Source organism: Pedobacter nutrimenti (assembly GCF_032678445.1).
In the GTDB taxonomy this organism is placed as follows: Bacteria; Bacteroidota; Bacteroidia; order Sphingobacteriales; family Sphingobacteriaceae; genus Pedobacter; species Pedobacter nutrimenti_A.
In genome coordinates, this window is the sequence record NZ_JAVTSQ010000003.1 from 343,264 (window position 1) to 400,934 (window position 57,671).

Sequence of the window (57,671 nt, forward strand, 5' to 3'; positions counted from 1 at the left end):
AAGCAGATGTATAATATAATTCTAATATCTGAGGATCTCTATCTGATTCTGTGGTGTCTGCTACTTTCAATTGGAACATCTCTGCAGGGACATCAAGAGCCCGCAATTCCTTTTCAAGGCCATCACGAAAAGGACCAGACGTAAACGCGCAGGATACCTTTCTAAGTTCCTTCACCTTTGTCTTACTTAATTCTTCACCAAAACCAAGTACTGAACGGTCTATAACAAGGTCAATATCTTCCGAAAATCTTTCAATTAGATTCCAAGATTTACTAAGTGATGTACCACCCTTGAACACAATATTGTCTTTCCATTCTGTCCTGAAAATTGCATAAAGCGTCAATGTTACCCACCAGTCTTTTTCAATTGCATAGGCAAGCAACCCGGTACGTTTACTGATCAACCCTAATATTTCTCTTTTTTCTTGATCTGGTAATTTAAGCCAGTTTGTCATTTTTCAATTCAGTTAGTTCCTTCAGAATCTTTGTAATCCAAGCTGGAGCCAGTTTTGCATCATGTTTGATAAATTTTGGATCCTCATTTTCCAAAATACTTTTTAATTGCTCCTTCACTTTTCCGTCTACACCTTTTTGACCCAATTCTTGTAAGGCTTGGATAACAAGGGTAGTAATAGGACCCCTTGTTGCCATTTTTTTAGCAACAGCAGATTTAAATGTTATTCGTTGCTTCCCAATCTTAATCTTTCTAGGTGCTCCATCAGTTAGGTATACCATGTTCATTGGTACTTGTGTAGTTAATCTTAACTTATGTAATGCTGCTGACCCTGTTGGAATAATACGCGCGTGATCTCTTCTGGCGATTTGTTCCGCAATCTCCTCTGTAGATGGATAAAGATTTCCATATGTTGAATGTTTCTTTGGATAAAGATAAATCCCATGAGCAAGTCTTTCAAGTACCTTTTCCTTTTCCAACTTAGACAAACTCTTTCTAATGGATTCATCGCTGCCCAGTCCTGAAAAATCACTTGGAAAATACAGCATTCCGCGTTTATTCTTTACTATCCTATTAAACACATGATAATCAACAGATTTCATACAATTTTTACACGTTATTTTTTTCACAAATTTACTGAAAATTTGTGAAATTTTTTCCGCTCTAATATTTGTTAATTCCATGCTCTAAATCCAGAACGATTACCGTCTTAGCTGATTTCAAAATTTTCTTTTCTAACAGAGGAAAGAAATTATGCAAACATACACAAAATAATCAAAAGATAATTAATAAATTAAAATGAAATAAATATTATTAATTAGAAATTAATAAGAAAATTTAACAAAATATTGGAATTCGATGCAAAAAAGCACATCACACCCCTCCCCGGCTCTCCCCTAAAAAAAACCTGCACCTCTTTTCACACCTCAGGGCCTGAAGCCCTTCGCGGAAGGTCAAGTGAGGAGGGTTAATTAAGAGGGTAAAATTACAGCCCCGTATTTGCAAAATATTGTGGATGAGGAAAGAAAGATTGTGGGATAGTGGAGTTAAAGTTCAATTTATAAATGAACCAGCAGAATTATTTAAAAACATAAGAATGCTGTTCCTCCTATTGGTGGCAATGCTGCCCCTATGAGGAATGCCGGCGAGCCAGCATTTTAGAATTATGTTAAAAAATGCTTAGTGCAAGCCTTTTTTAACATACAAAATAGTAGAACAATGAAGCTAATTATTGCGGCTACAATTTTTCTTGTATTTGCAATATTAACATCCTGATTAGGATTAACCTCGCGTTTATCGGTTAATCCTCCATAACCTTTTTTTCAAACTGTCTGACATTAATATCCTCACTTTGCGGAAATTCCGGGATATAATGGTGATATTCCGGATCAAATCCTATGATTACTTAATAGCACATAAATCGCTAACGATTTAGTATATAAACATCTACCTTTAAAGGTGATCACGAAGCATATTTAACGATTTCTAAAAAATGGTGCTGTTTTGTTGCAACAAAACAGCACCATAACAAGCATGAAGTTATAAAACATGCAGCTAAAGTAGTCTGGCTTGGAAAGAACTACAAAATCTTATTCACATTAAATTTTTACTAAATTATGGAAAAATTGAAATTAAGCACTTCTGCCTTTCAGAAGGGAGAAGTGTTAACTAGGAGTCAGCTGAAGAAGGTGTTAGGTGGAGAATTAAGTGGATCTGGGGGTCTTTGCACGGATTGGGCAAATAAAGAACCAGATATCTGTTACAATTGTTGTGTAACCCTTCATCCTGCTGATATCGAAACTTGCGATGAGTATTGTGGTCTTTAATTCCATTGTGTTTTAGGATATCCCTAAAGCACAATTTGTAAAACAAATAATATGAAATATATAATAACTTTATTCCTTGTATTTTTTACATTGTTCTCCTTTTCACAGACAATTAGATACAGGATTCAAGGCAAGGTTAAAGATACATCTGAAGTTAACTTTGTATACTTGGCTAGCCTTCCAAAAAAACTACCATCAACTACATTGGAAATTTTTAAAGTTGTTTCTATTAAGAACGGAGAATTTGAATTCAACGGTTCTTGCAATTTGGATGAAGACCTTTTCAAATATGGTATATTATTTATGGATAAACGTCCAAATGTAACAGATAAAGAGGTCCTTTCTAAGCTTAGTAATCTTATCTGGGTAGCTGGAAGAGAAGATAACTTGAAACGTATCCTATTTGAAGATATGCAACTTCAGATAGAAAATTCCGATCGAATGAGAACCTCCACTATCGTAGATGGGGGGATATTGACAAGACAAAAGGATGAATTGGCCAAAATATACACAGATGGCAATAAGCAGTTGGTTGAATTTATAAGAAAGTATCCTGATTCTCCCTTAAGTTTAGATGCGCTCGCTTTATTAACAGAGATAATCAATATAAAAAATAAAGACCGACTTGAAAATAAAGCGGGGATGCCACCTAATGAAATGTACAATTTGTTATCTGATCGATTGAAAAAAAGTAAAAATGGTATCTCCTTAAAAACAGAACTAAAAACGAAATATCCTTAAATAAATAATTGATATTTATTAAAAAGTCAGGTATTACAAATATTAAGTAAATCAGATGAGAAAAATTGCTCTTGTTTTTTTAATTATCATCTCGACGCTTATAGCATCCGGTCAATCCTTAACTAAAAAACTAATAGTAAAAATCGATTTAAAAAATGCCAGGGAACTTCCACTTAAAATTTATATTGAAAAAACTAGTTTAGGTGGATATAAAGTAACTGATGACACTTGTAAAGTAAAAGATTGGAGTCTTAAATACGAAACAAGAATCTTTGAGCCCGAGTTTGTAAAAATATTTTTTTATTGGAAAAGCAAAAGACTCACATCAGCGTCATTTTGGGCAATGCCATCTACTTACTACCTCATAGTGGCAAATGATTTGCAGCCCCTTCTTACCAATCAAGATAATTCTGATTTGGCCAAAATCATTTCAGACATGGAAGATCACCGTGCTAGGTATAAGGTTAAATCAGATAGCCTATTAAGAAATATTAACTATGAAAATAAAAAAATAGAGGATGTTGAACGTAGAGTTAACTTTATTAAGGATTCTATTGATAATTTAGTCGACGAAAATGTTTACAAGGCCAATGTACTTCATTATTTAGGGTCTCCTTTGGGGTTGTACGCGTTATGTAGATATGCTGAGCGCCCCTATACTAAGCAAAGGTTTAGGTACGAACAAAAAGAAGTAGAAGATCTATTTAAACTATTGACTCCGGAAATAAAAAAATTGCCATCGGCTCAAATATTATTGACTAAACTTTCTTTATCAAAACGTTTAGTCATTGGAAATAAGATGATTGATATCTCACTTCCTGATACAGCAGGGAGAATCGTTAGAATGGGGGAATTTAGAGGCCGGTTCTTATTAATTGATTTTTGGGCTAGCTGGTGTATTCCCTGTAGAGCCGAAAACCAATCATTACGTTCGGCTTACGCAAAATATAAAGATTTGGGATTTGAAATCATTAGTATAACATTAGATAACGAGGACAATAAGCAAAAATGGCTTAAAGCTATTGAACAGGACAAAACTACCAAATGGCCACAACTTAGTGACTTTAAAAAGATTGCCCAGAAAACATATGATATTAGGTTTATTCCGACTAATTATCTGATAAACCGAGATGGAGTAATTATCGAAAGAGATCTCAGAGGAGAAGAGTTGCAACAAAAACTAGAAAAGATATTCATAACTGTTAAGCCTTAACTATTTGATATAACCTATACAGACATTTAAGTACAAATCATGCCATTACAACCTTCAGTTATCCATAACATTTAACAGCCTTTTATCTTGTTTAAATAGTAATCAAAAAATTCAAGACCATTTCGAGGAGGTCTTCGATATGGCCCTGATAGGTTCTGGTGCAAAACGAATAATCTGCAACAAACAATAAAAATAACACAACAACAAACAATAGAATTATTCCTTACCACCCTATTAAACACATGATAATCAACAGATTTCATACAATTTTACACGTTATTTTTTCACAAATTCACTGAAAATTTGTGAAATTTTTTCCGCTATATATATGTTAATTCCATTCCCCCTTCCCCGGATCCCCCCAAAAAAACCTGCCCCTCTTTTCACACCTCAGGATCTGTAAGATCCAGTGCTAATTATTGACAGTACCAAATGATTTTATGATATCTGGGATAAAGAATCCTGCCAGCTCATCCATGAAACCATCCGGAAAAGCGCCTGAGAGACTGGTAAGTATGACGATAGTAAGATCGTCATTGGGATATACAAATATAGCTGAACGATTGCCTCCTCATTTACAATATCTGGAATACCGGATGTATGGGACAGGAGTTGCTTAACTGTTATAGGCTTCCAAGCGTCAGGAATATTTGTCAGGTATTGAGAAATAGGTGCATCCAACCTTAATTTTCCGGCTTCCATTAATTGCACAATTGCAACACCAACAAATGCTTTGGTAATGGAATTAATTGTAAAAACAGTTTTATCACTTACAGCAATTGAATCCTGTAGGTTTGCCAATCCGTAATTACCTGTCTTTATAATTTTCCCATGTCTTACAATTGCCAGTTGCAAGCCCGGGATCCTGCGTTGTTGCATTTGGTTTTGTATAAAAACATCAACATTATCAGTTTGTCCAAAAACGCTGGTGTTAAAGGAGAAAATTAGTAATGTGATGAGTACTATCTTCAAATAGGTATTCATTGGAATAATTTTATGAAAGATATCAATTTCTCCTGCAATTCTTTGCGTGACTATACTGAAGTTTCTAGCAAAAAAATAATACACACGAACTTCGTTAATAACGATATTTCAATAGAACAAGCCATTACTTTACTAGAAATGGAGCCAGCATAAATAAAATCATCCTTGGTTCTCATCCCCGGATCCACCCCCAAAAAAAACCTGCACCTCTTTTCACACCTCAGGGCCTGAAGCTCTTCGCGGAAGGTCCAGTGAGAAAAGAAGTGCAGGTTTTTTTCACTAAGTCATCTGCTACAATTTTCTGTCAAATCAGTCAACTGCCAGAATATCAAACAAGCACCATTCCTCTGATTTCAAATGAATTATGTAGGTTTACAAATCACTCAACGCTAATTCATTAATATGTCTATTTCATTACGCACAAACTCCAAAGACGGACTATCAACCTATCGAAAGCATCATTTATATTCTATCATACTTGAAGCACTAGTTGACGGGCAATATTGCCTACCACAATACCTCTTTTATACATTAACTACCTATATAAATGAAGAGATAAAATGGAATGCAACAATAGCAGATATCGACAAAGCCATTACCTACTTAACCTATATAGGAATGGTTGAAGTAAAAGAAGATACCTCCATACGAATTACAAAAACAGGACTGGAAGCCCTAGCAGATTGCCGATTTCAACAACTCGCTTCCACTACCTTCTTTAATTATAGGAGCATGAAAAATACCGAAATAGCAATCATCTTCGCTTTATTTTCACTGGTAGTATCTCTCGGCACACTTGTAGTTACAACTTTCAATAATACAAATTAGGGTTTCATACCCCCCGGCCTGCACCCAAGAAAATATGATTTCATGATCAAGCCTCAGAACCTGGAAGGTTCAGCGCGATCAGAAATCATATTTTCCACCCAGTCAAAGGAAACCTATCCGATATTTACAATTATTCTAGTTTTCGCTTACATCGAGGGATCTATGTAAATTCGATAAAATACCTTTACAGGCACCTTTTTTCCATTGCATTTACCGGGCTTCCATTTAGACATAAGTTTTGCCGATCGCAAAACCTCCTTGTCCAAGGCTGAATATTTTTCTATAGATTTATTATCAATTGCCAGGTTTCTGGAATTCCCCATTGTATCTATAATCATCGCTAAATTTACCGAACCTTGCAAAATAGGCTGCTCATTATCCGTTGGATATTTTAAATTTCCCACAATAAATGAAGTAAAAGCATGTGTTCCTCCAGGATATTCAGGGACTTCATCTAAAGAGACAAAATCATAAACGTAATTCCCAAATGACCTATCGTAATGTCTTGCGCATTTATTTTCCTGGCTTTTGATCGTATTTCTGTAAGAACTACAACTTGTCAAAAGAAGAACTAAAATCAAATATTTTATAGTCATTATTTATAAGGTACAATATTTCCAGGAGTATTATTAAGGTGATTCTTTTTCGAATTAAATATAAGAAAACCATCTATTTCAGCTTAGTCAAAAGCTCCAGCGCTGCAATTTCCATTCTTGAAAATGCGAACCATTTTTTGCCCAGATCTTTTAAAGAAGCACCAATATGATATACTACAGTACCATCTATAATCAAAAATCGATCATGCGAGTCCGTAAATTCTTTAACACTTACGGGGCCATACTGAGACTGGTATTTATTTACATCTAAAGCAAGCAGACAATCCTTTTTGGTATAAATCGTTAATTCAACCCCCTTTTTACGCTTAGTGAATAACCGCAGCACGGTATCATCCACATAGTTATCAATTAGTACAATTGACGTTTTAGCCTCCCGTACCAAATCAGCAATAAAAGTATAAGCATCAAACGCCTGCCCATTATAGATATGCGCTCGTTCTGTTTATGATCATTGCTTTGCAAGGCATTAAAAATCTTATCAAAGTTCTCGTCAGCTTTAAATTGCTTCCGTTCCATATTATCCAATCTTATAAATACCTCTGCATTATCCTTCAAAAATCTGCGCATTTCAACAAATGCCCTCATGATTTGAACACTAACCTTTACTGCTGTTTCACTCCGTAATACAGATGCCAGCATAGCTACTCCATATTCTGTAAATACAGTAGGAAGGTATCTAGCCCCGCCTCTTTTCTCTAAAATCACATTCTGTGATGTTAAATTCTTCTCATTTTTTGAGGTCACAAATTGTGACCTCAAAGTTTCAAACTCCTCTCTGGTCAATTCAAACATAAAATCATCAGGGAATTTCTCTAAATTCCTTTTTACCGCTTGATTCAACACCTTCGTCCCGACTCTGTACAAAACCGCAAGGTCTCTATCAAGCATTACCTGCTTACCACGAATTGTAAAGATTTGGTTCTCTATCGTTTCCTGAGTTATAGTTGCTATTGTTGTCATAATCGATTTGTGATTTAATGCCGATGCAAATCTATACAAACCGAAACAATTAACCAAAAAGAAATATTTTGTAATAAATATAAATATAATAACATAAACTCCATGATTTTAGAGCAATTACCCCAACTCAAGCTCCACCATACCCGGACACTCCCCCCAAAAAACCCTGCACCTCTTTTCACACCTCAGGGCCTAAAGCTCTTCGCGGAAGGTCCAGTGGGAAAAGAAGTGCAGGTTTTTCCATCAAAATCACTATGTTTAATTAGCTTACTTATCTCCAAGCCATTTAATCGGTATATCTGAAACCGACCAAGTCCAATCTCCTCCTTTGTATTGGCTAAAGATAATTTATACTTGATATGAAACTTCTTTAAAGCCTTAGCATGTTAATAAAAACACAACGATCTTAACCTATATAGGAATGGTTGAAGTAAAAGAAGATACCTCCATACGAATTACAAAAACAGGACTGGAAGCCCTAGCAGATTGCAGATTTCATCAGCTCGCTTCCACTACCTTCTTTAGTTACAGGGGTATGAAAAATACCAAAATAGCAATCATCTTCGCTTTATTTTCAATGGTAGTATCTCTCGGCACACTTGTAATTACCACATTCAAATAGAAATACCTGCAGTCACGGACTTTGCAAGGCAGGAATAATTACAATAAAACTCAGGCCATTCTTTCAAAGTAATTACACACCTTGTGTACCCTAAAAATCGACAAATCACTAACCTCTTCCTCATTTTCACTTTCCTCCTGCTCCTCTTGAATACTCTGGTCCTCCGGTTCCTCTTCAACTTTATCCTCATCTTGTTCCTGTTCTTGTGTGCCACCCGATAAACCGCACCCTCCTTCCTCGTCAATCTGTATTTCATACTGCTTACCATCATAGGTGGTAAAACTACAATGTCCATCTTCATCAACTTCCTCAGGAGTAAAATGACTGCTATCTAGCCATCCACCATTCGGCCAATCTATTCTAATTAGTTCCCCATTTTCTACTTCAACATCTAGCGTATAAGTAGATGAAGTTCCAGTACTAGGATTATAATAATCAATAGAAGCGCAATAATCACCATCAGGATAACTGCTATTCCGTTCATCTTGTTCTCCAGATGAGGAAAAGTCTAATTCATTAGAAGACTTTACACTCTCGACAGAATGTGCACCAGAGCTATTTTTACAACCGGAAACATATAAAAGACCAAGAAGAAGTATATAACCAATTGTTCTCATACTCTCTAATACTAAACCTCAATCCTTCTAATATATTGACTATGCATCTTCTGCCCAGAAGCAAACAATCCACCACATTGCTCTTTAACCCCGCACTCTACACATTCCTCCAGATAAATGTTCTTCCAGTCCGATATCGACCTCCTGCAGAATTTCCACAAATACTCAGGAACCAAACACAACTGCGAATTATAAATAGAAACATTCATTCCCCTTTCAGAAAGAAATTCACAAGCCTCACCTAACTCCTCCATATAATCGACAGGATCAATCCATAATTTATCGATATTAAAAGGCGTATAACCTTGAAACTCCAATCCCATAAAAGTAACATGCTCCACAAAAGGCAGATTTCGATAAATATATTTCGCCAGCTTTACCAAACGCCCAATAGATTGTTTCTGCAACACCACCCTAATCTCAATCCGCTGATTGTTTAATGCAAGATTATATAAACCCTGCACCGTTTGATTAAAAGCATCTTTAGCCTGTACAACATAATCGTGAATCTGATAATAATCAGAATACAATGGAATTCCCAGCATCAACCTGTCCATATTCAATTCACCCAACCTGTCTGCAACATTTTTCCAGGCAAAAGAACGCCCATTCGTCAAACAATGAACTTCACTATCCGGAAGCTCCTGCTTAATTTGCGCAAGCATATCAAAAAACAAGCCTCCCATTAAAGTTGGCTCACCTCCAGTAATACCAATCTCAGGGCAATCCTTAGGAATCAAAGGAATCATCTTCTGATGAATATAATGCAAGCCAAAAATATCGTTCCTATCTTTTGGCGGTTGAGAACACATTAAACAGTTGCTGTTACAACGCTCAGTAGCCAAAATAAAGTTCTGATGAGACCCAACTCTATAAATCGTTTGAATCAAACCATCAGAAGTCACAGAAACGATATCATTGTCCATGAGGTGATCAAAGGTTGTAACACCATGCACACTAGCCTTTTTCAACTCTAAACCGACCACATCCAAATTAGTCAATACAGCCTCAAAATTATCCAACGCTTGCAAAGGCAAATAGTCCTCGGCTATCAAAATCTCATGATCTTTGGAAAACGCATTTCTGCTAACCCGTCCTACAATTGGATCAGTAATTAAAAGTGGCTTCCCCTTAGTTTTAAGCAGCATACTATCTGATCCAATTATTAAATACCTTAACTATTCTTTCATCCTTATCCATTATCTCAAATAAATGACGAATAATCTCCATATTCTTTTGACAAAATACATTCGTAGGTCTATAACCAGCCATATCGCCTTGAGTCGCATGATTAAATACCGGATCAGCACCGCAATAAGATTGAAAAGCACATTCAGAACAACCAGGTAATGCCTCATTGCTCCAATACTCAGCAAAGCCCATTACCTTATCGCCGTAAAAAAGTTCTTCATAACTGTTAGAATCCAGATCACCTAACAAAAAGGTTTCATCCTTCATCTCTGCAAGCATCCTTGCTTCATCAGTTGCATATACCTTACCGTCGTAGTTAAACACGATAACATTGTTAACCATTCCTGCTGGAGATTGCAAATCCACATAACCAACCGGAAATGGTGTTAAGATCTTCTTCAAAATAATTGAGGCATAATCCTCCCTAAAGAAATTCCCTTCAAGGTTATAGGCTATAATCTTATCCAAAGCCTTTTTATAAAAGTCCAGAAAGAGACTCATATCATATTTATTCTTTCTTTCGTTCCGAACAGCAAAACCAAATGGACTAATTGGCCTCAAAAAAATGCTATTAAAACCTTGAGCAATATATTCATCCACAATTTGCTCCGGATAATCCAGAGAAAGTGTCGATGTAGTCAATAACGAAGACACCCGGTCATGGCCCAGTACCTCCCGGCACCTTTCAATACCTTTAACGGCTAACTGATAACTATCCTTACCTTTCTTATGCCGATTGGTATTATGAATAAACTCCGGCCCATCCAGCGACGTAGAAATCAAAATATCATGCTCTTTACAAAACAATAACATCTCATCCGTCAATGGAGCCAGATTTGTGCAGATTACATAAGTTACCTTTTTCCCAAAAGTCAAAGCCTGCTCCTTCGCTTTACCAACAGCATAAACAATAGATTCAAATGCTAACAATGCTTCTCCTCCCTGAAACTCCATCGTAACATTCAGATTCGGAGAACGCATCATCATCTCAATTCCTTTATCAATATGAGTCCGCTTCATATCAAAAGAGTTCTTGTCTTCACTAACTCTCGATACCTGGCAATAGTGACACGTATGCTCGCACCTTAAAGAAATAACAAAAATGTGTAATGAAGTAAAGTTGTCTAGAAAAGACTTCTTAGTTCTATACCGTGTAGCAATTACGTCTATCAAAGGTGGGATTCGTTCCTCACTAATAAAGAATCCCGCAATTAAATCTCCATAAAGCTCTTCATCAACGATTTTGTTAATGCGCCTGGTTATAATCCTTTCAGCGGTACCAGGAGAAACCATCAAATGGTCTCCAATCTCGTTGACTAAAAGTTCTTTATCTTCATTTAACCTAATAAAGCGAAATGGGAGTAAAAAATACGCTCCAATTTCCTGCGCATCGTAAAACGAAGCGTCCTGAAATTTCCTGGTCTTTCTGGTCGCCGGTGTAGCCACTGCTAAACTCATATTAAATCGCTAAAGGATCAAAGCCAACCGGATCTGAAAGTTCAGAAGACGGTCCATTATTAGGTTCTTCATAATATGCAAAAGCCTTTGCTACCAATAAATCTCTCAGGGTCGATGTTTCTTTTGTTACAATGTCTCTAAGCTTAAAATCAATCAGATCCCTTTTGATTTTAGAAATTGTCTCTTCGTAGTCAATCCCGTCAAGCTTTGAGGTCATACCAACTTTCAAATTACCCTGATTATCATCGTCTATTACAACATCGAAATTTGCGCCATACCAATAGAAACATTTATGAAGCACATCTATAGAGTAAATGGAACCATCAACTACGATAGTTAACCCACTAGAACTTATATCAAATCTCATAAAGAGTTCAAGATCATCAAACTAATGCTACCAACTTTACCGTCAGCTTTTAAGCTGTTTGCCTTCTGAAAATTCTTAACAGCTTTTTCTGTCTGTTTTCCAAAGTAGCCATCTATAGGTGTGTCGTATCCTTTTAAAAGCAGCTTACTTTGAAGAGCACTTACATCCAAGCCCCTGCAGCCTAAATGTAAAACTCTGGAAGAAGCGGTATCAACAACACCAGCATAAGCTAAGGAACTGTAATTAGATTTTACCGTTGTTGCTGTTGATCTCTGATAAGTTGGTGAGGAGCTAGAACTACTTTTTTTAGGAGGAGTGGAAATAACCGGTGTTGGTGAATACGAAGGCGTATAGGCTGGAGATGAAGAATAATGTGAAGAATGAGAGGCATGCGAATAATGCCCGGAACCACTCCCTGTGGAATACCCCGAACTATGAGAGCTGTGGGAACTGTGAGACCTATGCGAGGTATGCATAAACACAAGACTATTTTCCAAGCTACTCGTATTAAGTCTTAAAACTAATTTAGGTTTTAATAGTCTTTTATTAAATCCAACAATATTCATATTATTTGAACTGAAATCGTCCACATTAGGCGATTTCAGTTCAGATGCCTGAACATCATTGTGCGTTAGAGCAGCTAAAGAAGCAGCAATAACAGAAAGCGATTTTTTCGCTAGTTTAAGGAATCCATTTTTATCTTTTATTCTCATAATGAGGCGTTTATTCTCTAGCAATTTATATTAATAAATGTGATAAAACAAAATTTATGCAATAAATTAATTTCTATTATTAGAATAGATCAATTTATTTTCTCGAGAGCCAATTTAGAACCAATTTTCACAAAAAAATGGTGTTTAAGTTTAATAAAATGGTGTTTTAAAAAACACCCTGCTGGCGGCATGAAATTAAACCGTTTCAAAGACTATCAAGAGATACAATCCATTTACACACATCATTAATAACAACCTCATGCTCATAAATACTATGTTTAAGAGATAAAGAATGCGACCGTTTCAAATCATACTCTATAAAAGTCAAATTCCGATAACCCAAGGGCGTAGTCGAAGGCGTCGTCCGTAAAAATATCTGGCTTTTCCAAGGTTCCCATCCTAAAACAAGAGGATTAGATTTGATCAGAAAAAATAAACAAGGAATTAAAAAAGTAAGAATAGGTACCCCAAATACCAGTAGAAATAATGCATAACTAATAAAAGTATACCCCATTTCAAATATGGAATCAACGCCAGAGCCGGATTTTACACCAATACAAAGTACAATAAGCATGAGAAAAATCATGGCCAATGTTATGTAAATAGCCCACCTAGTTAAGTTGGCTAGCCATTCATGAATGTTCAGCACAGTTTCCCAAATACGATATAAATTTCCAAACCATAATTTTATCTCATCACTATGATCAACAACAGCCAGAATAGAAAAGTTAAATTTCAAATTTTCTATGGATCTGTCTTTTATGACTTGACCGAGTTGTTCGGGAAGTTTGTCTACTTTGTTATTGAGGAATCCATAGATGTATTCTCCCAACCTAAATAACAATCCAAAAAGGCAAATGACAATAAAGAAAAATACAAGAATTCGATATTTATCTATGGCATCAAATATCGAGAGCCTAACAAATCCATCAGTTAATACCCCCAATGGGATAAGTAGTAAAGTACAGATTAAAATACAAAGCAAGATCAGATGTAGATTAATATTCTCCGCATATTCTCGAATTCTGAAGTTCAAAAATGGTGTTGCCATCGTGACCAGTCTAAATTCCTTATTGCTAGCGCCAATTTTCTTTAAAGCATACATGGCAATGTTTCCACCATGACTATGCGCAATGATGATTTTCTTTTTATCGGGATGTTGTAGCAATTGAGCATTTAATTTTATGGCAAGATTATCCCCCTCTTCAAACCTGGCAGTGTTAGAATTTATACCAGACCAATCAAAACATTCAAATTGTATACTTCCCGACTTTTCTCCAAGCTGTTGTTTTATTTTGGTACAGAAATCTGAATTTTCATCTGTCCATGGCGCTTTTTTAGCAAAGGTTCCGTGAATGAGAGTTATTAAATAGCCCATATGCTAACTTGGTTATATTTAGATGAATACAATTTAAGAATTATATCCAAACCAAACTAACTTCCGTTTCGAAAACCACATTCATAGGTTTCCGAAATATTATATCATACATTTTACTAAAAAATATAAAATTTATGGAAACCACATAAAGGGTTGGTAAATTAAACTTTTAGATAGACATATTACCAAATAACTTACGCTATCCTACATTATCCCAATGATAATTCTAAATTTCAAATAATTACTATATTTAAAATCTCAAACGAACTCTCTATATGCGCTATCTCAAAACTCTGGTTCCATCAGAACAGACAATACCCTTCAAATACTTTATTGAAGGCAAGTTAAAATCTAAAACCAAACTTCAAAAAACTTTTAAGTTTTAAAATAACTAGGATAATCGCGCTTACTCTCTTAAACATGGGTTTTCAGCCAACCCCACTCTTCGATACGCGGTCCACTTTCTAAAAGCCATCCCGCCGATCATCACCATGCACAGTCTGCACCATACCTCTTGCACCACACACGGTCTGCACCATACCTTTTGCACCATACCTCTTGCGCCATACACAGTCTGCACCATACCTTTTGCACCATACCTCTTGCGCCATACACGGTCTCCTCCCAGAAAAAACATGACACCTCTTTTCTCACCTCAGGGCCTGTAAGGTCCAGTTAGAAAAGAAGTGTCATGTTTTTACACTCACCCACCTCCTTTCCTTATAAGTGAATATATAGCCTATCGCGGCAACTGCCGTAAAGAATAGGTTAAACACAAAATGAGATTTCCAACCCAATACCTTTAACACCCCACCACAAGAACAAGGCACCCGAGGAAAAAATCCTATCAGAATCAGCCCCACATATCCAGTAAAAGCCAACATGAGCAAAAGTGAAAGCCCAAAACCCAACAACCGAAAAGACCTCCAGCACAATAAAACAGCAGCCATCAACTCCACCGTAGGCAACAAGAAAAACAGCACCTCCGTAAAACCCTTTTTAAAAACCTGATTCGCCAACTGAGCCCTAAACTCCTCCGCACTAGCCAGTTTAGAAACCGCAGTATAAACCCATAAAAAAACAAGCAAACAAGCCAGTACCTCAACAATCCAAGCACCCTTTTTATTTAATCTGTTCATAGTTATAATTTGATATAATCAAAACTACAACCCACTGAACACCTTACACTTGTAAAATTATAAGTCCATAAAAAAAGATCAAAAAACAAAAAAGCCATTGCATTACGCAAAGGCTCAAACCAAATAAAACTTAACAAACTCAACGGATATCCACCCACACATGGATTCGCACCCAAAAAAATGGAATTGCTCCGAAAGGCCTTAGCCCGCGAAGCTGGCCAGCCGGCTCGGAGCATTCCATTTTTTAATCCTTCGAAATCACTCCAGTTCCAAACGCCCGCTAAATCGCAAGCGAATATAGTTACATCTCTTGTTAAGACTGCATCAAGAATAGAAGCCCCTATTCAATCAGAAAATGTAAAAAGAGAGATAAAGAGATAATAACCATATATTTGCAACAAACAATAGAAATAACACAACAACAAACAATAGAAATAACACATCAACAAGCAATAGAAATAGAACAACAACAAACAATATAAATAGCACAACAACAAGCAATAGAATTAATATAATAATAAAAGATTGGAAGAATGTTATTGCATCTATTAGCATTGAGCCTACAAAAAAAGGATTCAAACGCTGGAGATGTTAATGTAGCAGGTATTAAAGATCGATCAGAAACTCCAACACAACAAAATTAAAAGGCAATGGCAACACCAAAGGAAAAATTTGCAGAAGCATTATTAACATTAAGAAAACTTCAGGAAGAAGGATCTGCAGGAATCTATACAGATGAAATCCCAAGCCGTTCCCAACGAGAGATTCTGTTGAAAAATGGCTTTATAAAAGAAGTCTCTAAAGGCTGGTATATCTCATCCAACCCTTCTGAAGCCCCTGGAGATACGACATCTTGGTACAGTTGTTATTGGGATTTCTGTGCCAAATTTATTCGGCATAAGTATAAAGAAGACTGGTGCCTTTCTGCCGACCAGTCGCTTATGCTACATACAGGCAATTGGACAGTGCCTACACAACTGCATCTGCGCTCACCCAAAGCAAATAACAGCCCCACTTCCTTACCACACCAAACCTCCCTGTTCAACTATCGGGCAGAACTTCCTGCAAAGGAATTGATGACTACCATCAATAACATCCAAGTATACAACCTCCAGGCGGCATTGGTCTATAGCACCGAAGGGATATACCGGGCAAAACCATTGGATTGTCGTGTAGCCTTGACAAGTATTAGTGATGCCTCGGAATTATTACCTATTTTACTGGACAATGGTCACTCTACCATTAGTGGGAGGTTAGCCGGGGCGTTCCGAAATATTGGAAGGAACAGGATTGCCGACCAAATTATTGATACGATGAGACAAGCGGGATATGACATCAGAGAAGATGACCCCTTTCAGGAAAAAGTACAAATAGAAATCAGCCCACGTGAGCGATCCCCCTTTGTTAATCGCATACGACTGATGTGGCAGCAAATGAGTGAAGTCATTATAAAAGATTTCCCAAGAGCACCTGGTGTACCGAGTGACCAGGAAGCTTATATTAAAATAGTGGATGAAGTTTATCTAACAGATGCATACCATTCACTTTCCATCGAACGTTACAAAGTTACTCCTGAACTCATTGCTAAAGTGAGCGGCGGTGAATGGGACAAAGATAGCTCCCAAGAAGACAGCCAACAAAAAGATGCTATGGCTGCAAGAGGCTATTTTCAGGCTTTTCAAGAAGTAAAAAAAACATTGGAAAAAATCCTTCAAGGAGAGAACGCAGGACTACAAGCAGATAAAGACCATCAGAAATGGTATCGGGAACTTTTTGATCCAAGTGTTCAAGCTGGAATACTAAAAGCTTCTGAACTGGCTGGCTATCGGAGCCACCAGGTCTATATCAGTTCATCAAAGCATATACCTCTGAGTGTGGAAGCTATGCGTGATGCCATGCCTGAATTATTTGAGCTTTTGCAAAAGGAACAACACCCCGCAGTAAGGGCAGTTCTCGGCCATTACATTTTTGTTTTCATCCATCCTTACATGGACGGAAATGGCAGAATAGGTAGATTTTTAATGAATACAATGCTCGCCTCAGGTGGATATCCATGGACTGTGATACCCGTGGAAAAAAGGGATGAATACATGAAATCCCTGGAAACCGCCAGTGTCACTGGTGACATCAGTGTTTTTTCAAAATTTATTGCCTTCCTAGTTGCTGAAAATATGAAAGGAGAACCAGTCGCTCACTTGCCGAGTTAACTGACAGATTAATCAAATACATGTAAAATTATAAGCCCACAAAAAAATTCATCAGCCTCTGCACCATACCCGGTCTGCACCCAAGAAAATATGATTTCATGATCAAGCCTCAGAACCTAGAAGGTTCAGCGCGATCAGAAATCATATTTTCCCCCCAAAAACCTACAAATATACGTCTCCCCAATATTCAAAAAATTCGCCTTATCCTTGTCCAGCAACTTCACAGACCTGTTCTTCCCCATTGTTTCCGGATAAATCTCATGAAACCGTTTAACCCTACTCCTCACATCCATCTCCAGCAACTCCCCCCTCAACACCAAATTAGAAGTAGCATAAGAAATAATCCGCCCCTCCAAATCCCTGCTCTCCGGAAAAAGCTTATAAATCAGTTGCATTTGTCGAGTAGAAATCTCCAGCAACTCCGTTTCCGCCACAGCAATTAACCCAGTAACAGAAACCGTCCCATTCTTAAAACTATCGGGCAAAATAGCAATCTCCCCAGCCTTAAAAAACCCAAGAACCACCTTACCATCCACACCATTTACATAAATCATCACCATGCCCTTAGCCACATACCAACATTTTCTAGAAACCTCCCCAGCCCAATGGATTACCTCCTGCTTTTCACAAGAACACCCTGCCAACTGCTTCGAAACATGAGGCTTAAACTCCCTATACGGCATTTCCAGAAATTCAGCTAAAAACGTAAAAAGCCCCTCCAACTCTTCATTCCAGATATCCCGCCCCACTAACATACAAACCCCTTCCCGTTATACACAAAAAAAGCATTGAGGCAGCCAATAGATACTGTAGAATTTAAAAGGCACAGTAAACCTTTGAAAAACGTAAAATTTAAAATCATAAGAAACGATAATTAAGAGGATTAATAAAAAAACAATAGATCACAAAGGATATTCCATCACCCTAAGTTCAGCCTTCCCATTTTTATACAAGAGCAGCAAATGCTCCATACTAATAGACCTGATATCCTCCAGCGATTTCAACCCAAAAGTTTCCATAAACTTCTGAGGCGAGGAAAATGAAGTTCTCAGCTGAAGCCGCACCTCATTTTCCTCGTGGTTGCGAAGCGTAACACTCACCTCAATGAGTTTGTCACCATGAAGCGAAGCTTCCACACCTTCTTTACTGGTAATGAGGTTGGAATGCGTCCAGAAGTACTGGACCAGGTCACTAGTTTTAATCATAAAATTTTGTTTATGTTTTTAATAGTTGGTTATGAATTATGTGAATTATTAGCAATATTTTGCTTTCAATAAAGATTTAAAAACCGCTGGTAAGCGGCTACAATTTTTTGTACATCTTGCAGGCTAGACATCACGCTATCCCACTTTGGAGGGGGATTAAGGGGGAGGATTCCACCCCCAGCCCCCTCAATGGGGATAATATGGCGCCTTACCTTTATAGTGTATTAGTTCACCTGGCCTTTGTTCCAATGGTTTTGTTCATAGTTGATGTTTTTTATAAATGGTGTTTTGTTGTTTATTTAAATCCCTCTCTCCCCACAAGGGGGATTTAGCTTCGCTGAGCTCGCTGAAGGGCTCGGTTCTCCCTTTGAAAAAAAGGGCGAGAGGTTCCAGGGAGCATAACCTTTATAGCGCCTTACCTAGCACACTCGTTAACACCATCGCCATTTCGCACTTGCGCTTTCTCCACCTGTGAAGAGAGGTGTCATGGAATGACGGAGAGAGGCCCACAGGGCAGAGAGGAGAATTATAAGCCCAACTCTGCACCCTCACCGGTCTGCACCCTCACCGGTCTGCACCCTCACCGGTCTGCACCCAAGAAAAATATGTTTTCATGATCAAGCCTCAGAATCTAAAAGATTCAGCGCGATCAGAAAACATATTTTTCCAAAAAAACTATTGCTTACTCACAACCCCAGGCCCCGAAGCCACTTCAGCATCACTCGTAAAACCCTGATCACTGATGTAATCCTGCAACGTAGGATACACCGACGAATCAAAAATCACCTTACAAGGCACCGAACCCGCAGCACCACAACTCGGCGTAGACCCCGAAACCAGCGTCCAGTTAGCCGCATTCCTTGCCCCCGTAGAAGTACTCAAATTGTACGAGTAAGCAATCAAACCCGCCTTTTGAACAGACGCTGCTTTGTTAAAAGCAAAAGCCGCGGTCAATCCGCCAGCACACAGCACGACCATTAAAGCCGCTTTAAACGATTTTTTCATGTTAATGAATTTTAATGTAAAAATTGAATGATTATATACTCTACTCCCGCTGTGCACCGCGGCGAATATTCAAGGAAATAAAAGCAGATGCCAGAACCACTGGCACCTGCAAATTAACTAACCGACAACACCCAAGCCAGGGCTAACCAGGCCAAAGACAGCACGAGTGTTAATTTTAAATCGACATGTAATTGGGTAACCGAGTAGCGTAGTTTTCATATATAAGAGTTGTTTAATTTAGTATACCTAAAGATCGGTAACCAAAACAATATCAACTCCCCTATTTTGCGGAATTTCACGACTTTTTATTCGGCAACAGCTCTTTTTTGATCAAAAAAGTACGGATATGCTGCAAATTATTCACAGACATATGAAGATAACTGGCAATGTGGTGATCCTTAATGATTTTACCGGGAGGTAATAACTCCGGATTTGCCCTATAAAAATGAAGCACACTCTCCTCTCCACCTTTACGGATCATTTCATCACGCAGTACTTCCTTGTTCTCAAAACCCGCGACAGTTAAGCGAGCAAGTTCCTCCATATCCGGAATGGTCTGGTAACCAATTTGCATTTGTGCATGCGTAACTTCCATCACCAGCGTATCTCTGTAGATCTTCAAATAATACCTGGAGGGCCGTGCATTCATAAAACTACTCCCAGCCACAATTTCGCCCGCACGGTAAATTTTCAATACATGCTCATTTCCGGCCTCATCAAGATAATAGGCCATTATAAAACCACTTACAATAAAATAAGCTTTATCAATCACATCGCCCTGCAGGTGTATATCATGAGTGACCAGGCAAATAAGGTTCCAGATCTGGATGCAGGGGTTTAATGTCTTTTAGATAATCGATTAATCTTTGAAATGCCGTTTTAGGCATAGGAACGATACGCATCAGTTCCTTATTGGTAAAAAGAGACATAAATTTAATAAGTTTAGTTTTTTATGGATAGGTCTAGTTATATTTTGTTGTTTATTAGAACTCCGTTACACTGAGTTCCGCCTTTCCGTTTTTATACAATATCATCAGGTTTTCAATACTAATTTTCTTAATGTCCTCCGGATACTGCAAGTTGAAAGCTTCAATGAATCTAAGAGGCGAATTAAAAGCACTTCTCAGCTGAAGCCGAACTTCATTTTCTTCATGGTTGCGGAGCATTACACTCACCTCGATAAGTTTGTCACCATGAAGCGCAGCCTCAACACCTTCTTTGCTGGTGATGAGGTTAGAATGAGTCCAGAAATACTGGACCAGGTCACTAGTTTTGATCATAAAATTTTTATTTGGTTAGATTTATAATAATTATTGGCAAAAATTTGATTGAGCAATTGGTTAAAAAACCGCTGGTAAGCGGCAACAATTTTTGTGGAAAGAGCGTCACTTAAAGGAGGAACGAAACATCTTAGGCGTCACCCCGACCCGTTGCTTAAACCACTTACAGAAATACGATGGGTCGCAGTACCCCAGTTCATATGAAATTTGTTTTACAGAGAGAATGGTATCCTTCAGCATGAAAGAAGCCTCCTGGAGTAATCTTGTCTGAATTACTTCGTATACCGTCTCCATGAGATAGGCCTTGGTTAGTTTGTTCAGATAGGTGATGTTGAAACCCATCCTCTGGGCATAGACTTCCACATCACGTTCTCTTCTAAAATCCTCTTCGATGAGTACCAGCAGTTTTCTTAAAAGTTGCACATCCGGTGGTGTATAATCTGTACGATACAGACTTCCCACTATTTTGTAAATACCTGTTTCCTGTAACATCGTATCCTTATTTATCCGTTATATAAGCTAGTCATCACGCTATCCACCCCCAACCCCCTCAATGGGGACAATATGGCGCCTTACCTAGCACACTCGTTAACACCATCGCTATCTCTCTCCTCCCCGAGGAGAGATGCCCACAGGGCAGAGAGGAGTGCACCCTCTCCGGTCTGCACCCAAGAAAATATGATTTACTGATCAAGCCTCAGAACCTGGAAGGTTCAGCGCGATCAGAAATTATATTTTCACCCCCTTAGGCACCCAGGTACAAGTCACCTCCAGCAGCTTATTCTCCAACAAGTAAATCAATATACTCACTGCCTCTTCTTCATCTATTCCTAATGCCACTGCAACATCAGCGATCACAAAGGATTTTCCTTTCACATGCTCCACAAAAGCCATAACCTTGCTTTCCGGAATAAAATTTTCTTTCATAAGTTGTCTAAATTTGTACGATCATTTTTCTTTACCACACATCTTCCCTTCCAGGCAATTGATCAATTTTGCCTGAAGTTCATTCACCAGTTCCCTCTGCCGGTTTAACTCCGATCCCGTCTCTTCACTACTGTCAAAAAAGCTCGCAGGCGTTACACCAAACAATTCAGAGATTTGTACCAGCCTCGCGATATTGATGTCAGTAATGCCAGCCTCAATCTTGGAAAAAGCAGGCGTTGAAAGTCCCAATATTTTAGCACAGTAGCCCTGGTTTTTTCTTTCCCTTAACCGCAGCTGTCTGATTTTTTGTCCGATGGTGATGCTGTTCATATTACTTATGTTGATCAATAGCCGCCTGGAACATCTGCTTTTCATTTTCTTTAACATTAGCGCCAAACTTCGCCAGGTATGCCGATGCCGCAGGAACATAATTCTTCCAGTCTTGTTTGTAATAAAGATCAACCGTCTTGGCACGTAAAAAGATTTCTTCACCAGGAAGGCCGAATGGTTTAACCGCAGCCTCAATGGCTGCCCAGTCTGTATTTCCAGCAACATTCATCAGAGGCTCTATTTCACCCTTATTGATCATATTCGCTATGGCGATGGTGTATTTACGATCACCCATTACCTTTTTAAATGCTTCCGCATTGGCATTCATAAAACTGAACCCAGGATCTTTCGTGCTGCTTGTAAACTGGATCACACCATTGATATCTTCATTCTTCAGCGGCATTTTTAGACCAGCAATATAAGCCGAACCAGCCAAGCTTACGCCAGCCTTATCTCCCGCCTGTATGGCCATCATTGCCATTTTCTTCAAAAACCCGGCATCACGTTTACCAGCAAGGTATTGATCATGCAGCTCTTTGTATATGACCACAGGTTCCCTTAAATCTGCATCCTCAGCAGTCACCCCATAGTCACCCGTCATCTCGAGGGAAGCGTAGCGACGAGAGATCTGTAAATCCGGGTTCAAACCAGCATGAATCTTGCGCAATTCCGCAAAAGGAATTTTGACCACTTCCCTGTCATAAGTCATCAGTCCATTCTGCTCCCCTTCCACATCAAAAGGCTGGGTGTAAATAGATCCCGATAACCCCTGTTTTTCAAACGACTCCAATTGCTCATTCATGCCTTTGTATTTTGCCATCAAGCCAACGGCTTTCTCCTGAACATATCCCCAGGCAGATCCTGTTAACCACTGGTGTTCAGGTATAAAAACGCCAATACCACCAAATTCGCCACAAACCAGTGCTTTTCCTTCCTGGCGGACCGGCATCATCGGATCAGGATAAGCATGCACATCGGTCATATCAGCCGATACATAAGCATTGGGCGAAGGACTCCGCAGCTCGTTGTTTACATAAAGCAATTCGCCAGAATGTCCATTCACAATCCTGGAAGGATCTGTAGTTTTAATCCATTCTGTTAAACGCTGTTGGTCATATTGTCCCCATTTCTCATTGAACAACACCCAGGTCACAATAGACGGATAATTGTGTAATTGGGCGATGGTTTCCTTTGCCTGGGCTTCAAAAGCTTCCTTCGCACCTTCCGGCAATCCCTGATTGGGATTCACCATGTCCTGCCAAACCAGCATCCCTATTTTATCCGCATGGTAATACCAGCGGGCAGGCTCCACTTTAATGTGTTTACGAATGGTATTGAAACCCATGGCTTTTATCGCTTTAATATCAAAAGCCAGCGCTTCATCCGTTGGCGCAGTATATAACCCATCGGGCCAGAAACCTTGGTCAAGTGTACCCAAATTATAATAAGGCTTATTGTTTAAAAAAATCCGGTCAATTCCCTTTTCATCTTTCCCTATACTAATCTTCCGCATCCCGAAATAACTTTTAACCTCATCTACAACCTTCCCACCCTTTTTTAACCTCACAATGAGGTCGTACAAAAACGGCGATGCTGGTGACCATAGCTTAGCATTCGGTATTTTAAGCGCTATGTTATTAGCCCCAACGCCGTCATTTCGAAGGAGGAACGACTGAGAAACCTGTTTTTTGCTTACAGATCTCTCGTCGCTAGGCTCTGTCGAGATGACGGAAGGGGTAAAGTATTCTACCTCTACACTATACTCTGGAGAGATTCCTGTCTGCACAGGGAGGTTAACCACTAAATTCAACACCCCCTTATCAATATCCGGCGTCATCATTAACCCCTCAATATACACCGCCGGCACAACTTCCATCCACACCGTCTGCCAGATTCCCGAGGTTGGTGTATAATAAATATTAGCAGGGTTCAACACCTGCTTTCCATGCGGACCTACACCCTGATCCGTCGGATCCAACACCTTTACCACTAAAGAATTATCACCACTAACTAACGCATCGGTAATATCCATAGAAAACTCCGTATACCCACCGTTATGTTCCCCAACGGGTTTACCATTCACAAATATTGAAGATTTCCAATCTACCGCACCAAAATGCAGCAACACCTTTTCCCCTGAGCGAAGCGTTGGTTTAGAAAAACCACGCTTATAGGTCAATTGCTCCAAAGGAAGCAATGCCCGTTTTACTCCCGACAATGCAGATTCAATCGGATAAGGCACCAAGATCTTACCTTCAGCAAGGACCTTCGTCTCCTGATCCTTTGGTGTAACGGTATAATCCCAAAGCCCATTTAAGTTCGTCCAACCCGAACGTACCATAGCCGGACGAGGATATTCCTTAAGTGCATTAGTAGGAGAAACCTCCTTTGCCCAGCGGCTTTGAATGGGCACTGGTTGCATGTGATATTGTTGCTGTGCTTTTGTGTCATTTAACCAAAAAATTGACAAGGCAGTAGCCATAAGCAGTATAATTCTAACTTTCATAATATTCATTTTATAATTCATTAATTATCGCCCGTTCGTCATTAGAATCAAACCAACCTCTTCTTGCGCCCCCGCCATCTAAACCATTAAAAAAGACAGGGGCTAGGAGGCATTGTATTTAGGTGATTAATCTTTAACCTTCTTTCTCCAAATTTCCAGCTCTTTACATCCTAGATAATCAGCATCAATTTTGATAAAGGTACTTCCCCTACGCTTCTCAAACCATTCACTCAAAGCTTTATTCACTTTTAATTCCTGTGCCCTTTCCTTAAACTTAACATAGTCCTGATTAAGATTCCCCTTGTGCGGGGCTACCTTCGATTTCAGAAAAAGTATCTTATAACCATCTTTTCCATCTGCACCAGAGAAAAATACGGGCTTTGAAATCTCAGGAGCCTTCATGGTATCTACCACCAAAAAGATCTTTGGATCTAACTTTTCAGCCGGAATTGAAATGGTTCTTGTCGTTACCTCATCGGCATACAGCAACATCCCACCGTTATATTTACTCTGTTTATTATCAGAATACCTGGCCGCTGCATCTGAAAAACTCAGTTTCTTAGCTGTTAGATCCGCATAAATCGTATCCGCATGGTTTTTAAGCCGCTCCAGACTTAAAGCAGTTGTTTTGGGAATGATCAAAATATGCCTGGCATGAACCTGCTCTCCTCTGCGCTCTAATACCTGTAAAATATGAAAGCCATTTTCCGTCTCGAAAACCGGAGAGACTTCTCCTGCTTTAAGCTTAAACGCCATCGCGGTAAACTCTTTGACCATGGTTCCCCGATCAAAGAACCCAAGATCTCCACCTTCCGCAGCCGATCCAGGATCTTCAGAATAGGTTTTTGCCAGAAACCCAAAGCCCTCACCACTCTTTACCCTCAATCTTATGGCATCCAGTTTATCAAAATACTTCTGTTTTTCCAATTTGCTTAACTCCGGATGAAGTACAATCTCCCCAATTTCGTATTCTGTTCCAATGTCCGGCAAACTATCTTTCTTGTAGGATTTAAAATATTGTTCTACTTCCCTGGGTGTTATACTAACATTTTCAGTGATTTTACCCTGCATTTTATCAGCAATCAATAAATCTTTGATCTCAGGGCGGATTTCATCCTTGTACTGTAATATAGATTTATTCAAAAACTGTTCTAATCTTTCTTCTCCTCCGGCCCTTTGAATGCTGGCGCGAATTCTTCTGTCGATTTCCTGATCAACCTGATTGTCATCAACCATAATAGAATCTATCATGGCTTGTTGTTTCAATAGCTTTTGAACAAGAATCTGCTGCAGAATATAACATGGGCTAACCTGATTTTGAGCGGTGCCAGCACTAATGTATTGTACTTGCCGCATGTTTAAATCAGACAGCAATACAATTTCATTTCCAACCACAGCGATAATTTTATCTATCGTTTTATTTTGGGCAACCGCCGGAAGTCTAAACAGCAGCATTAGAACTATACAGATCTTAAAAGGATGGTTTTTCATTTCAAAACCCCTCCCTCTTCATAAACCCCAGCATCGGATCCATCCACTCACTTACAGCCAACCTTTGCGTAAACCCATGATTCCCTTTCGGAAACAAATGCAATTCCGCATCTACCCCATTCTTCTGCAAAGCCTGATAAAACACAATGCTGTTATTTACATCTACGATACTGTCATCACCGCAATGGGTCAAATACGTTGGAGGAGTTTCCTTAGTTACCTGAAGTTCATTAGAAAACAGATCCACTTTTTCTTTCGATGGCTCCATGCCCAATAAATTAATCTTGGAACCCATATGGGTGAGCTGATCACTCATGCTGATCACCGGATAAACCAGGATCATAAAGTCTGGCCGAAGGCTGAGGTTCTCTTTATTGGGGATATAGCTCTTGGAAAAATGAGTACCCAATGTGGAAGCCAAATGCCCTCCTGCACTATACCCAATTACACCTACCCTTGCAGGATTGAGGTTCCAGTTTACCGCATTAGACCGGATCACTTTCATAGCTTGCTGCGCATCCATTAGTGGTCCGAAGCTTTTATCCTTCATGGTTTCCCTTTTTGGCAACCGATATTTAAGCACAAAAGCTGCAATTCCTTTTTCAGCGAAGGCTTTGCCTATAGCAATTCCTTCTTCTTCAAAAGCCAGGAAACCATATGCTCCTCCCGGGATGACCAGGACAGCTGTTCCTGTAGCTTTTTCTTTAATGGGCAGATATAGGGTCAAAGTTGGCTCTTCTTCTTTGGATAGTTTGACCGTACTTCCAGGAATAGTATCCGGGTAAAGCGGCAGCACCTGTTGTGCTACCGCAGTATACCCTACCATTAAAAAGAGCATCAGAGTTAATATTTTATATTTCATATGTGATTCGTTCTAAAAATTCAATTGGTATTTATACAAGTAGTGATCGTAAAGAGCATAGAGCGATTGTCCGTAAACCCTAAAGTCCGTTAGTTTCTTTCCATTGAAATCAGGCAGGTAAAAACTGAACTGGTATTTTCCGTCTTTCACGGCATAGACATCAATTACCGATACCTTCTCTAAGGATTCCGCGACTTCATTATCTGCTATCAATGCCGAATGGATAAACAAATATTTTTCATTCGCCGAACTTTGCTTGTTTACATACAGCGGTGGCGAGGAAATCGTTGTTTCATTAGTTGATTTGATATAATCTACTTTAATATGGGCATGGGAAACCGTATCAATGGTTTTTCCTTTGTATAATAAGTTCAGGTTGTTATCTGCGCAGATAAACTGGTTCCGGTAGTAATACACATAAATGATCTTATTAGAATTTGGAATTTTAACCAGGTTTCCGTCTGTACAGAAAATCCCATCCACCTGTTTTTCCAAAAGGTTTGCAGGCATAATGAATCCTGCCGAATCTGTCCTGTAAGTAACCAACTTGTTTTGACCAGCTTGCACAACCCTTAAAACAAAGGAATTACCTCCTGTATGAATAGCCTGGGTAAAATAAGGTGGTTTAGAAGCTGGTTTAAGAATTCTGTCCAAAATATTTCCTGCAAGCAGTAAGGGCTGATTTCCATCCAGGGTATATACTGAAGCAACATCCACCAAATTAAAATAGCCTTTAGTTAATTTGGTACGATCTGGAAGACCCAGCTTCACGGCCAGGGTATCTTTTAAATCAGAGTCAATCCTAACCAGCCTGTCGGGTGCATACAAATTCCCTATATAAATGGAATCCCCGCTATAACCTGCATAATTCCAGCCGCCAGTCTTAAAATCTAAAATATTACCTGGCGTCACTTTAGAAGGAGGCAGCAAACGGATAAAATTATTTTTATTCTGCCTAAAACTATTCGAAAAGAAGCACAATAAAATGACCGTCAAAACACTACCCAAAAGGCATATTAACAGCAATAAAATTCTCTTAAACATCATGAAAAAAGGTATATAGCCTGGGTTATAAATAACCCAGGCAAATTGAAATAATTAAGGCCGTCTTAAAGGAATTGTACATGTTGGAGGAGGGAATCCAGTAATGTCGTAAACATAGGCAGGCCGTCCTATATATGTACATTGGGTGCCCGTATATGATTGGCTACAATCTGATGATGGACTTAACTGACTATTGGCAACATAGCATTTATCCCCAATCTTATAAGAAAAATAATAGACCAGCTTTCCATTTGCTTTAATGGCAAAGGTTGAAGTAACAGCTAACAGAAAAGCAGCTGTCATTAATAAATTTCTGAATTTCATTCTTTTGTTATTAAGTTAATTGCCTGCAATTTCAAGGATGCAGACCTGCCTTCTTATTCTAGAGTAAGCACTTTGGTCTTTTTAGGATAAAATAAAATAGCTGCAGCAGCCAGCAATAGAAATCCTAGATTGAAGATCAAATGCTGGGTCCAGTTCATGTTTTGTAAAATGCCCCCACAAGAACATGGGACATAGGGGCTGAATTTTAAAATGGCTAAGATATAGGCCGAAAAAACAGCCATCAAACTAAATGCAAGGTACATAGCATAATACTGAAATCGTTTAATGGCTATTAGTAGAGAAATCAGCAGTTCTATTCCAGGTACTACGACAGCAATGATCCTAGCATAACTGTTTAACAAAGGAGATTTGCCCAGTTCAATTCTGAATTTTTGATAATCGGTCACTTTAGTTAAAGCAGCATAGACAAATAGCAGGATAAACAGCGCTGAAATCACATCTATAATCACAATTCTTGTTTTAAGATTCATAGTTCACTATTTTAATATCAATAATGATTAGTTCTGATTACGGTCTCAGTACCCACACCTCCGGAAAACGCAAGGGTAATATTCCTGAACCTTGGCAGGTCATAACTGGGTATAGTAAACGAAGTAATCAGATCGCCCGTAGCGGCATTTCTGAATTCAAAGATCTTATCCCCTTCTGAATCCAATGCAGAAACATCTCTGAAAGTCGAAATCGCTTTGTAAACTAGGCCACTTATAAATGAACCATTAGCGCTTCCTTGTAAGTTTACACTTATGGGAACACCACCGGTAACCAGGTTAATCACTCTTGCACCAAATACATTGTTCATGTGTGAAGGAATATTCTCTTCTTTGATTAACACAGATTCTACAGCAACAGGAGTTCCTGTTAAAAACAGCGAGTACACCCCTCCGTTTACAAAATCCTTCGTCTGGTTATAATACACCGAATTGGGTGCAACGGTTGATGATAATTTCAACACCTGATTTCCCGTTAAAATATCATAAGTTGAATAGGCATTATTTGGAATAATCGCTGTGTTCGTTCCAAACTGGAGAGTGCTTCCACCGGTTACAGCATTGGTGATTTGAATACTCGCCAATGGAGTCGTTTTAATTTCTTGTTTTTTGCAGGATACTAAAATCAATACTGATAGGAGTATCATGATGGATAAGAATGTCATCTTCATGATTATGATAGATTAGTTATTATTATTAGTTGACGTGCTCCAGGTAGGCAAACCCTTTTTCATTTTATCTAAAGCATCTGTATATACCTTTTCATCAGGTTGTCCCTTTTTCATTTGAACAGCTTTCTCCTCCCATTTAATTGCTTGGGCCGTCTTTCCTGTTTTATACAACAGATTTGCATAAGTATCATGTGCCTCGGGATCATTTTGATACCATTCATCCATTGCGTACTTCATCACCACATCACAGGCAAATTTTAATACTTTAGGATCATTTACGTTTTCAAATAGTGGCCAGGTTAGGTTATTAACATAATATTCTGGTCTCTTTAGTGCCTTTTCAAAATAAAGCATATAGTATTTACCATAATTGTTCCAGTCCTTAGCATTAAAATAATACTGCATTTTGCTTCCGTATACCACTTCTTGCCCTAAAGCACCAAATTTTGTGGTAACCGTATATTCCAATTTCTCCCAATTTATTACTGCTGAATTTTCTCTGGTTTCTTTAGGAATAAACTGCTTAGCTATTGCGTACCTAATTGCATATTCAGCTTTATCAGGCCCTAAAACTGAGTTTATTTTACTCCGTTGTTTGAAAAAAAGTTTAAATCCCCTACTATCTGTAGTATTCATGTTTTCACTGATAAACGACAAATTGTCTTTCTTCACCAGTTGTTCTTCCTTCAATTTAAACAGATAATTATTGATATAATCTTGTGCCAGGGAATCAGCGAACTTGGCATTCCCCTTTTCTTTGGCTTCTTTTACCAAGGAAGGTACCGTTGCATAATCAGTCTTTTTTTGAGCAAAGCCTAGGCTTGTAAGGCTTAATAAAGCCAAACCTAATACTATTCTTTTCATATGTTTATTATTAGTTTTTCTTGCTTTTCGTTTTACTTACTTCAGTGTAATTGTTATAGGTTTTCTTGTCATTAAGCTGTCTACTTTAGCTTGCTCTGAGAGTGTCAGTATTCCTGAGCCGGGAGTTCTTCCTTGTGTATCTAATTCAAGCCCAACTTTCCAACTTCTGTTTTCAACTGGAACACCGTCAATCATCCAGAGTGGAGCCGGCTTATCTTTTAAATAGTAATCAAAAAACTGCATCATTCGCATACTAAAATCATTTACCTCCTCCTTTTTCCAAACTCCATGATTTCCATCTGAATACACCAACATCCAGGCTCTCTTTCCCATTCGCCTTAACCCTGTAAAAAATTGTTGCGCGTCTTTATAGCTTGCTGCGCTTCCATCTTTTTTTGTGTGCATGATTAGAATAGGTGTTTTCACCATATGAAGGTTAAAAATTGGCGAATTTTTAATGTAGCAATCAGGAATCTCCCAAAAAGATTTGCCCATACGGAGTTGACCCGTTTCAAAAAACATTTCCATACTTTCGCCCCCATCTGGATAAATATCACCATACGCACTAACCATATTTGATAATCCAGAGGTGGAAACCGCTGCTGTAAATTTATCTGTATGAGTCACAAGATAATTTGTTTGAAGTCCTCCGAAGCTACATCCCTGAAGTCCGATCTTCTTTACGTTAACAAAGGGCAATGTAGAAACATAGTTAGCAGCGGAAACTACCGCGTCATAAGTACCCTGCATTGGATCCCCTATTTTATAATATATATCTGGAATAAACACCAAGTATCCATGACTTACATAAGTTGGAATATCAATCATACAGGAACTGCACAGTGGTTCTGGGGTAATAAATGAATTCAATTCGTCTGATTTACGTTCGTAATAGTGAAATATAATTGGGTACTTTCTATTAGGATCAAAGTCTTCCGGTTTATAGAGAACCCCCTGTAGTTTCCTCCCATCAAGCGAGTTCCAAGTATGTAGTTCTGTAGTATACCAATTATACTCCTTCTGAGGCTGTAAATCAGTCAATCTAGTAAAAGTTTTAAAATCCCTTGTACTAAAATAATTTGGAGCATCAGTTGCGTTCATTCGCTTAACAATATACACCTTTGTATTCCTTGCCTTCCCCAGTGCAGAATCATAAACATCTGGATCGGAAGTACCATTTGTTTGAAACAAATAAGGTCCCATATATAAAAGCTCTGGATCTCCAGCTTTATTCAATTGTTTGAGATAAAAGCCGTTGTTTTTATTTTCCGTATTAAAAGCAGTCAAATACAATCTGGAGTCTTTGCTGACATCCGCGTCGAATGTGAGATCAAACACAATCCTATTTTCCATTCCATAACCATTCGTCAGGTTTATTGGCTTTTTCCTATTCAATGGATCAAGTATCCAAATATCATATCGATCATAAACCAAGACGGCTTCGTCATCTTTCAACCAGGCAGCTAGTCCTCGGCTATAAAATAAAGCTCCAGGAGCATCATCTCTATTTATATTTGCCCACGTAACATTGATTCCTTTAGTTAAGTTTCGTATTTTCTCTGTTGTAATCTCATAACTGAAATAAGCTTGCTGTTTCCCATCAAAATAAACAATATATTTCCCGAAAGGAGAGAGTCTAGCATTCAAATTATCCAGAAAACTTAAATGCTTTCTATTGCCATTTTTTAAGCTGACCAAATCCCAATTGGTTGGTTTATAAGCAGCATTCCAAGGAGCACCTATCACAAAATTCTCCACCAATCCTACAGTAGCTATATCATCTTCAGATTTTGAAAATTGAAACCATTCTCTTTGTTGCTTCTGTAGATGTATCAAACGATGATTCTCTATATCAATTACCGCAAGATATTTTTGATCAGTAGAAGTTTTTTCCTGTTCAGTTTGCAATTGTACATCTGTATAGCTCCAGATTTCTACAACTCCATTTTCAGGTTTAATAGATTCCCTTTTTCCAATCAATGAGGTAAATATAAACTTCCCATCCTTACTAAAGGATTCCAGATAACCCAAGCTAAGCTCAGCCTCGATACCTAAAGAATTTTTATTAGAGACACAAACAGCATTAGCGGTGTTAAATTTATAGTACCAAACCGAATCCCCTGACTTGAACGCCAATTGTCTATGCTTAACATCCAGGATTAAATTTTCTGGTTTGTACCCTTCCCATATTTTTGACATTCTTCCAGTCGTAATATCCGCAAGATTTATCGATTGCTTCTTATCATACCTGTTAACAGGCTTGTATAAAACCAATACATCCTTATCAAAATCCCAGCTCCCTACATCAGTAAAAGATCGCTCCTTCCCAGAATTTAAGTCCATAACTACCAACGCTTTATAATTATATTTAGATAAATACGCCATGTATTGACGATCTTTTATTTCAAGAAGACGACACCTGGCAATCTTTGGAAGATATTTAATTTGACTTGTTCCGAGCGTAAGCATACCTAAGCTATCGTTCTTGTTGATAAAGAAGAAGTATTTATCGCTCAAAGCCGGTGTTGACCCATCTTTCATTCCTCCTTTAAATTCCCTTTTCCACTTACCATTTTTAGATTGAACAATCAAAATCTTACTGCCAACTGGTACATCTTTTATTGTAAACAAATACTCTCCATTCTTGCAAATTGTTGGTATTTCCGGTTTGGCCCACTGCTTATAAGCTATGGAATCTATAACTTGTTTCTGCGCGAACAGTTTGTTTGCACAGAAAAACAAAATCATCGTTAAAAAAAATCTCATATTATTAATGTTAATACCCAACAATTTGGGTTAAACTGGGGTTACTCTGTAATTCGAAAGACGAAATCGGATAATACTGCTGGTAGCTCTTCCAGATTCCTCCATTACTTTTCTTAGGTGTAACTTTGGCCATTACTTCGTCAACTTTGCCTGTCCGTTTTAAGTCTAACCATCGGTGCCCCCATTCTGTAAAAAGCTCGATTCGTTGTTCTTTTTGAATAAGCCTAACTAGGTCTTCTCGATTGATATTCGGATTGATATCCCTAATCAAAGATAATCCTGCTCTCTTCCTGATTTGATCTACATCCGAAATCGCATCAGATAGCTTACCTAGTTCTGCCCTGGATTCAGCTCGAATCAAATATAATTCAGCCAAACGAATTACCGTACTATATTCCGTAACCGGAGCATCCGCTATAGAAGATCGTTTCACTTTGTATTTGTATGGATAATAATAGACAGTGCCATTTGCATTTACACTACCTATCCAACTGTCCTTACGTCGATCACCTGTTTCAAAATCATCAAGCAGATCGTTACTCAAATAAACTGGATTGCTAGCACCCGGCCCTTCAATTGGTATGACGAACCATTGTGCTTCTTGGGTATTAAACCCTACTTTAGTAGGTTGTAATTGCCAAAGTGCTTCAGGGTTATTTTTTAGGAATACGTTTTCCAAGGATTCCAACTGAAAAGATAAATGATTTGACAACACCAACGTAGCTGCTGCTTCAGCATCTGTCCATCTCCCCATAAAAAAATAAGTTCTGGCCAGCATTGCAGTTGCAGCCCATTTGTTAGGCCTGACCCGTTCTTCCGATCCTGGGGAATACTCAGTTATCCCATCTCCCTTCAAATATCCACTACCTAACAAGCTCTGCGCCACCATTAAGTCCGTAACAATTTGACCGTAAACCAAGCTTTTTGGAGTTCGTTTAATTACAGCATTGACTGTATAATCTGTGCTCAACACAAGGGGCACGTCACCATATAAGTTCACCAAATAGAAATAATAGAAAGCCCGCATAAAATAGGCTTCACCAATTAAATGTTGTTTAACTACTGGTGTTATCCTAGAAGAAGATTCCAATCCTTCCAAGGCAGCATTCACCACATACAGTCTTTGATAAACAGTGCCCCAAAAATCATTGCCGACGTTTAATGAGGAAAGTGCATTTTGATAATATACTGCCAATGTTTGGTCTCCTGCACCTGCATAATAATTCAGTTCATCTGCGGATACCCCGGCAACACCAGATAATCCACTGAGTTCTGTTTGATTTACAGAGCCCCCATTACTCAAATTCACATACAAAGAGGTGATCGCACCTATCGCTGTTGCGTCATTGTTATAAACATTTTTAGAACTGACACTAGTTGTCGGGCCGTCTACCTCAACGAGTTTTCTACAGCTCGAAAGTATACAAGCTGAAAGTACTAAAGTCAAACCGGAGATTATTATACATTTCATTTTGTTATTTTTTAGATTGAAAAACATTTATAGAGCGGCTTTTAAACCGATGGTAATTACCCTTAAGGGAGGAAGCGTTGATGAACTTTTTGTTTCTGGATCTAAACCATTGTAACTGGTAAAAGTCCATAAATTCTGTCCCTGAGCAAATAAACTGCAGGTCTGTAAATGTGCACGTTTACTCCAAACCTGAGGCAGTTGCCAGGAAAGCGAAACATTCTTTAGACGGATATAAGACGCATCTGTCCAGGCCGCATCGCTGTCATATACGTTATTCAAAGCTTGTGATAATATACCATAACTGTTCGTTGAAAATCTCTGTATACTCGAAATATCACCGGGTTTCTGCCACCGATCCAACAAAGATGACAATTGATTTCCTTGACCATAAGCATAACCTGGCAGGTTAAATCCAAATCCTTGATTTCTGGCAATCTGTTTTACAAAAGAAAACAGAAAGTCTAGTTCAAAACCTTTATAGGAAAGAGAATTTTGGAACCCACCATAAAATTTAGGCGCAGTATCAATCATAACCATTGCATCTGAATTACGATCAGGACTAGACGTAGGATTTCCATTACGATCTTCAAATTGATATATTCCTGTTGCTGGATCCACACCTAAGAAATGATATAAACGTACCGCCGTTAATGGATCTCCAGTAATGGGCTTAAAAGGAAAACGAGTATCATTGGTAGCAGTTAACAAAGTTTTAGGTATCGTAAAATTGATACCGCTTGTCCATTTAAAATTCTTATTTTGACAATTCGTACTTGTGATAGCAAACTCCCATCCTGAATTTTCTACTTTATCCGTTTTATTCTGGTCTATAAACAAAAATCCTGTAGTTACTGGAAGAGTATAGCTACTTAGTTGATTAGAGGAACGGTTTCTATAATAATTTGTATTAAGTAGTATTCTGTCTTTGAGAAATCCCAGGTCCAGTCCAAATTGTAACTTCCTGGTCTCTTCCCACTCCAGATAGGGGTTAGTCAAACGGTTAGGCTGATAAGCCACCACTCCCTGATAAGCGATACTTTGCGGAAGTGGATCATACAGACTTAAGAATCTATAGTCCCCGATTTGATCGCTGCCTGTGGAGCCATAACTAACTCTAAGCTTCCCAAAACTCAGCAAACCTAATTGTTCTTTAATCAGAGGTTCATTAGAAAAGATCCAGACGCCCCCTAGAGCTCCAAAATTATGGAACTGACTTTTAGGTCCAAACCTTGAACTTCCGTCCCTCCTGCCAGTAATGTTCAAAATATATTTATCTTCCCAGTTATAATTGATCCGACCAAATGCTGCATTGTATTTATAAATGGAATTAACTGATGAAATGGCACTTAAACTTGTTGCAGAAAGAATATCATCCATCACCAAATCATTACTAAAACCAGATGCATAAATTACCGAGCCTAAACTGGCATTCTTAGAAATTGTAGTACCAAAAAGCATTTCCAGTCGGCCTTTGCTTATACTACGATTATAGGTTATTTGTGGCTCAATAGACCAGGAATTGATATTTTGATTTATAAAATAACTTACCCTTTTGATATAAGGAAGCAATTCAGGTGGTTGAGACTGAAGCAGATTCTTATTGATTATATTCGACTTTAAGTTATTGTAACCAAAAACACTCTTGACTTCCAATCCAGGTAAAAGTTGGTAGCTCAGGGTCATATTAGTCATCAAATTCGATGTATTATTTAGAAAACTATTGAACATAAAACCAATCGGATTATTTATAAAGGTTGTATTTCCCGAAACATCCGGAGCCCAGTTGATACTGCCATCAGCTTTAAATAAAGCTGGAGCTACAGGAGCTAGCTGCATTGCAATACCTGTCAGATCTTGATTAGGCAATTTATTGTCATCAAGTAAATAACTTCCTGAAAATCCAATCTTAAATTTCTGGTTAACGGAGGTATTATTGAGATTGAAATGTACGGAGGTCTTACTATCCGCATACTTACCAGGAAAAACAGTCGTTTCCCTATGATGGCCTGCTCCCACTAAAAAGTTAGTCCGTTCATTTCCACCGGACACGGAAGCATTCAAATCCTGATAGGCAGCCGTTCCTCCAATCAATTCTTTCTGCCAATCGGTATAACGAGAGGTATCCCAATTGCCATTCAGGTCACTATCCACATAGGGACCTGAATCAGGAGCGGCGATACCATCATTTTTGAAAGCTTCCCTTCTCATTTCCAGATATTGCTGAGAATTCATTAGATCCAGTTTACGGGGAACCTTAGCCCAACCAGATTGAAGATTCAAATTCACTCTAGTATCTCCCGCTTTTCCTTTTTTAGTAGTAATCAATATCGCTCCATTAGCAGCACGAGAACCATAAATAGCTGTAGCATCAGCATCTTTTAATACGTCTATACTTTCAATATCCGAAGGGTTAATGAAGCTTAATGGACTACCAGCACTCATGTTTGGATTTACAGACCCATCCATAATTGGATTACCTCCTGGCAATAACTGAGAAGCATAAGGAACACCATCAATAACATACAATGGATCACTCCCATAATTCATACTATTCTGCCCTTGTATCCTTACCTTAACTCCCGTCCCCGCAAATCCGGTCGCCTGTTCAATAAACAATCCTGGTACTCGCCCCTGCAAAGCCAACAGCGGATTATTCACTGGCTGCTTCTCAATCACATCTGCCTTAATCGTGGTCACATTACCTGTAGAAAGCCGCTGCGTGGTTGTACCATAAGCTATCACCTGAACTTCATCCAGCTTAGACAAACTCTGCTCCAGCACCACACTCCCCATATTCGCCGAAGCACTCACTTCCTTTGGCAAATACCCGATAAAACTCACCACCAGCACAGCACCCTCTTCCACTCCTCTCAAAAAAAACCTTCCCTTCTCATCCGTACTCACAGCCTTTCCCGTTTTCTTTACCTTCACGCTCGCGCCAGGAAGCGGCCGATTCTCCGAATCCACAACCCTACCGTTAGCGTCAATGCTAGCCCAGCGATTAGCCAGGCGTTCCAGAAAGGTAGGGTCTTTAGGTTTTATAAAAATATTCTTATCATCTATCGTATATTCTAAAGATTGCTTCTCTACGCATACCTCCAGCACATCCTTCAATTCCGCGTCCTTAAAATGCACATCTATCTTTCTGGTATCATCAATCTTTTTATTAGAATAAAATACGTTATAGCCTGTTTGTTTCCTGATTTCTTTAAACACTTCTTCCAGGCTCGCTCCGTTCTTGGCATAGGTTAGTTTCTGCGCAAAGGTAGCGGCACTGACCTGCATCAGGCAGGTGGTTAGTATAATTATGATCAGCCTCATAATTAATAGCAGTTTAGGCGGCAGCCACAAATGCGGCATACCTAGGTTAAAAGTAATATTATGCATACTTTTGGGTTAGTTGAGTTAATAAATAAGTCGGTTACACATTGATTTATCCCATGCTGATGAAAGTCAGTTTGGGAAGGGTTTAACTCAGCTATCTTCCGCAGAGGTGTTCCACCACCTTTGCGGTTTTCTTCTAAAGCCACCCGCTTTTCTACATTAACTCTATTCTTTTTGGAAATATCTGGTCATGATTGGTTGGTTTTGGTTAATATTAGTCGGTTATTTAGTTGGCAATAATTTTCCGTCCCTCCATTTTGAATTTAACGGATCCGGTGTATTCAATGGCTTTTAATATTTTGGACACGTTATCATATCTGGATACGGTTCCACTAAAGGTTTGTAGTTTGGTTTGTGGATTGGTATACTCAATGTCTACGTCGTACCAGCGGGCAATTTGCTGCATTACGGTTTCCAGTGGGGCATTTTTGTAGGCAAACAGGCCGTTTTTCCAGGCTATGGCAAGGGAAACGTCGACATCTTTTATGGTTATCTTGCCATCGGCAAGGGTAGATTGCTGGCCGGGTTTCAAGATGTCCTGGTTAACTTTTACGCTACCCTCAAGAAGCGTGGTCTTCACATTACCTTCATCAGCGTAGCTGTTCACATTAAAGTGCGTACCCAATACAGTAACCTCCTGATTTTTGGATTTCACTACAAAAGGAACCCTCTCTGGGCTTTGCCCATCTCTCCCAGAGGGAGAGAGACGTACTACTTTAGCTATTTCAAAGTAGGCTTCGCCACTAAGTTCAACTACCCGCTGCCCACGCCCCGTAAAGGAAACAGGATAAATCAATTTAGAAGCGGCGTTAAGCCATACTTTGGATCCGTCAGGGAGTCGGATCTGGTATTGCCCCCCACGGGGGGTTTCGATTGTGTTAAGAGCATTCGAATATTTTACCCCATCGCTACTAGCCTCCACGCTACCTCTCGCCCCTCCGGGGAGAGATCCCCCTTGTGGGGAGAGAGGGGCTTTCACTGTATATATAACCTGCCCGTCGGCAGTTTTGGTTATCTCCACCCCTGCTTCTTTAGCAAGCTCACCATTAGCAGCATCGGTTAGGGATAGACGTTTGCCGTTGGACAATACTAAGTAAGCCTTGTTGCCACCAGGTTTGACGTCGTTTGCTAACAGGTCTCTCGTCGCTGCGCTTCCGTCGAGATGACGTGGAGCAGAAAAGTAAGAGGTGTAAAAGAAGAAGCCAGCGCCGATAACCAAAAGAACTGCTGCAGCCGCAGCCATACGTGACCATAGAATCCGGCGTTTCACCAAGCTTTCTTCCAACACTATCGGCTCTTCAACAACAGACACTGCTGCAGCAAACTCATCTACACCAGGCTCATCTATATTATGATCAATATTTGCTTTGATGCTCAACTTAAGCTTAAGCTTCTCCTCAACACTCAAAATCTCCATCACATCAGCATCCGCCATGAACAAGTTATAATAAGCAAAGAGAAAATTAACCTCCACAGTAGTGGCCCTGCCGTCAAGGTATTTAGTAAGTATCTCTATGTATTGTTCCTTTTTCATTTTCTTTATCTAAGAGGTCATTTATTACATGAGCCACGAAAAACAAAAAGTCCCATAAGAAATGAAAATATTTTTTTAACAACACATAACAGCGCTGAAAACGGCGCACAGTAGACTTTTCTAACATACCATCCCCCCCCTTCCCCGGTCTCCACCCTACAAAAAACCTGTACCTCTTTTCACACCTCAGGGCCTGAAGCCCTTCGCGGAAGGTCCAGTGAGAAAAGAGGTACAGGTTTTTTAGGGGATACATTATAAAACCAACCCCTAATTAGTAACTTATTTCACCCAGATTGTTTCGATGATTACAAATTGTGCAGTATATTTATATCACCAACAATTTTTAATTATGCGCTCTATTAAACAAGTTGCCTTCTCCAATTTATTAATCGCCCTTTTGGCGCTTACCCTGTTCAGCTGTCATTCAAAACCTCCCAGGATATACAAATCAGAATACGACAAAATAATAACCGAAAGGGAAAAACAGGCATTATCCAAACGTACAGACAGTCTTGGTGCGTTACTGTCTGTTATCCGTTATGAGATAGCAACAGAAAACACCAAAGATTTTGAAGATGGGATTATTCCCTGGGCCAGCCTCGAGAAACCAGAACTGGATATACCACATCTTGTTGATAAAGGCAAAGTGGTTATCCCAGATAACCACGTTACCGTTATCATAGACTATCCGTTAAATAAAGAATATCGCTTTGACTTAACCTCGCCCTCTGGTTTCACCAGAGAACTGCTGTTACGGGAGATCAGTAAACATTACTACCAGCTTTATCAAGAAGAAGAAGAAACAGCCAAAACCAAAACGGTTCCACTTAAAGAAAGGAAAGAACTCTATAACAGAAACCAAACAGATGGAAAATACGCCATCTGGGGCCATGATATAGCAGACCTGGTACTAACAGAGGTTAAGGTATACAAAAACTCAGAAGGTAAAATTCTACTACAACTGGGTGTAGATTCATAAGCTTTATAAAGCTACTGCCCCTGGCTCATTAAGAAAGCAATAGAAAGTAAAGAAGCCCGCAGCAAAGTAACCGCTCTGGTCAACTGGTTCTGAACAGTTTTCCTGGAAATATTCAGCTTCTCAGCAATTTCACTCGTAGAAAGATCCTCATGATAACGCATCCGGTAAATATTCTGCTGTGCCGCAGGCATAGCCTGAATCAGCAGGTCATAACTTTTGAAGAACTCCTTCTGCAAAAGATCCGCATCCGCTCCAGGATAGTAGGCTTTCGCCTCCAATACCAAATCACTGATCGGCAAAAACCTCTCATCTTTCTTAAGCGCCTTAAACACATTATTCCTCACAGAAGAAAACAAATAAGCCTGTAAGTTATCTATGTAATTACTTTCCCGGTGCGTCCAAAGATAAATGAACACATCCTGCGTAATGTCCTTAGCCAGATCAGGATCATGCAGCTTTTTAAAAGCTTGCCCATATACCTTGTCCCAGTGTTTTTCATAAAGCGCATCAAAAGCCAACCTATCGCCATCGCGCAGTTTGATCAACAATTCCTGGTCAGTAAATAGTGGGTACAAAGTCATTTGGTTAGCTCCTGTGTTTAAAGTTACTAAATTTTAAGCCAATAGTAATTATTATAATCCGAATAGTGGTAACAATAATTTTAACTTAAAATAAAGTTATATAAAGTTCAGATAAAATCAAAAACTTTGTTTTGAGAAAAATCACAGAAAATTGGGAGGTAAATACCAGCGGAGCTGGAATGAATTAATACACCTAGTTAACACGCTGAGCTAGCACACCATACCCAGTCTCCACCCAACAAAAAAAAACCGCACCTCTTTTCACACCTCAGGATCTGTAAGATCCAGTGAGAAAAGAAGTGCAGGTTTTTTTAATAACGCATCTATCCACAATAAGGCTTCAGCAATCGTCGATTCATTTCTAAGAAACTTACGAAAGGCACCTAAATACTTCTGGTTATCACATTCTCTTTGGATATTTTTTTGTAAAATTTAAAATACGCACAATCAACCACATAGAACAAAAGTTGCGTTATTGGCAAATTACAATGCAAATTCATCTTATAATTTTATATTTTTGCAAAAAAACATCTAAAAATTAACAATTTTCACAAAAAATGAAATTAAAATTACTAACCCTCTCAGCTGCATTAGTAATGCTATTCGGCTGTACGAAAGATGGTTCAATCGAACAGAATGCTACGGCAAGTCTAAAGAAATCAGTCGCAAATACTTCTGCGATAAAAGCAAAGGCACTCCTATTAGACAGTCTCACCCAACTCAGAACTGATTATAGTTTAGAATCAGCAGGTAACGTGCAAGTTGCTCCAGAAGATACTGTAGTCAGAAAATTTAAAACCGTAGCGGAGGCAAGAGCATTTCTTGAAAATATGACTAATAGCAAGTTGGAGTCCTATACGCCTCCTGCAGGAGCTTCTGCATCAAATCCTATTTTACAATCAAATCCTCTTTTGAGTAAAAATAATATGAGCACTTTCAACTTCGGGTCTCAAAGACATTTCTATCAATACTTGCCATTTCTGCGTTTTAGATGGGGTTCATTTAATTTTAACTGGCCAACTGGGTTTTACATCTCAGGTGATATAAAAATTGAGGACACTGTTCAGCAGGGGAGTGGATTTACCTGGGGTCATTTTTCTAGTTATAATGCTGAGGCAGAAATGTATGGTCTAACATTTTCAATGAGTTATGAATCTAAGGGTGTAAGTTTCTCTCAACAGAGTTTAGGATCGCAGGCAACAATTAACTTTTATGGCACTGTTGTTTTCCTAATATTCGTAAATGACATTGGTGAGCTTTACAGAAAACCTATAAGTGGCCGAATGGTTATGAGATTTGGGCCATATCCTCAATATACATACCCTAGTGGTGAGAACTCTTTTGATAAAGTATTATTTTATTCTTTTTAATACAGGAAATATAACTAATTTCACATTATAATTGAAAATGTAATTATGGAAACCAATTCGATATTACTTGCTGTCTGGCCGATTGTAAGCCTTATCCTCTTTATCATATTCCTTAGATGGATAATAAAGATCGTTGCTAACGTACTTGCCAAAAAATAAATTCTAGCCCCTCTTCATCACTTGAAGGGGGCATTTTTTTGTTAACGAATCGAAAATCTAATTCAATAGTTTTATTTACTACATCGTTATTCTGTCTAATCATCAGATTTAATAAGGCCTCACATTCAGCCAATGTTATTACATCGGCATTTGCACCTTCTTTCCAGAAGAATAGAATGTAAATCCTATCCCAATTGTAGTTATACCATTTGACATTAATATGCTTTTGGTTTAACTCTTTCTTCTCCATATATGAAGAGTCTCTACCGTTACGCTCAATATTCACAGTTTCAGATATTAACACCATACCCGGTCTCCACCCTGCAAAAAAAACCTGTACCTCTTTTCACACCTCAGGGCCTGTAAGGTCCAGTGAGAAAAGAAGAGCAGGTTTTTTTTTTGATAAACTCATATATCCGCATATAACCGTTTAAAAAACGACTAACCAAACCCCATACCCCCACCTTTGGAACATCAAACCACAACACGATGTACCCAATAAAAACCATAAAACACTGGTCTGAAGCAGACCGGCCAAGAGAAAAATTCCTAAGCAACAACAAATCCCACCTGTCCAACGCAGAACTCATTGCCATCCTGATCGGCTCAGGCAGCAGAGAAGAATCCGCAGTCCACCTCGCAGAACGAATGCTCTACAGCGTAGACAACGACCTCCAGAAACTCGCCAGCCTGTCCATCCAAGAACTCTCCAAATTCAACGGCATCGGCATAGCCAAAGCCCTATCCATCGCCGCAGCCGTAGAACTCTGCTACAACAGAATGGTCAACAACCCCCTGCAAAAAACCTACAAAGCCGGAAAAACACCAGACAACTACCAATGGATCCAGGAAATCCTCGAACCCGAAGAACAAGGCCGCTGGATCCTGCTATTCAACAGCTCCGACCACCTCCAGCACAAAGAAAAAATAGAAACCGAAGACAACACCTACGGCGACCCACGCACACTCCTCCAAATCGCCCTCGAAAGCGAATGCGGCTCCTTCATACTCATCCACAAAACCATCACACCAACCACGCACACCACACCCGACGAATTAAAATACATCCTCCAGCTCAAACAAGCCGCCAACATGCTCAGCCTAACCATACTCGACAACCTCAGCATCCACCCAGAAGGATACCACAGCTACAGAGAACAAGGACTACTAAACTAAAAACCCACAACCATGCTTGTAAAAACCTACGCCAGTACCGTACTCGGCATTGAAGCCACCACCATCTCCATAGAAGTCAGCATCAGCGCAGGCACACACGCCTACATCGTAGGCCTCCCAGACAACGCCATAAAAGAAAGCCTCCAAAGAATAGAAACCGCCATCACAGAATCCGGCTACAGAATGCCCCGCCAAAAAATCCTGGTCAACCTCTCCCCCGCCGACGTTAAAAAAGAAGGCACCGCCTTCGACCTCTCCATCGCTATCGGCATCCTCGCCGCCTCCGGCCAGATCTCCGACAAAAAACTAAACACCCACCTCATCCTCGGAGAACTCTCCCTCGACGGCCACATCAAACCCGTAAAAGGCGCCCTGGCCGTAGCCATCAAAGGCAGAAAAGAAGGCTACCAGGGCCTGATCCTACCCGCCATCAATGCCCCAGAAGCAGCTATCGTGAACCAATTCGATATCCTGCCCGTAACCCACCTCAAAGAAGTGATCCAATACCTCAACAACGAAACCAACATAGAACCCATACAAATCGATACCCGCGCCCTATTCCAGAAAAACAGCAACAGCTACGACACCGATTTCTCCGACGTCAGAGGCCAAGAAAACATCAAACGCGCCATGGAAATCGCCGCCGCAGGCGGCCACAACCTCATCCTGATCGGCCCACCCGGCGCCGGCAAAACCATGCTCGCCAAAAGACTCCCCACCATCCTGCCCCCACTCAGCCTGTCCGAATCCCTCGAAACCACCCGCATCCACTCCGTAGCCGGAAAAATGACCAACCTGAACGCCCTGATCACCACCCGACCCTTCCGCGCGCCCCACCACAGCATCTCCGACGTCGCCCTCGTCGGCGGAGGCACCAATCCCCTGCCCGGCGAAATCTCCCTGGCCCATAACGGCGTACTCTTCCTCGACGAACTACCCGAATTCAAACGCGCAGCACTAGAAGTGATGCGCCAACCCCTCGAAGAAAGAAAAGTCAGCATCTCCAGAGCAAAATTCACCGTCGAATTCCCCTGCAGCTTCATGCTCATCGCCTCCATGAACCCCTGCCCCTGCGGCTACCACAAACACCCCAGCATCCGCTGCACCTGCGGACCCAACATAGCCCAAAGATACCGCAGCAAAATATCCGGCCCCTTACTCGACCGCATAGACCTCCACATCGAAGTACAACCCGTAGCCTTCAAAGAACTCAGCTCAGAACACAGCACAGAAACTAGCGAACAAATCAGACAACGCGTAACCGCTGCACGTGCACTCCAGCACCACCGCTTCAAAGACAGCCCAAACATCCACAACAACGCCCAAATGAGCACCCAGCAAGTCCGTAAAATCTGCAAAATCAGCGAAGACGGACAATGGATCCTCCAAATGGCTATGGAAAAACAAGGCCTCTCCGCCAGAGCATACGACAGAATACTCAAAGTAGCCAGAACCATCGCAGACCTAGACCACAGCCAGGACATCGAAATCAAACACCTCTCCGAAGCCATCAACTACAGAAGCCTGGACACAGAAACCATGAACCAAAAACCCAAACTCAACATCATCAAAAACTATGGAACATGAACACACACACGCAACCTGTCTAATTCCTCCCCCTACCCCCTCCAAAGGGGGACATTGGGTTATTAACCACCATCACCTAGCCCACCATAAATTCCCCCTTCCCCAGTCTCCACCCTGCAAATAAACCCGCACCTCTTTTCACACCTCAGGGCCTGAAGCCCTTCGCGGAAGGTCCAGTGAGAAAAGAAGTGCGGGTTTATTTGATAAACATCCCTATTCGGAGGGACAGGGAGAGGCGCCTCTAATACATCAGGTCTGAAAAAAATCTAAAAAATCCACTCCTCCATGGTGATTATCCCAACAAAAACATCAACATTGGCACAAAGTCAAAACCAACCCAATGAACACAACAGAAAGAAAATGCCAAAATTGCAGCGAAACCATCAAAGGCCGCTCAGACAAGAAATTTTGTGATGACCATTGCCGAAGCGCCTACTACAACGAAAAAAAAGCAACAGAAACCAACACCCTCATCAAACAAACCAATACCATCCTCAAGAAAAACAGACAAATCCTCCAAAACCTCAACCCCACCGGAATGGTTAAAACCACCAGAAAAAACCTAATCGAAAAAGGGTTCAACTTTGGCTACTACACAGGCATATACAGAACCGCCAGAGGCAGTAACTATTTCTTCTGCTACGAAATGGGCTATCTGACCCTGCAAAAAGACGAAGTACTCCTGGTCAAAAAAGCAGAATTTCCAAGGCTACAAGGCTAAAAAAACCGTATCGTTCACAAAACCTCACACTTTCCTCGCATAAACCTCATACAAACATGGGTTAAAGTACTTTTTTGCGAACATGGCATGAAGAAGGTATGAGGATGGGTTGAGTTTGCAGTTAATTTGCCCCCGTATACTCTATTTCCTTTAGATACTCTATCGCTCTACTGGCATTCGGTCTTCCTTTTGATTCTTCCATAAACGCCTCAACGATTTGATTTAGAGTATCAGAATCTCCTTTTGCCTTTAAAAGTGTTGTCAGATATATAAATCGACCCATTGCAGTAGTACCTGCATGTCTCTCATTTATCCAACTGTTTATTAAATCTTCATCAGACATTCGTTTATTTAATTCAGGCATTATCCTGCTTTGAATAGCTTCCATCACCTCAGAAATAACAGCATGAAAATTCGATACCTTGAGATACCACCAATAATCAGGACTACTGGGCATAAATTCTCCAACTCTGGCACCCCATTGACATTGATCAACTCCTGGTTTTACTGAATCACTATAACCGTATTGTAATCGTCCTAAAACATCAGAATAGGCCCCAAAATTGATTGTAAACTTGATGACTTCTTTTGTACTATCTCTGCTCTTTTGAAAGTTTATAATTCCATAGTTCTTATCTGATACTTTATAAAAAGTATTCCTCTTTCTGACAAGACCTAATTGCTTTAATAAAAGACTTACCTCTTTGATAATAATTTTAAATTCATCCATTTTAATCATCAATTTCCCAGCAATTTATATATAAAATTTTAACCACGGGGCGGAGAGAAATTTTCTTATAACCAATTAACAAGCAAATCTGGGTCGCCTATAACCTCAATATTAAAGCGAGGTAAAAAGCAATGCTCTGGAATTTTGTATCTTCATCTTATTAACGTTAATTACGAAGCTTCCTTTTACTCTACTACTTTTCAGTAATTCTAGCAGCTTTGTTCTTACTCAGATAATCAAATCCGCAGCCAATGCCATTCCCGTTCTCCATTAAATATACCACTCCACTCGAAGGAAAAGTCAACCCAGAAGATTATCCGCTGATCCTAAAACAAATAAGTGACTTTATCATACCTAAACCAGCAAAGGATATCGTTATTGAGAATAATGGATTAAGATTCAATCCAGGTTCTTCCCCATCTCGCTGGAATCTAATGAACCCAATTGATAGAGGAACATTTCTTTTAAATGGAAAGGAAGGTCAAACAGCCCTATCTTACGAATTTTTCATGTATAAGCATTTCATTTATACTTCTATTATAGCCGCCGTTATTGGACTTGGGTCGCAAAGAATATGGGTCGGGATTATTGTTTTTCTCTGGGTATGCGGATTTAGATGGCTCATCGCGCTAGCCAAGCATAAGGATATGTTTGATGAACTAGTAAAGAAAATAAATTCAGCTAGTGGGCAGAGAGAACTTAGTGAGGAACCTCTACAAATCAATGAATAGCCTAACTAGCTAAGCTTGCTCACTCTTCTCTATCTAAGAAAGCGCATCCCTTGCCATTGTTCTAAGCTATTAAGATTTATATATAAAAACTATACTATTTTAGAAATTATTATTCTAATGTAGAATAAGTCATTAGGTGTTGATAAATTATGGCAGAAAAATACAATATTTTTATTTTTTGCCTAAGCATCCTGTTTATACTGGAAATAGTATATTTGAAATAAATAGAGACTGCAAAAAAAATTGACTCTTATGCTGGGCTGTCATGCAGCCAACGATCGGTATACTCGCCAAGTTTTCTTGGGGAAATGGTTATATTTATTATTTAGATAGATCTTGTTATATCTTGATTTTATTAATATTGAATTAAGCAGTCTCTATTCTCTTTAAACGTGAAATATTTATTCAAGCAGATAGAAATCGAACAAAGGCAGGAGGTAGCCAAAAAATTCCATGCGTGTAGTACAACGAAGGAGTTTTATGAGCTTCTATTACATATAATTGTAATTCTGAATTTTTCGGATGAAACGAAAGCATTTTGCTCAAATATTGTACGGACTTTTAGGCAGGATTTGTACAATAAAGACTACACCACTTTTTTCATAAAGAAAAAGTCCGGAAAAAACAGACAAATCAGTACCCCTACCTTTTCATTAAAGTTTATCCATCGATTGATCAATTTCGTTCTATCTTGTGTGTTCGAGGGACATCCAAATTCATTTGGCTACAAGTTATCGAGTTCTATTGTAGAGAATGCATTAGGTCATGTGAGCCAGAATTTTGTTTACCATTTAGACCTCAGAGATTTTTTTTCGACAATTGATTCTGCTAAAATAAAATCGGCTTTATACAAAGCTCCATTTAATCTAAGTGGGGAAAGAACGCCAATAGCAACTAGGATCTGTCAGTTATGTACAATAGATCAAGATAAAATACCGAATAAGAGCAGAGCATCCATTAGAGTTCTTCCTCAAGGAGCTCCCACGTCACCAATCCTATCCAATGCCGTTTGCCTAAACATGGATAAGATGTTAACTTCTCTTGCAAAAAATAATAATATCATCTACTCTAGATATGCTGACGACATTACCTTTTCCTCTCAGTACAATGCGTTTGATAAAAAATCTACATTTATTCTTGAGGTTGAAGAAATTATTAAAAACCAGGGATTTACTATAAATACTGAAAAAACAAGACTTCAAAGGAATAAATCCCGCCAGGAAGTTACAGGGCTAATAGTAAACAGAAAGGTAAATGTAAAGAGAAAATTCATCAAATCTATTAGAATGTATCTATATTATTGGGAAAGATACGGATACGTTAAAGCGGAAGAGAATTTCTTCTTTGATAAAAAGACTTTTATGTATCGAGCGAAGAAGGTTTCCTTGTTTTCGACCCTTGATGGTAGACTAAACTATCTGAAAATGGTGAAAGGTGCAAATGATCCAACTTACAATGTTCTCTTGAATCGCTTTAAAAAACTTGCGAGTACAATATTGGAGACAAGAAACAAAGCTACTTCAATCGCCAGTAAAGATGAATTTACAGAGCATAAGCCTTACGATGTTGCTCGATTCCTTAAGTTCTTCCAAGATAGCGATGGACTAAAATATCTTACCCATGATTATGATATTCCCGGCAGGGAATTTGATTACGATAAGATCATGGATTTCGCCGGACGGGATTTCAATAGAGCTTTCAGAATCTATTCCATAACAAAACCCTTATATGCTAAAATAAAGAAATTCGCCTTTGACGAAACGCCTAAATGGTGGCGCTGGGAAAACGGCAAAAAATTAGATATTACTATCGGATGGAGCTCAAAAGAAGTAAAGGACTGGGTTCATGCAAATCCAGGAATTCATCCGATTCGCTCAAAACTACTAAGAGATAAATTGATCAAACCGTTCAAAGAGAGCATACAGTTTCGCTCACCTGCCCTAAGATTCTCTATAGAAAACACCGTCCGTGAGAAATTCGGTGAAGATTATGACAATTTTGATATTCGATATGAACATCTCGAGGCAGCAGAGTTTTATACTGATGTTGACCTAATTCTGGGGGGTATCAGACATCTTCTCGATGGTATGCTGGAAAGAATCTCGGTATCGAATAAAATAAGAATCGCTTTCAGAAAGGAAACTCTACTAGATCATACCATGAAAATCCTAGAAATTACCCATGTCGGCTCAAGGTGCTATAAGCCTGCATCATCAGCTGAACTTCTGAACGGTAACTTTAAGGAAGTACAGAAATTATTTCGGGGTCTTTGCAACTGGTCAATCTTTTCACAATTTGAAGACGGAATCTTTAAGATCAATATGTTAACAGATAATCCACAAGATGTTGAAAAAATGACTATTGACGACATCAACATTATAGGCTTTACTCATATATTATCATTTTACTGATATGATTTACTTGATTGATGACAATCGCAGAGACCAACAGAAAGAATATGGTTGCAGCTATCTCCTAGATGGAACATACAGTTCTATATTAAAATCTTTCGATCGACTCATGATCTCAGGCGTCCCGTCACTTTTTAAGGATGCAAGCTGTATTCTTATTCATGATTCTTTTCCAGATTTCAACTCAAACGGAGAAGTACTTCAAGGTAGTAACAGAGTTGCAGAGAAGATAAAAGATACTGCTAAATCTAAAAAGATACCTTTGGTTCTTTTTAGCAACAGTTTTATTGGACTCGAACAAGGTGCTATTACCGAGCTTAGCATCACCGGAATAAATAAAAGACTTTTCTACAAAAATCTTAAAGATTTTCTTATCAAGGTAAATAAAGATAACGAGATAGAGATAAAAATTCTTGCTTATGGAAATAATTTCGTTTACAAGGAGCTTGAGTCTCTTTATTCACAGATCGCAAGCTACATAAATATTCATGGTATTGAGCTTGCTCGTAAAAATGCCGCAACTCTGGTATCTCTATTCGGAGATCTTTGTAATTCTCCTGCGAAAGTAGAAAAAGAATTCTCTGAATTGAATGCAAGATTATTCTTAAACTATTTAGATAAAATCATTAAATCTTTTATTAGGTATGGACGGAATATTTATTCTTAACGATAATGCAAATGAATTTTCTCAAAAGATAATTCACGAGATCGAAATCAAATCAATCGAATATTATGATCTGCGTACAGATAAAGATATTGACACTTATGTAACCAAGATTTTTGAACATAACACTATTGATAAGCTTTTGATTCCCGTCTCTTTGGGGGAAGAGATTGGTAATAATATGGGTATCCGGATCGCACTACATATAAGATTCAGTGCAAATATCGGAAAAAAACATCTTCTTCCGATAATTCTTATATCAGATAGTTCGCTGGAAACTCTACTTATCGACCAAGAGAATAAATATGCACTGATAGCAACAACGGATGGCTGTGTACTATCACCCCAAGATATTGACGAGATTCGGAGTTTTGCAACTTATACACTACCTGCCAATGAAATTAATTTCAATACTAATGTATTGGGTAACCTTATTATAAAAGGTCCTGAAACGATCGGATCACATTCTATGGCAAATGAATGGGGAGTTGTCCAATTGGATAGGATTGCAAATTTAAATAGTCTCGATACTTCAGCGCCAGCCCTGGAAAAAAAAGTATCGCTTTATTTTAAATATCTGTCCAGTATCAACCGTGGGCGGACTGTTGCGACGAGCATAGGCTCTAGCATTGCGCTTTCTACGCCAAACACCATACCCTCATATGAAAGAAAGATTCTCTATATCGACGATGAGGGATATAAGGGCTGGACACTCGCACTAGAAAAAATATTTAGGGGAGGTAGATTAACTGTGATTACAGGCGAGCACCTTTCCGAAGTCGATTTTTTAGAGAAGATTAGCAGTGAGATTAATAAAGACTGGGATCTGATACTTTTAGACCTAAGACTCCTGCCATTAAAAGAAGATATCACCGGACAAGTACACCCTATAGGAGATTACAGCGGTACTAAAAAATTAAAGGAGATAAAAGCCATTAACGAGGGGCTTCAGATAATCATCTTTACTGCTTCAAATAAAGCCTGGAATATGAGGGATCTAATCGATCTGGGGGCCGATGGTTATTACATTAAAGAATCTCCTGAATATCTTATTCCGGATCATCTGAGTCTACTGAACTATGAAAGTTTCAAAAAACAGGTTCAGAGATGTTTTGGACGAGACTACCTAAGAAAACTCTATATCAGAAAAGAAGCGGCTATTAATAATGTCTTCAACCCTGATTCTGATTTCCTTACCTATTCAAAAGCAGCACTTAATGAGTTTTTTAAACTGATTAAATTAGATATGAGAGAAAGTGCTTTCCTTACGTTATTTCTGCCCATTGAACAATATACTGAGGCGATTGTAACTGATGCACCGCATCAACTGATTAACCTCTCAGGAGCCATTGTTCCATTAAAAATCGGGAATAGCTATAAAATGGTACGTGACGGTGTAAACAAGTGCTTTCAGATTCAAAATTCGACCTCAAAAATAAGTTTAACAAAAGGATTAGGAAAAATTTCCTTTGCAATGGCCTTTAAATATTCCAAGAATGATATTGATCTAATTAATATAGGAAGATTAGTAGGAATAAGAAATAATATAGCGCACGGTTCAGCGGTAACTATCACTACGCAAGATTATGAAGATCTAATTGCGATAATAGAACTTTTTAGATCGAACAATTAATATCATTTTTTCTACTATTTTGAGAAGAGATAGTGAGGGATAGACTACCTGGATATTCCGCTGCATAGTACGCCACGATTCCGCTACAAAGTGGTTCTTCGTCACTTTTGGTGATCTAAAACTGACTTGGATAATACCATTTTTCTTAAAAGCTGAAATCCAGCCCTCCCATACATCATTCTTTTGATGTTTTTAAGTCTATTGACCTGCCCTTCAACCTGGCCATTGCTATATGAAGTGATAACCGCATTGTTAACAGCCTCATAATCCCTTAAGAGATTTTTAGCAAAGTTTTTAATGGAAGAATCTGATGTTTGAGCATCAGCAACCCATTTTAACAATGATCCCGGTTCTTTCAATTTGAATAAATTTTTAAATTGTTTTACAAGTACTTCCATCTCTTTTACTTCCGGGCATTTATCATACAAGAGCTCTAAGAATCGTTTATCGTTAGTATTTAATTTTTCGTCATCCATGTAAAGTAGAAAAGAAAGCTTATTTGGAGACCATACCCTTACTTGTGCTATTTGAGAATGTATGTTGTGTTTGCTTATTTTGTTGTTGGCGTAAAGACTATTCATTCTTTCACAAAAGCTCGTGTATTTGCCATTAAAGTCGCTTTTCACAATAGTATGAAACAGATCTTTAAATGTTCTATTCCTGTTACATTCATCTAGTAAGATTTGCGTAAAAGAATCAAAATTAGTAGTTGAATGCTCCTTTCTAATGTAAAGAGCATCCAGACTCATGTATCTGGAAACCGTTTTTTTGTTTATTTTTAAAGCTATGGCGATTGCTCGTTTTGAAAGCTTTTGCTGCTGCATTTCTTTGACTTTATTAAAGAGATACACTTTTACTGGATTTAACCTGCTATCAGGTTGATCATTATCAATTATGCAATCTATTATTTTTGGTTGGTCAACGACTAAGCTGTTTGAGACAGCATTATTGTATAGGCTAAAAACTTCTCTAAGAACTTTTCCCCTGGTTTGAAACATACGACTGGTGGCATCTCCAAGATTTTTTATAAGATGGAAACGGTCGGATACTTGAATTGCTTTAGGCGCTCCCTCGGTAGCACCTAAAGCATAAGGCCCATATCTATCTCTAGATATAACCTGTATTTCAGGATGCTTTTTTATCCAGGCAGACAATGTGCTCGCTTCGCGATCTGGTAGTAAATCTATTACTCTGTTGGAATCAAGATCAACAAGTATAGTACCATAAGTGCGGCCCTTTTTAAATGCCCAATCATCAACTCCAATAATGCCAGATGTTACTAAATGCTCCTTAACTGGAAGCTTCTTGATGATTCTTACAACAGTAGATGAACTTACAGGAACCCCTGCAAACCTGCTAATATTTGCTCCTTTATTCCCTCATAGTTCCAAAGCCATCTTAGAAATAAGATCGGCAGACCTTCCCAATCTCCTGCTATAGGGTTCTATTTCTTTTGAAAATCGTTCGGTAAATATCTTCCGGCAGCAAACCTTATTATCACAAAAATATTTTCTTGAAACCAACATAATCCTTACAAGGTTTCCGGAGACGGGTAAATCTGCGAGTACCCTAATATATTTACTATGTATTCGGTTGCTTTTTTTATTGCACAGGGGACATCTTGAGCTTTGTTGACAAGCAAGCGCATTGATTAATACATTACCCGCTTCATAAATGCAAGAATTGGCCTTAAGTTTTACGCTAACAGGTAATATAAACCTTGGAACTTTCATTAATTATATATAATTTAATTACACACTAATTTCGTAAATTAGCAGATCATTAAACAAGTGATATGAAGAATAATTCACTAAAAGTTCAAGGGTATAAAGCTGATGATATTAAGAAGCTTTTAAGCAGCAATGAGGCTTTTGTTGTAGGCATGAGACTATACATCGTTTATAAAGTCGCTTTAGGCTATTCCAGTAGAAAATTAGCGGAATTACATGGAGTTAGCTTTAAGCAGATAACAAATTGGGTGCATCGTTTTGAGAAAGAAGGTGTAGATGGGCTTGCTGATAAAAAGGGACGCGGAAGAAAAGGATCGTTAAACGAAGGACAACTTGAGCAACTTAAGACATTAATATTGACCGAATCACCACAGAAGTATGGCTATACTGGTAAAAAATGGACTGGTCCAGCAATTACAACTTGGATAGAAAGGAATTTTGGAGTGGAATATAAAGAGGCTCAAGTATATAATTTGCTTGACAAAATTGGAGTTACTTTTACGAAGGGGAAAGGTTTTACAGAAGAATAAACGTGTAATTATTATTTATATTTTCACCAAAAGTGACGAAGAACCACGAAAGTACACCAGTGTTCCGCACTAAAGTGGTTCTTCGTCAATTTTGGTGATCTAAAACCGACTTGGATATCGGGAAAGAAGGCATACGGCCTTGCAGACAAAAAGGGTCGAGGACGAAAAGCATCACTAAATGACGGGCAGCTTGAGCAACTTAAGAAGTTAATATTAACTGAATCACCACAAAAGCATGGTTATAATGGTAAAAAATGGACTGGTCCAGCAATTACTGCTTGGATAGAAAGAACTTTTGGAGTGGAATATCAAGCGGCTCAGGTATATAATCCGCTTGATAAAATAGGGGTTACCTTTGCCAAAGGGAAAGGTTTTGTAGAAAAATAAATGTGTAATTATTATTTATATTTTCACCAAAATTGACGAAGAACCACTTTGTAGCGGAATCGTGGCGTACTATGCAGCGGAATATCCAGTTTACAGACTTGTGATGCAATTTAAATTTACCGATTACTTTTCAAATAGTTACATCAGAGAGAAAGTGGTATTTTCCAGCTAAATTTCGCTTAAGATTATTTTCATTACATTTTTAGGCTTTAGCCTATTGCATTGGAATAATTATGATAGCTATACAATTATAATTCCCTAGACAGAAGTCAGATTAATGACCAGAAGATTATGAGTCTTCTACTTTATCCGTGCTATTAAGATGCAAAATGCGCTTTTCTGACTTACATAACCACTTTACGAATTATTTTTGAAACCGCAAAATTTTGTGCCGTTACGTATTTGTTACGGTTTTTCCGAGAAATTGAAATGGCATCTATGTCAGTGCCTGAGACTAAAAACCTGTAGGTACGGGGGTGGTCTAGCCAGAAGGAATTTGGAAAATTCTGGGAGTAGATGGTGCTACTTAGTGCAGCATGAAGCTGGATAGTTCCAGCCCAAAGGCGTGTCGACGTACAGGTGGATTCTACCCTCTAAAAAAGGGTAGAATATCTAGGAAGTGACAATACATAGAAAACAAATCATATAATACCCATATTAACACAGGTCTCCAAGTATTTTGCCTTTATAAAGTTTCCAGCAGAATACTTGTTCCTGTTAGCTTCATTTATCATTTTTTGAATCCATTCAGATTGGGTAAATATTTCTTTAACATTTTCAGGGTAATTGTCATATTCATCTGTCGCTTGAACATACCAGTACTTCCCATCCGTCTTGGATGCACATTTTTCTTTGTATCTTTCTTCAATCCCAAAAACTTCCCTCCAAGTATCTACTTCTTGCTGGTGTGTCGGTGATGTCAAATTCACGATCACATCATTTTCCGATAGTGTGTTTACATCTGGATTGTTGAACGTCAAGTCAATATTTATCTCATACTCATTGTCCCAGTCATAAGGGAAAAATGCATTACGCCTTACATGAGTGAGTGGATTTGTGATAGGGTCTTGCCTCAATTTATGCGATGAATTGCATTCGTGACACATCGGTGCCAGATTCTTGAAATTAATTGAATTAAAGGGATAGATGTCTTTGGGTAAATAGTGGTCGTAAGCGTCACGTACAGTTCTATTTGGTCCTTTAATACTATTAAGTCCGCAAAATGGACACTTTCGTTCATCATTGGTTGTAACAAACTGGTCATAATGATCATCTATTGTGCCAATCTTATCTTGAACCACTTTAAGATGAATGACGCTCGTAAATAAGCTTTTATAAAAGGTAATCAGTTCATTTTTCAGCGGTTCATTTAGGGTCTGCAGAGTTGCATAGACGTAAGGAGTACATCCATTTTGCTGCTTACACAAATCAAATACATTGTTATTATCTCGGTATGCTTGAGCTAGCAAATCCTTCGTTGGTTGATCAAAACCTTGGAAAATGTTGTAAACACGTTCAATAGGCCCATAAAGGTAGTCTGTTGTAATCCTGGCATCATAAAATATGGCAAGGGTAATTTCTTTCAGGTCTTGTGGTAAAAGATCAATATCATAGTCAACCTCCGGGTTCGCAGTGCACCAAACATTCAGAAACAAATCATCCATCCACTCTTGGAGAGTGTAGATGTCGTGATTTTCTATGTACTGATATGGAAATAGCATTACTTCTTTTTTTCTAAAGCTTTATTAACAAACATTACTTTCTCAACAGAATCACCAAGTTCGTAATTAGCGATTTGAATTAATTGATCTGGATCTTCACCCTTATCCAGACGCGCATATAACTTATCATAGACCGAATTAGCAAAGCTTCCAATTGTTTCATGTTTTTCAAATACTTTCAAAGTAATCTGGTTTACAGATGCCCCAAACGTATTGAAGTTTGGTCTTTCAGCTGTTACAGCCCCGGTTTCGTCTTCTTTTTTAAAAATTAAAACATTTTCTTCGTGACTGTCTGAAATAATAAAAGGGGAATGGGATGTAATGAGCAACTCCCTCATGTTTTTCTTATCAGATTGTGCTAGACAATCACCAAGAGTGGAAATGAATCTTGCTCGCCAGGCAGGATTGAAATGTGTTTCGGGTTCGTCTAAAAGGAACAGGGAATTCGTGTCCTTAAATAATAAACAAATTCCCATGGCATGCAAGTATTGGTGTTCGCCATCAGATAAAGATTTGCTTAAGATATCATCTCTTGTTCCTACTTTTTCAATGGTGAAATCCTTGAATCGCATAATGCGTTTGTCAGATGGTAATGTGGGAACGGTTTCGTTTACATATAAACTACCAGAGCGATACAAGTCTTGTTTTAACTTGATATCAACTTCATACAAGTTTAGTGTCAGCAGCGTTTGAAAGGTTCTGAATAGCTCAAAGGCATCCTGGAAGTTGCCCTGAAACGCCTTCTTCATTTCGCTAATTTCAACCAGTTCACCTTTTTCATTTCGTTTGTCTGGGTCAATAAAGTAATCGAGAAAAAGAACTTTATTCTCCGCATCAAAAAATTGACTGGTGGCACATTGTTTCAGTTTGTCGATAGCTTTTAGTTCACTCGTTTGAACCTCTGGTCGTTTTTTAAGATTGTAGGTGAGTTCAAAAACATCTTTATTGTCAATTTCTAATTCATCAGCTCTAAGTGCTGTTGTATTTTCTTCTGTGCGAAATTTTGCAATGGGCACATCCTGACGAATGATGATGCGAAATGGCTTGATGGCCTTAATACCAATTGCCTGATAA

The 57,671-nt window shown here is 38.8% G+C and carries 55 protein-coding genes (2 of these 55 only partly in view); 15 read left to right on the forward strand and 40 right to left on the reverse strand.

Annotated elements, in window-relative coordinates; genetic code table 11:
- Both R2S08_RS06645 and R2S08_RS06650 read right to left on the reverse strand, forming a co-directional pair.
- Window positions 1–454, reverse strand: partial view of a nucleotidyl transferase AbiEii/AbiGii toxin family protein gene (locus tag R2S08_RS06645; protein ID WP_316834411.1) — the 5' end (the start) only. 545 nt of this gene lie to the left of the window's left edge; 454 of the gene's 999 nt are visible here — the first part of the coding sequence; it begins with the start codon at window positions 452–454; the stop codon falls past the left edge of the window.
- Window positions 438–1,136: a DUF6088 family protein gene (locus tag R2S08_RS06650; RefSeq protein ID WP_316834413.1), complete on the reverse strand. Its 699-nt coding sequence runs from the start codon at window positions 1,134–1,136 to the stop codon at window positions 438–440. Before R2S08_RS06650 ends, R2S08_RS06645 begins: the two co-directional genes overlap by 17 nt.
- A 1,194-nt stretch (window positions 1,137–2,330) precedes the next feature.
- Between R2S08_RS06650 and R2S08_RS06655 the strand changes: the two genes are divergently transcribed.
- Both R2S08_RS06655 and R2S08_RS06660 read left to right on the forward strand, forming a co-directional pair.
- Window positions 2,331–3,020, forward strand: a complete 690-nt coding sequence (locus R2S08_RS06655) for a hypothetical protein (protein ID WP_316834414.1) — start codon at window positions 2,331–2,333, stop codon at window positions 3,018–3,020.
- A gap of 55 nt (window positions 3,021–3,075) precedes the next feature.
- Window positions 3,076–4,233: a TlpA disulfide reductase family protein gene (locus tag R2S08_RS06660; protein WP_316834415.1), complete on the forward strand. Its 1,158-nt coding sequence runs from the start codon at window positions 3,076–3,078 to the stop codon at window positions 4,231–4,233.
- 438 nt (window positions 4,234–4,671) lie between these two features.
- Here the strand turns inward: R2S08_RS06660 and R2S08_RS06665 are convergent, their stop codons facing one another.
- A complete protein-coding gene (locus tag R2S08_RS06665) occupies window positions 4,672–5,301 on the reverse strand; it encodes a serine hydrolase domain-containing protein (protein ID WP_316834416.1) in 630 nt (209 codons plus the stop codon).
- A gap of 318 nt (window positions 5,302–5,619) precedes the next feature.
- Here R2S08_RS06665 and R2S08_RS06670 point away from each other — a divergent pair, with 318 nt between their 5' ends.
- Window positions 5,620–6,045, forward strand: coding sequence for a hypothetical protein (locus tag R2S08_RS06670; RefSeq protein ID WP_316834417.1), 426 nt, complete (start codon window positions 5,620–5,622; stop codon window positions 6,043–6,045).
- A 146-nt stretch (window positions 6,046–6,191) separates the two neighbouring features.
- Here R2S08_RS06670 and R2S08_RS06675 read toward each other — a convergent pair whose 3' ends face one another.
- The 10 genes from R2S08_RS06675 to R2S08_RS06720 all read right to left on the reverse strand — a co-directional run bounded on the left by R2S08_RS06675 (window position 6,192) and on the right by R2S08_RS06720 (window position 15,107).
- Window positions 6,192–6,641, reverse strand: coding sequence for an energy transducer TonB (locus R2S08_RS06675; protein ID WP_316834418.1), 450 nt, complete (start codon window positions 6,639–6,641; stop codon window positions 6,192–6,194).
- 73 nt (window positions 6,642–6,714) lie between these two features.
- Window positions 6,715–6,999, reverse strand: coding sequence for a fic family toxin-antitoxin system (locus R2S08_RS06680; RefSeq protein WP_316834419.1), 285 nt, complete (start codon window positions 6,997–6,999; stop codon window positions 6,715–6,717).
- An 11-nt stretch (window positions 7,000–7,010) separates the two neighbouring features.
- On the reverse strand, window positions 7,011–7,622 hold the full coding sequence (locus R2S08_RS06685; protein ID WP_316834420.1) for an ORF6N domain-containing protein: 612 nt from the start codon (window positions 7,620–7,622) through the stop codon (window positions 7,011–7,013).
- A gap of 672 nt (window positions 7,623–8,294) precedes the next feature.
- Complete coding sequence (locus R2S08_RS06690) at window positions 8,295–8,861, reverse strand: hypothetical protein (RefSeq protein WP_316834421.1); 567 nt, start codon at window positions 8,859–8,861, stop codon at window positions 8,295–8,297.
- An 11-nt stretch (window positions 8,862–8,872) separates the two neighbouring features.
- Window positions 8,873–10,009 carry a His-Xaa-Ser system radical SAM maturase HxsC gene (gene hxsC / locus R2S08_RS06695; protein ID WP_316834422.1) on the reverse strand — a complete coding sequence of 379 codons (1,137 nt, stop codon included), beginning with the start codon at window positions 10,007–10,009 and terminating at the stop codon, window positions 8,873–8,875.
- A gap of 1 nt (window position 10,010) precedes the next feature.
- Complete coding sequence (hxsB, locus tag R2S08_RS06700) at window positions 10,011–11,510, reverse strand: His-Xaa-Ser system radical SAM maturase HxsB (protein ID WP_316834423.1); 1,500 nt, start codon at window positions 11,508–11,510, stop codon at window positions 10,011–10,013.
- Between the two features lies 1 nt (window position 11,511).
- Complete coding sequence (gene hxsD, locus R2S08_RS06705) at window positions 11,512–11,877, reverse strand: His-Xaa-Ser system protein HxsD (protein WP_316834424.1); 366 nt, start codon at window positions 11,875–11,877, stop codon at window positions 11,512–11,514.
- Window positions 11,874–12,590, reverse strand: a complete 717-nt coding sequence (locus R2S08_RS06710) for a peptidoglycan-binding domain-containing protein (protein ID WP_316834425.1) — start codon at window positions 12,588–12,590, stop codon at window positions 11,874–11,876. The genes hxsD and R2S08_RS06710 overlap by 4 nt, the downstream gene beginning before the upstream one ends.
- A gap of 205 nt (window positions 12,591–12,795) precedes the next feature.
- Complete coding sequence (locus R2S08_RS06715) at window positions 12,796–13,968, reverse strand: hypothetical protein (RefSeq protein WP_316834426.1); 1,173 nt, start codon at window positions 13,966–13,968, stop codon at window positions 12,796–12,798.
- 689 nt (window positions 13,969–14,657) lie between these two features.
- Entirely contained in the window at window positions 14,658–15,107 is a 450-nt protein-coding gene (locus R2S08_RS06720) for a MauE/DoxX family redox-associated membrane protein (RefSeq protein WP_316834427.1), read from the reverse strand.
- Between the two features lie 650 nt (window positions 15,108–15,757).
- Here R2S08_RS06720 and R2S08_RS06725 point away from each other — a divergent pair.
- Window positions 15,758–17,314 carry a Fic family protein gene (locus R2S08_RS06725; protein ID WP_316834428.1) on the forward strand — a complete coding sequence of 519 codons (1,557 nt, stop codon included), beginning with the start codon at window positions 15,758–15,760 and terminating at the stop codon, window positions 17,312–17,314.
- Window positions 17,315–17,448: 134 nt separating this feature from the next.
- Here the strand turns inward: R2S08_RS06725 and R2S08_RS06730 are convergent, their stop codons facing one another.
- From R2S08_RS06730 to R2S08_RS06825, 20 genes are all read right to left on the reverse strand, one after another.
- Complete coding sequence (locus R2S08_RS06730) at window positions 17,449–18,069, reverse strand: Crp/Fnr family transcriptional regulator (protein ID WP_316834429.1); 621 nt, start codon at window positions 18,067–18,069, stop codon at window positions 17,449–17,451.
- A 147-nt stretch (window positions 18,070–18,216) separates the two neighbouring features.
- Window positions 18,217–18,519, reverse strand: a complete 303-nt coding sequence (locus tag R2S08_RS06735; protein WP_316834430.1) for a hypothetical protein — start codon at window positions 18,517–18,519, stop codon at window positions 18,217–18,219.
- A 675-nt stretch (window positions 18,520–19,194) separates the two neighbouring features.
- Window positions 19,195–19,524, reverse strand: coding sequence for a hypothetical protein (locus R2S08_RS06740; protein WP_316834431.1), 330 nt, complete (start codon window positions 19,522–19,524; stop codon window positions 19,195–19,197).
- A 295-nt stretch (window positions 19,525–19,819) separates the two neighbouring features.
- Window positions 19,820–20,353, reverse strand: a complete 534-nt coding sequence (locus tag R2S08_RS06745) for a Crp/Fnr family transcriptional regulator (RefSeq protein WP_410479514.1) — start codon at window positions 20,351–20,353, stop codon at window positions 19,820–19,822.
- The gene (locus R2S08_RS06750; RefSeq protein ID WP_316834433.1) at window positions 20,316–20,453 is read right to left on the reverse strand and encodes a hypothetical protein; all 138 of its coding nucleotides are present in this window, start codon (window positions 20,451–20,453) and stop codon (window positions 20,316–20,318) included. The genes R2S08_RS06745 and R2S08_RS06750 overlap by 38 nt, the downstream gene beginning before the upstream one ends.
- 54 nt (window positions 20,454–20,507) lie before the next feature.
- Complete coding sequence (locus R2S08_RS06755; RefSeq protein ID WP_316834434.1) at window positions 20,508–20,804, reverse strand: hypothetical protein; 297 nt, start codon at window positions 20,802–20,804, stop codon at window positions 20,508–20,510.
- A 105-nt stretch (window positions 20,805–20,909) separates the two neighbouring features.
- Window positions 20,910–21,296 carry an AraC family transcriptional regulator gene (locus tag R2S08_RS06760; protein WP_316834435.1) on the reverse strand — a complete coding sequence of 129 codons (387 nt, stop codon included), beginning with the start codon at window positions 21,294–21,296 and terminating at the stop codon, window positions 20,910–20,912.
- A gap of 237 nt (window positions 21,297–21,533) precedes the next feature.
- Complete coding sequence (locus R2S08_RS06765) at window positions 21,534–21,731, reverse strand: hypothetical protein (protein ID WP_316834436.1); 198 nt, start codon at window positions 21,729–21,731, stop codon at window positions 21,534–21,536.
- Between the two features lie 21 nt (window positions 21,732–21,752).
- Complete coding sequence (locus R2S08_RS06770) at window positions 21,753–22,061, reverse strand: helix-turn-helix transcriptional regulator (protein WP_316834437.1); 309 nt, start codon at window positions 22,059–22,061, stop codon at window positions 21,753–21,755.
- Between the two features lies 1 nt (window position 22,062).
- On the reverse strand, window positions 22,063–24,567 hold the full coding sequence (locus R2S08_RS06775; RefSeq protein WP_316834438.1) for a glycoside hydrolase family 2 protein: 2,505 nt from the start codon (window positions 24,565–24,567) through the stop codon (window positions 22,063–22,065).
- Between the two features lie 126 nt (window positions 24,568–24,693).
- Entirely contained in the window at window positions 24,694–26,022 is a 1,329-nt protein-coding gene (locus tag R2S08_RS06780; protein WP_316834439.1) for a peptidylprolyl isomerase, read from the reverse strand.
- Window positions 26,023–26,059: 37 nt separating this feature from the next.
- Entirely contained in the window at window positions 26,060–26,920 is an 861-nt protein-coding gene (locus R2S08_RS06785; protein ID WP_316834441.1) for an alpha/beta hydrolase, read from the reverse strand.
- 12 nt (window positions 26,921–26,932) lie between these two features.
- A complete protein-coding gene (locus tag R2S08_RS06790) occupies window positions 26,933–27,967 on the reverse strand; it encodes a hypothetical protein (RefSeq protein ID WP_316834442.1) in 1,035 nt (344 codons plus the stop codon).
- A 374-nt stretch (window positions 27,968–28,341) separates the two neighbouring features.
- On the reverse strand, window positions 28,342–28,779 hold the full coding sequence (locus R2S08_RS06795) for a MauE/DoxX family redox-associated membrane protein (protein ID WP_316834443.1): 438 nt from the start codon (window positions 28,777–28,779) through the stop codon (window positions 28,342–28,344).
- A 17-nt stretch (window positions 28,780–28,796) separates the two neighbouring features.
- Window positions 28,797–29,468 carry a hypothetical protein gene (locus R2S08_RS06800; RefSeq protein ID WP_316834444.1) on the reverse strand — a complete coding sequence of 224 codons (672 nt, stop codon included), beginning with the start codon at window positions 29,466–29,468 and terminating at the stop codon, window positions 28,797–28,799.
- A 12-nt stretch (window positions 29,469–29,480) separates the two neighbouring features.
- Window positions 29,481–30,332 carry a hypothetical protein gene (locus R2S08_RS06805; RefSeq protein ID WP_316834445.1) on the reverse strand — a complete coding sequence of 284 codons (852 nt, stop codon included), beginning with the start codon at window positions 30,330–30,332 and terminating at the stop codon, window positions 29,481–29,483.
- A gap of 36 nt (window positions 30,333–30,368) precedes the next feature.
- Window positions 30,369–33,098, reverse strand: a complete 2,730-nt coding sequence (locus R2S08_RS06810; protein WP_316834446.1) for an alpha/beta hydrolase family protein — start codon at window positions 33,096–33,098, stop codon at window positions 30,369–30,371.
- A 10-nt stretch (window positions 33,099–33,108) separates the two neighbouring features.
- Window positions 33,109–34,569: a RagB/SusD family nutrient uptake outer membrane protein gene (locus R2S08_RS06815; RefSeq protein ID WP_316834447.1), complete on the reverse strand. Its 1,461-nt coding sequence runs from the start codon at window positions 34,567–34,569 to the stop codon at window positions 33,109–33,111.
- Between the two features lie 27 nt (window positions 34,570–34,596).
- Window positions 34,597–37,890 (reverse strand): SusC/RagA family TonB-linked outer membrane protein, encoded by a 3,294-nt coding sequence (locus R2S08_RS06820; RefSeq protein ID WP_316834448.1) that lies wholly within the window; start codon window positions 37,888–37,890, stop codon window positions 34,597–34,599.
- Between the two features lie 289 nt (window positions 37,891–38,179).
- Window positions 38,180–39,487, reverse strand: a complete 1,308-nt coding sequence (locus R2S08_RS06825; RefSeq protein ID WP_316834449.1) for a FecR family protein — start codon at window positions 39,485–39,487, stop codon at window positions 38,180–38,182.
- A 349-nt stretch (window positions 39,488–39,836) separates the two neighbouring features.
- Here R2S08_RS06825 and R2S08_RS06830 point away from each other — a divergent pair, with 349 nt between their 5' ends.
- On the forward strand, window positions 39,837–40,466 hold the full coding sequence (locus tag R2S08_RS06830) for a hypothetical protein (protein WP_316834450.1): 630 nt from the start codon (window positions 39,837–39,839) through the stop codon (window positions 40,464–40,466).
- Window positions 40,467–40,477: 11 nt separating this feature from the next.
- Here the strand turns inward: R2S08_RS06830 and R2S08_RS06835 are convergent, their stop codons facing one another.
- Window positions 40,478–41,047: an RNA polymerase sigma factor gene (locus R2S08_RS06835; RefSeq protein WP_316834451.1), complete on the reverse strand. Its 570-nt coding sequence runs from the start codon at window positions 41,045–41,047 to the stop codon at window positions 40,478–40,480.
- Between the two features lie 557 nt (window positions 41,048–41,604).
- Here R2S08_RS06835 and R2S08_RS06840 point away from each other — a divergent pair.
- On the forward strand, window positions 41,605–42,417 hold the full coding sequence (locus R2S08_RS06840; RefSeq protein WP_316834452.1) for a hypothetical protein: 813 nt from the start codon (window positions 41,605–41,607) through the stop codon (window positions 42,415–42,417).
- 136 nt (window positions 42,418–42,553) lie between these two features.
- Here R2S08_RS06840 and R2S08_RS06845 read toward each other — a convergent pair whose 3' ends face one another.
- A complete protein-coding gene (locus R2S08_RS06845) occupies window positions 42,554–42,826 on the reverse strand; it encodes a hypothetical protein (protein ID WP_316834453.1) in 273 nt (90 codons plus the stop codon).
- Window positions 42,827–43,065: 239 nt separating this feature from the next.
- On the opposite strand from R2S08_RS06845, the gene R2S08_RS06850 reads away from it, so the two are divergent.
- From R2S08_RS06850 to R2S08_RS06860, 3 genes are all read left to right on the forward strand, one after another.
- Entirely contained in the window at window positions 43,066–43,752 is a 687-nt protein-coding gene (locus tag R2S08_RS06850) for a UPF0758 domain-containing protein (protein WP_316834454.1), read from the forward strand.
- 12 nt (window positions 43,753–43,764) lie between these two features.
- Complete coding sequence (locus R2S08_RS06855) at window positions 43,765–45,339, forward strand: YifB family Mg chelatase-like AAA ATPase (RefSeq protein WP_316834455.1); 1,575 nt, start codon at window positions 43,765–43,767, stop codon at window positions 45,337–45,339.
- A gap of 340 nt (window positions 45,340–45,679) precedes the next feature.
- Window positions 45,680–46,060 carry a DUF2116 family Zn-ribbon domain-containing protein gene (locus R2S08_RS06860; protein WP_316834456.1) on the forward strand — a complete coding sequence of 127 codons (381 nt, stop codon included), beginning with the start codon at window positions 45,680–45,682 and terminating at the stop codon, window positions 46,058–46,060.
- 121 nt (window positions 46,061–46,181) lie between these two features.
- Here R2S08_RS06860 and R2S08_RS06865 read toward each other — a convergent pair whose 3' ends face one another.
- Window positions 46,182–46,790, reverse strand: coding sequence for a DUF4304 domain-containing protein (locus R2S08_RS06865; protein WP_316834457.1), 609 nt, complete (start codon window positions 46,788–46,790; stop codon window positions 46,182–46,184).
- 251 nt (window positions 46,791–47,041) lie between these two features.
- On the opposite strand from R2S08_RS06865, the gene R2S08_RS06870 reads away from it, so the two are divergent.
- The 4 genes from R2S08_RS06870 to R2S08_RS06885 all read left to right on the forward strand — a co-directional run bounded on the left by R2S08_RS06870 (window position 47,042) and on the right by R2S08_RS06885 (window position 52,229).
- Window positions 47,042–47,521 (forward strand): hypothetical protein, encoded by a 480-nt coding sequence (locus R2S08_RS06870; RefSeq protein ID WP_316834458.1) that lies wholly within the window; start codon window positions 47,042–47,044, stop codon window positions 47,519–47,521.
- Between the two features lie 392 nt (window positions 47,522–47,913).
- Window positions 47,914–49,932, forward strand: a complete 2,019-nt coding sequence (locus tag R2S08_RS06875; protein WP_316834459.1) for a reverse transcriptase family protein — start codon at window positions 47,914–47,916, stop codon at window positions 49,930–49,932.
- Between the two features lies 1 nt (window position 49,933).
- The gene (locus R2S08_RS06880) at window positions 49,934–50,599 is read left to right on the forward strand and encodes a hypothetical protein (RefSeq protein WP_316834460.1); all 666 of its coding nucleotides are present in this window, start codon (window positions 49,934–49,936) and stop codon (window positions 50,597–50,599) included.
- The gene (locus tag R2S08_RS06885; RefSeq protein WP_316834461.1) at window positions 50,577–52,229 is read left to right on the forward strand and encodes a hypothetical protein; all 1,653 of its coding nucleotides are present in this window, start codon (window positions 50,577–50,579) and stop codon (window positions 52,227–52,229) included. The genes R2S08_RS06880 and R2S08_RS06885 overlap by 23 nt, the downstream gene beginning before the upstream one ends.
- A 101-nt stretch (window positions 52,230–52,330) precedes the next feature.
- On the opposite strand, the gene R2S08_RS06890 is transcribed toward R2S08_RS06885, so the two are convergent.
- Both R2S08_RS06890 and R2S08_RS28850 read right to left on the reverse strand, forming a co-directional pair.
- Window positions 52,331–53,590 carry an ISL3 family transposase gene (locus tag R2S08_RS06890; protein ID WP_316834589.1) on the reverse strand — a complete coding sequence of 420 codons (1,260 nt, stop codon included), beginning with the start codon at window positions 53,588–53,590 and terminating at the stop codon, window positions 52,331–52,333.
- Window positions 53,591–53,608: 18 nt separating this feature from the next.
- Window positions 53,609–53,962 (reverse strand): transposase family protein, encoded by a 354-nt coding sequence (locus R2S08_RS28850; protein WP_410479512.1) that lies wholly within the window; start codon window positions 53,960–53,962, stop codon window positions 53,609–53,611.
- Between the two features lie 62 nt (window positions 53,963–54,024).
- On the opposite strand from R2S08_RS28850, the gene R2S08_RS06895 reads away from it, so the two are divergent.
- Both R2S08_RS06895 and R2S08_RS28855 read left to right on the forward strand, forming a co-directional pair.
- Entirely contained in the window at window positions 54,025–54,489 is a 465-nt protein-coding gene (locus R2S08_RS06895) for a helix-turn-helix domain-containing protein (RefSeq protein ID WP_316834462.1), read from the forward strand.
- 114 nt (window positions 54,490–54,603) lie between these two features.
- Complete coding sequence (locus R2S08_RS28855; protein WP_410479515.1) at window positions 54,604–54,876, forward strand: helix-turn-helix domain-containing protein; 273 nt, start codon at window positions 54,604–54,606, stop codon at window positions 54,874–54,876.
- 641 nt (window positions 54,877–55,517) lie between these two features.
- Here the strand turns inward: R2S08_RS28855 and R2S08_RS06900 are convergent.
- Together R2S08_RS06900 and R2S08_RS06905 are read right to left on the reverse strand one after the other, a co-directional pair.
- On the reverse strand, window positions 55,518–56,597 hold the full coding sequence (locus R2S08_RS06900) for a hypothetical protein (protein WP_316834463.1): 1,080 nt from the start codon (window positions 56,595–56,597) through the stop codon (window positions 55,518–55,520).
- On the reverse strand, window positions 56,597–57,671 hold the 3' portion of the coding sequence (locus R2S08_RS06905) for a restriction system-associated AAA family ATPase (RefSeq protein ID WP_316834464.1). 752 nt of this gene lie beyond the right edge of the window; only the last 1,075 of its 1,827 coding nucleotides appear in the window; its start codon lies off the right edge, out of view — the gene reads right to left on this strand; its stop codon occupies window positions 56,597–56,599. Before R2S08_RS06905 ends, R2S08_RS06900 begins: the two co-directional genes overlap by 1 nt.

What these genes read in the sequence shown, in the direction of transcription:
- R2S08_RS06850 (WP_316834454.1), top strand. Translation starts at nt 43,066, where the DNA reads ATGTACCCAATAAAAACCATAAAACACTGGTCTGAAGCAGACCGGCCA.
- R2S08_RS06810 (WP_316834446.1), bottom strand. Translation starts at nt 33,098, where the DNA reads ATGAGATTTTTTTTAACGATGATTTTGTTTTTCTGTGCAAACAAACTG.
- R2S08_RS06840 (WP_316834452.1), top strand. Translation starts at nt 41,605, where the DNA reads ATGAAATTAAAATTACTAACCCTCTCAGCTGCATTAGTAATGCTATTC.
- R2S08_RS06725 (WP_316834428.1), top strand. Translation starts at nt 15,758, where the DNA reads ATGGCAACACCAAAGGAAAAATTTGCAGAAGCATTATTAACATTAAGA.
- hxsB (WP_316834423.1), bottom strand. Translation starts at nt 11,510, where the DNA reads ATGAGTTTAGCAGTGGCTACACCGGCGACCAGAAAGACCAGGAAATTT.
- R2S08_RS06760 (WP_316834435.1), bottom strand. Translation starts at nt 21,296, where the DNA reads ATGTTACAGGAAACAGGTATTTACAAAATAGTGGGAAGTCTGTATCGT.
- R2S08_RS06690 (WP_316834421.1), bottom strand. Translation starts at nt 8,861, where the DNA reads ATGAGAACAATTGGTTATATACTTCTTCTTGGTCTTTTATATGTTTCC.
- R2S08_RS06855 (WP_316834455.1), top strand. Translation starts at nt 43,765, where the DNA reads ATGCTTGTAAAAACCTACGCCAGTACCGTACTCGGCATTGAAGCCACC.
- R2S08_RS06735 (WP_316834430.1), bottom strand. Translation starts at nt 18,519, where the DNA reads ATGATTAAAACTAGTGACCTGGTCCAGTACTTCTGGACGCATTCCAAC.
- R2S08_RS06835 (WP_316834451.1), bottom strand. Translation starts at nt 41,047, where the DNA reads ATGACTTTGTACCCACTATTTACTGACCAGGAATTGTTGATCAAACTG.
- R2S08_RS06780 (WP_316834439.1), bottom strand. Translation starts at nt 26,022, where the DNA reads ATGCTGCTGTTTAGACTTCCGGCGGTTGCCCAAAATAAAACGATAGAT.
- R2S08_RS06770 (WP_316834437.1), bottom strand. Translation starts at nt 22,061, where the DNA reads ATGAACAGCATCACCATCGGACAAAAAATCAGACAGCTGCGGTTAAGG.
- R2S08_RS06715 (WP_316834426.1), bottom strand. Translation starts at nt 13,968, where the DNA reads ATGGGCTATTTAATAACTCTCATTCACGGAACCTTTGCTAAAAAAGCG.
- R2S08_RS06720 (WP_316834427.1), bottom strand. Translation starts at nt 15,107, where the DNA reads ATGAACAGATTAAATAAAAAGGGTGCTTGGATTGTTGAGGTACTGGCT.
- R2S08_RS06675 (WP_316834418.1), bottom strand. Translation starts at nt 6,641, where the DNA reads ATGACTATAAAATATTTGATTTTAGTTCTTCTTTTGACAAGTTGTAGT.
- R2S08_RS06740 (WP_316834431.1), bottom strand. Translation starts at nt 19,524, where the DNA reads ATGAAAAAATCGTTTAAAGCGGCTTTAATGGTCGTGCTGTGTGCTGGC.
- R2S08_RS06805 (WP_316834445.1), bottom strand. Translation starts at nt 30,332, where the DNA reads ATGAAAAGAATAGTATTAGGTTTGGCTTTATTAAGCCTTACAAGCCTA.
- R2S08_RS06830 (WP_316834450.1), top strand. Translation starts at nt 39,837, where the DNA reads ATGCGCTCTATTAAACAAGTTGCCTTCTCCAATTTATTAATCGCCCTT.
- R2S08_RS06655 (WP_316834414.1), top strand. Translation starts at nt 2,331, where the DNA reads ATGAAATATATAATAACTTTATTCCTTGTATTTTTTACATTGTTCTCC.
- R2S08_RS06685 (WP_316834420.1), bottom strand. Translation starts at nt 7,622, where the DNA reads ATGACAACAATAGCAACTATAACTCAGGAAACGATAGAGAACCAAATC.
- R2S08_RS06765 (WP_316834436.1), bottom strand. Translation starts at nt 21,731, where the DNA reads ATGAAAGAAAATTTTATTCCGGAAAGCAAGGTTATGGCTTTTGTGGAG.
- R2S08_RS06885 (WP_316834461.1), top strand. Translation starts at nt 50,577, where the DNA reads ATGGACGGAATATTTATTCTTAACGATAATGCAAATGAATTTTCTCAA.
- R2S08_RS28850 (WP_410479512.1), bottom strand. Translation starts at nt 53,962, where the DNA reads ATGAAAGTTCCAAGGTTTATATTACCTGTTAGCGTAAAACTTAAGGCC.
- hxsD (WP_316834424.1), bottom strand. Translation starts at nt 11,877, where the DNA reads ATGAGATTTGATATAAGTTCTAGTGGGTTAACTATCGTAGTTGATGGT.
- R2S08_RS06880 (WP_316834460.1), top strand. Translation starts at nt 49,934, where the DNA reads ATGATTTACTTGATTGATGACAATCGCAGAGACCAACAGAAAGAATAT.
- R2S08_RS06670 (WP_316834417.1), top strand. Translation starts at nt 5,620, where the DNA reads ATGTCTATTTCATTACGCACAAACTCCAAAGACGGACTATCAACCTAT.
- R2S08_RS06660 (WP_316834415.1), top strand. Translation starts at nt 3,076, where the DNA reads ATGAGAAAAATTGCTCTTGTTTTTTTAATTATCATCTCGACGCTTATA.
- R2S08_RS06730 (WP_316834429.1), bottom strand. Translation starts at nt 18,069, where the DNA reads ATGTTAGTGGGGCGGGATATCTGGAATGAAGAGTTGGAGGGGCTTTTT.
- R2S08_RS06800 (WP_316834444.1), bottom strand. Translation starts at nt 29,468, where the DNA reads ATGAAGATGACATTCTTATCCATCATGATACTCCTATCAGTATTGATT.
- R2S08_RS06710 (WP_316834425.1), bottom strand. Translation starts at nt 12,590, where the DNA reads ATGAGAATAAAAGATAAAAATGGATTCCTTAAACTAGCGAAAAAATCG.
- R2S08_RS06785 (WP_316834441.1), bottom strand. Translation starts at nt 26,920, where the DNA reads ATGAAATATAAAATATTAACTCTGATGCTCTTTTTAATGGTAGGGTAT.
- R2S08_RS06755 (WP_316834434.1), bottom strand. Translation starts at nt 20,804, where the DNA reads ATGATCAAAACTAGTGACCTGGTCCAGTATTTCTGGACTCATTCTAAC.
- R2S08_RS06870 (WP_316834458.1), top strand. Translation starts at nt 47,042, where the DNA reads ATGCCATTCCCGTTCTCCATTAAATATACCACTCCACTCGAAGGAAAA.
- R2S08_RS06775 (WP_316834438.1), bottom strand. Translation starts at nt 24,567, where the DNA reads ATGAAAGTTAGAATTATACTGCTTATGGCTACTGCCTTGTCAATTTTT.
- R2S08_RS06895 (WP_316834462.1), top strand. Translation starts at nt 54,025, where the DNA reads ATGAAGAATAATTCACTAAAAGTTCAAGGGTATAAAGCTGATGATATT.
- hxsC (WP_316834422.1), bottom strand. Translation starts at nt 10,009, where the DNA reads ATGCTGCTTAAAACTAAGGGGAAGCCACTTTTAATTACTGATCCAATT.
- R2S08_RS06815 (WP_316834447.1), bottom strand. Translation starts at nt 34,569, where the DNA reads ATGAAATGTATAATAATCTCCGGTTTGACTTTAGTACTTTCAGCTTGT.
- R2S08_RS06845 (WP_316834453.1), bottom strand. Translation starts at nt 42,826, where the DNA reads ATGGAGAAGAAAGAGTTAAACCAAAAGCATATTAATGTCAAATGGTAT.
- R2S08_RS06900 (WP_316834463.1), bottom strand. Translation starts at nt 56,597, where the DNA reads ATGCTATTTCCATATCAGTACATAGAAAATCACGACATCTACACTCTC.
- R2S08_RS06795 (WP_316834443.1), bottom strand. Translation starts at nt 28,779, where the DNA reads ATGAATCTTAAAACAAGAATTGTGATTATAGATGTGATTTCAGCGCTG.
- R2S08_RS06820 (WP_316834448.1), bottom strand. Translation starts at nt 37,890, where the DNA reads ATGAGGCTGATCATAATTATACTAACCACCTGCCTGATGCAGGTCAGT.
- R2S08_RS06750 (WP_316834433.1), bottom strand. Translation starts at nt 20,453, where the DNA reads ATGTCTCTTTTTACCAATAAGGAACTGATGCGTATCGTTCCTATGCCT.
- R2S08_RS06790 (WP_316834442.1), bottom strand. Translation starts at nt 27,967, where the DNA reads ATGATGTTTAAGAGAATTTTATTGCTGTTAATATGCCTTTTGGGTAGT.
- R2S08_RS06825 (WP_316834449.1), bottom strand. Translation starts at nt 39,487, where the DNA reads ATGAAAAAGGAACAATACATAGAGATACTTACTAAATACCTTGACGGC.
- R2S08_RS06860 (WP_316834456.1), top strand. Translation starts at nt 45,680, where the DNA reads ATGAACACAACAGAAAGAAAATGCCAAAATTGCAGCGAAACCATCAAA.
- R2S08_RS06650 (WP_316834413.1), bottom strand. Translation starts at nt 1,136, where the DNA reads ATGGAATTAACAAATATTAGAGCGGAAAAAATTTCACAAATTTTCAGT.
- R2S08_RS06865 (WP_316834457.1), bottom strand. Translation starts at nt 46,790, where the DNA reads ATGGATGAATTTAAAATTATTATCAAAGAGGTAAGTCTTTTATTAAAG.